The sequence below is a fragment of the Kribbella sp. NPDC003557 genome, assembly GCF_040610805.1.
In the GTDB taxonomy this organism is placed as follows: domain Bacteria; phylum Actinomycetota; class Actinomycetes; order Propionibacteriales; family Kribbellaceae; genus Kribbella.
Genome location: NZ_JBEXMY010000007.1, coordinates 54,979 through 110,350, shown reverse-complemented (window position 1 = coordinate 110,350; position 55,372 = coordinate 54,979). Strand labels below are relative to the sequence as shown.

Here is a 55,372-nt window from a genome sequence, read left to right as displayed (position 1 = left end):
CCCCCATCACACCCGCCCCGAGGACGGCCACCTTTGCACTCATGCCAACAGACTACTGACGAACTGCTCAGATCCCGGTCCCGCTGCCCACCAGCCGGAACATAGGCTCTCCACCCGCACTCCTCCGCCCCGAGAAGGAACCGCCCATGCGACTGCTGCGCGCCCTCGCCATTCCTGCCGCCGCTCTGCTGCTGCTGACCAGCGGCCTGACCCAAGCCACCGCCACCACCACGGACGCCGATGACGGCGACACCGGAACGCTGACCAGTCCGACCATGGCGACCGCGGCCGCCCCCGCCGCGATGTCGACGGCCGGCTATTCCTACACGGCGCCCGTCGACCACTGCATCCTCTTCGCCGCCGAGATCGGCGCCACCTGCTACCAGTGGGTCGGTGACGACCAGTGGGTCGTGGACGGCATCGCGAACGGCTGGGCCGCCGTGGTGCATGTCCAGACCAACTACGGCAAGGACCGGTACTGCCAGGCGCTCCCATCCGCTGAAGGCTGGGGGAAGTGCAACTACGACCACACCGAAGGCAAGTGCGTCCGCTGGCAGATGTACGAGCTCAAGGACGGCGACACCCGGAACTTCACCCCCTGGAGCGCCTGGTACGGCACGCAGTACGGCTATCCGTGCTGATTACTTCTTGCTGATCAAAGAGCGGGCGAAGAACTGCAGGTTGGCGGGGCGCTCGGCCAGGCGCCGGACCAGGTAGCCGTACCAGTCCTCGCCGTACGGGACGTAGACGCGGACCGTGTGGCCGAGGCCCGCCAGGCGGAGCTGCTCCTCGGGGCGGATCCCGTACAGCATCTGGTACTCGTAGCTGCCCGGCGTACGGCGTGCGCGGTCGGCCAGCGCGCCGGCGATCCGGATCAGCCGCGGGTCGTGCGACGCGATCATCGGGTAGCCCTTGCCGTTCATCAGCACCTTCATGGCGCGGACGTAGGCCTTGTCGACCTGGCGTTTCTCCTGGAACGCGACCGACTCCGGCTCCTTGTACGCACCCTTGCACAGCCGGACACGGGAGCCTGCGTACGCGAGGTCACGGCAGTCGGCCTCGGTCCGCCGCAGGTACGCCTGCAGGACCGCGCCGGTGGCCGGGAAGTCCTGGCGCAGCTCGCGCAGGATCCCCAGCGTGGAGTCGGTGGTGGTGTGGTCCTCCATGTCCAGCGTCACCGTCGTGCCGGCGTTGCGGGCGGCGAGGCAGATGGTCCGCGCGTTCTCCAGCGCGATCTTCTCGCCGTCACCCGGCAGCGCCTGCCCGACCGCGGACAGCTTCACCGAGACCTCGGCATGTTTGGTCAGGCCGGCGGCGGAGAGTTTCTTCAGCAGCTCCAGGTACGCGTCGGCCGTGGCGGTCGCGGCGGCCGGGTCGGTGACGTCCTCGCCGAGGTGGTCGAGCGTGACGCTCAGCCCGTTGCTGACCAGCTTCTCGGTGGCCAGGACGGCCTCGGGAGCGGTCTCACCGGCGACGAAGCGCGCGACGATGCCACTGGACACCGGCAGCGACGACACCGCCTTCTTGATCTGTGAGCTGCGGGACATGCCCAGCAGGATTCGGCGAAGCACTACGTGTTCCTCCTCAACCAGGGGTCACTGGTTCGATGGTCGCACCCCAACCTGTTAGAGGATGCGGCCATGCCCATCTTCAAGCGCCGCCGCCGGAACGCCGTGGAGGCCGACCCGATCGGCGCGTTCTGGTCGTGGTGGTCCAGCACCGGAGCCGCCGGCGTCGCGAGCGCCGTCACCCGCCGGGAGCCGACCGACGCGAACGCGGAACTGAACGAGCGGGTCGCCCGCATCCACCCCGACCTGGAGTGGGAGCTCGGCCCGGGGCTGCACGCCGAGCACGTCCTGATCGTCACCGCGGCCGGCAACCCGGCGCAGCGGGCGATCGCCCGCCGCTGGCTGCGCGCCGCTCCGCCGTCGGACCAGGTCTGGGAGTACGCCGACCTGCGCCGCCCCGGTCCCGCGGTGACGCTGCAGTTCGAGGGGCTCCCACCGGTCGCGATCGACGAGTCGGTGGTGTCGATCGAGCCCGACGCGGCCGCCGTGCACGTCGGTGTCCACCACCCCGTCTTCCCGTCGCTGTCGGTGGACGCACAGCGGCGGGTGACGTTCCTGATCCTCGACCTGGTGCTCGGCGAGGAGATGGTGGAGACCTGGGTCGGCGCGATCGACACGCTGCCGGACGCGCCGCAGGACGCCGTACCGGTGACGGAACTGCTGCCGGCGGTGGCCGGGTTCGCGGCCGAGCACACGCTGGAGGACGGCAGCCCGGCGTGGAAGATGCTGGAGGGTACGCGTGACGGGCAGCGGGTGATCGCGACCGCGGAGTACCCGCTGCGGTCGATCCGCCGGCCGCATCTCGACACCCATGTCGCGGTCGCCATCCACTATCCGCTGGTCCGCGACGACGGGCTGCCGGAGTCCGAGATGCTCGACGAGCTGCGGGCCTTCGAGGACCACCTCACCGACCGGCTCGGCGGCTCCGGCAACCTTCTCGCCCACGAGACGTCCGCCGGTGTCCGGATCCTGCACTACTACGTCGACGGCACCACGCCCGCCGACGCCCAGCTCCAGGCCGCCACGACCGGCTGGCCGCACGGCAAGGTGACGCTGACCGCGTCCCCCGACCCCGCCTGGCACAACGTCGCCCACCTCTCGGGCTGATGCAACCCGGGAGTTCGCGCTTTTCGTCTTGAGGGGGAGATGGAGAGTGGAGGCTCGGATGGCGGAGCGGGACCGGGAGTTCGTCGAGTTCGTCGAAGGGGCCGAGGCGGCCTTACGGCGGACCGCGTTCCTCGTGTCGGGTGACCGGCACCGGGCCGACGACATCGTCCAGGACGCGCTGTACAAGCTGTACCTGGCCTGGCCGAAGGTCCGGCGGATGGGCAACCCGTTCGCGTACGCGCGCCGGATGGTGGTGAACGCGGCGTACGACGGGAAACGCCGGCCGTGGCGCCGGGAGGTGACGATCGCCGACGTCCCCGAGCAGGCCGGGTACGACGACTTCGCGATCGGGCACGCCGACCGCGACGAGGTCCTCGAGGCCCTGCGCTCACTGGGCCCACGGCAACGGGCGTGCGTCGTACTGCGGTACTACGAGGACCTGTCCGTCGAGCAGACCGCAGACATCCTCGGCTGCTCCACAGGCACGGTGAAGAGCCAAGCAGCCCGCGCCCTCACCACTCTCCGCCAAGCCATCGCCCAGCGCCGGGCGAGCCGAGCGCTGTGAAGGAGACCAAGATGGAAGACACACGCGAGGTCAGCACCGAACTCCACCGACTCGCTGACGCGGAGCAGCTCGAGCCGATGGACACCGCCCATCTGCTGGATCGCGGTCACCGGGGACGCCGGCGCCGCCGGATCCTGACCGCCGGCGGCGCCGCGGTGGGCGTTGCGGCGATCGCCGTCGCCGCCGCCGTCCTGCCGAACCAGTTCCGCACGGACGACGCTCCCGTGGCGGGCGATCAGCACCAGGAGGCGGCCTTCGAGTCGGTGGCGGGCGTCACGCGCGGCGACGACACCGTCGGTGTGCCGGTCAGCAACGCGGAGGCGCTCCGCCGTTGCCGGCTACGCCTTCCGGACCTGAAGGCTCCCCTGGCGGACACCGTCGGCGGGTACCGGATCGGCGACAGAGCCGTGTCCCGCGCCCTTCCCAAGGTCGGCGACAAGATGCAGATGTGCACAGTTCCCGGCGGTGACAGGCCCACGGCGGCACTCCTGGCCAAGCTCCGGAAGGACCCGGTTCCGACCGACCCCGCGACCCAACTGCTGAACTGTTCCGCCCAGACCTGGGTCGACGTCACCAAGTGGCGCATCGTCGCCAGTGCGCGGTCGAAGACCTGGCCGAGCGTGCTGCTGACCGCGGTGTCACCCGACGGCCGCAAGGCGATCGCCTGTGAGATCGAGAAGAACTCGCTGGACGGCGGCATGGTGATGCGCGGCACCACGTTCCTGAACCTGGACTCGTTGCGGCAGGTGCAGGACCCGATCCTCACCCCGGCGAAGGGTTCGCAACGCGCGGATCTCTACACCGGCCGGGATCTGAGCGGCCAGGCATGCTCGGGTAAGCGCTGCTGGGAGGTCCGCGCCTGGGGCCGGGTCGCGAGCTCGGCGACCCGGATCCATCTCCAGATGGGCCCGTCGGCGACCACCGACATCCCGGTCACCGACGGCTGGTTCGCCTACATCTGGCTGAGCCCGCCGACGACGGCCACGATGAACGATCTGAAGGTCACCGCCTTCGACAAGGACGGAAAGGTCGTCAAGGTGCTGGAGCCCCGCGCCGCGTCCTGAGCCGCCGGGAACCCGTACGAATCGTTACCAACCAAAAGGTCGCGTCGTAGGTCTCACCCATCGAACTTTCGAAGGGGGAGACATGGGGAAACTTCGTACGACCTTGACTCTGCTCGCGGCGGCCGGGATGGCCGCCGCGGGTGCGACCACTGCCGTCGCCGGGACGACAGCGACCACCGCGGCCTGCGGGGTGAATCTCGGCTCGGTGACGGCCGGTGGTGACCAGACACTGCAGCGGCTGACCGCGGCGGCCCCGCCGGTGCCGGGGGCTCGGAGTGTTGTGCCCAACGTTTACGGCGACGGGGCGGTGCGGATGGTGGGCTCGCTCGTCAATGAGGCGACGCCGACCGGTAGTTCCCGGCACGGGCGGGTGGTGCTCGGGGACTCCATGTATCAGCACTGGCTCGAGCTCGACAAGAGTGGCAAGGTGACGTCGTCGGAGCTGGCGCGGATCGGCGGTGGGTGGAGCAGGTTCGTCGACCACGAGACGTCGGTGTTCAACAACGACCTGACCCACCCGCGGACCTACGAGTACGCGCTCCGTTCGGACGGCGTGCTGTTCCGGTGGGTCGTCGGCGACACCGGCGCCTGGAAGGCGTACGGCTCGGCGGCCGGGTTCTCGGCGGTGAAGTCGATGACGCTGATCAGCAAGGCCGCGGCGTACGACACGTTCCTCGCGAACACCCGCGGCGGCGCGCTGTACACCATCCGCATCCCGGTCAACGCCCAGCTGCGGCCGGTCGTCACCAAGGTGCGGGCGGCGACCTGGCAGGGCTTCGAGACGCTCGTCGCCGGTGCCTGCGGCAACTACGGGACCGTTGTCGTCGGCATCGACAAGGACACCAGGTCCGCGTACCTCTACACGTTCGGCCACGCGGACGGCGTGCAGACGTCGATCACCGGCCACGGCAAGGTACCGGGCACGTTCGCCGACCCCAGCTACTTCCGCTGGGCCCCGCCGGTGAAGTCCGACTGGCTGTTCGGCGAGTGAGCTAGGCCGTACGACGTCTGAGGGTGGCGGCGCCCAGCCCGAGCGCGGCGAGGATGAAGCCGAGCACGACCAGGGTGTCGCCACCGGTCCCGGTGGTGAATCCGTTGCCTGCAGCAACTCCGAGGACGGCGTCGACGGCGTAGGACAGCGGCAGCACGTCGCTGATCGCGTGCAGGACCGTCGGCAGCTGGTCGCGTGGGACGAGCAGGCCGCACAGCAGGATCTGCGGGATCATCACGGCCGGCATCATCTGCACGGCCTGGAACTCGGTCGCCGCGAACGCGCTCGCGAACAGGCCGAGCGCCGTACCGAGCACGCCGTCCAGCACCGCGACCACACCGAGCTGCCAGGCGGCGCCCTGGATGTCCAGATCCAGGAGGTACAAGGCGATCGAGACGACCACCAGCGCCTGGACGACGGCGATCAGCGCGAACGCGAGCGCGTACCCGAGCAGGAAGTCCAGCTTGCCCATCGGCATCGTGAACAGCCGGGAGAGGGTGCCGGTGGACCGTTCGCGCAGCGTCGCGACCGACGTGACCACGAACATGATGATGGACGGGAAGACCGCGAGCAGCGGCCCGCCGATCCGGTCGAAGACCATCGGGGAATCGGTGAACATCCACCACATCAGGCTGACGAGCAGCGTCGGCAGCACGATCAGCATCGCCACCGTCCGGTGGTCCCGGCGCAGCTGCGCCAGCACCCGGGCCGCAACGGCGAACGTCACTCGCGGCGTCATCGCGCACCGGCCTTCCGCTCGATCAGGGTGAGGAACGCCTGCTCGATGTCGTTGGTGCCGGCCGACAGCAGCAGGTCCTGAGGTGTGTCGTCGGCGAGCAGCTCGCCGTCCCGCATCAGCAGCAGACGGTCGCAGCGGGACGCCTCGTCCATGACGTGACTCGACACCAGCAGCGTCGCGCCCGCGTCGGCGAGCTCGTGGAAGAGGTTCCAGAGATCGCGGCGTAACACGGGGTCCAGGCCGACGGTCGGCTCGTCCAGCACCAGCAGCTCAGGACTGCCGAGCAGCGCGGCCGCGAGGGAGGCACGCGAGCGCTGGCCGCCGGACAGCTGGTCGACCCGGGCGTCCGCGTGCGATGCGAGATCGACCGCCTCGACGACCCGTTCGACATCCGGCGACGGGACCCCGAGGACGGCCGCGAAGAAGCGCAGGTTCTCGGTGACGGTCAGATCGCCGTACACGCTGGGCTCCTGCGTCACGTAGCCGATCCGACCGCGCAGCTTCGGCGCGCCGGCCGGCAGCCCGAGGACCGACACGTCACCGGTCACCCGCGCCTGCAGGCCGACGATCGCCCGGATCAGCGTCGTCTTGCCACAGCCCGACGGCCCGAGCAGCCCGGTCACGGTCCCGGCCCGCAGGTCGAACCCGACGCCGTGCAGGACCTCCCGGTCGCCGCGGACCACGACGACGTCACGGCAGCTCACCGCGTTTTTCATCATATGATGAATTTAGCGCGCACGCTGCCCGCTGGCAACAGGGAGATTCAGACGACGGCGTACCCGGTCGCTGCACTCAACGCGTCCAGCGAGGGATCGCCGTACCGCTCCCGCAGCGCCCCGAACCGCTCGACCTTGTCCGCGCCGAACCGGCCGACCTCGGCGGCGTACGTGTCGCCGGACAGGAACACCGGCGGGCGCCGTTTGCTGTGGAACTTGTCCGCGTACAGCACGAGCTCCTCCTCCGGCGTCCGCGGCAGGTAGTCGTCGACCGGGATCGGCAGCGCCTGCCGTACGACGTCCTCGCGGGTGATCCCGACGCCGGTGTGACACGACGCGAACCGGCAGATCTCGACCGGGAAGCCGAGCGATGCCAGCAACGCGTGCCCGAGGACGCCGTGCCGCACGTACGCGGTCGATTCCAGGCGGTAGACCCCGATGTCGTGCAGCAGCGCTCCCGCCCGCACGAGGTCGGTGTCGATGTCCAGGCCGGCGAAGAACTGCGAGGCCACCGAGCACACCAGCCGGCAGTGCTCGTGGACCAGCTCGAACGACGACCGGCTCGGCGCGTGGTCCCGGTGCAGCGCGCGGATCTCCTGATCGGTCGGGATCTCCATCAGCCGGAGACGTACTGCTGGATCGCCGGCGCGAGCCGCTCGACGAGGGTGTCCAGGTCGGCGGACGCCACCGGCTCCAACTCGACCACGTACCGGGTCAGCGCCATCCCGATCAGGTGGCTCGCGATCAGCCCGACCCGCAGCTTCGCGTCCGGGACGTCGATGAACCGCGAGACCGGCTCCAGGATCATCCTGGTCATCCCCTCGCGCATGATCCGGGCGACCTCGTCGCTGGTCACGACGCTGCGCAGCATCGCCTTCATCCGCTGCTGTCCCTCGTCGGACTCCCAGACGCCGAGGAACACGGTCGCGATCCGCCGGCCGAGATCCTCGCGGGAGCCGTCCAGGATCGCGGCGGCCACCTGCCGCGGGTCCAGCGGCAGCGCCATCGCCTCGATGAACAGCTCGTCCTTGCTGTCGAAGTAGTGGTGCACGAGCGCGGCGTCGACACCGGCCTGGCGTGCGACCGCGCGGATCGAGGTGGCCGCGAACCCCTTGTCCGCAAAGGATTCCCGGGCCGCCCGGACGATCTCGCCCCGGGTGTCGGGCCCACCCGGCCGGCGTCCCGGCGTACGGCGGGAAACCGTCACGGAGTCAGCTCCGAGATCTCCCCCTCGGGCGTGACCGCGAACGGCGTCCGGCGCGCGGCCGACTTCACGAAGTGCTTGCGGGTGAACTCCAGCGACTCGACCAGGTCGACCTCGCGCTCGGACCGGCTGGCCGCGCGGCGGGTGTTGATCTCGATGACGATGTGGCCGCGGAAGTCCTGTTTGGCCAGGACGGCCAGCAGGTCGGCGGCGCGCTGCGTGCCGCGGCCCGGCACGAGGTGCTCGTCCTTGGCGGATCCGGTGCCGTCGGTCAGGTGCACGTGGGTGAGGCTCCGGCCCATCGTCGCGGCCAGCTCGACACAGTCCTGCTCAGCGGTGGACGCGTGCGACAGGTCGAGGGTGGTGTGCGCGTAGCTCTGCTCGGTCGGGTCCCAGCTCGGCGCGTACGCCTGCAGGCCCTTGCCCGGGGCGCGCCACGGGTACATGTTCTCGACCGCGAAGATCACGCCGGTCTCCGCCTCCAGCCGGGCGATGCCCTCGACGAAGCCGCGCGCGTACTCCCGCTGCCAGCGGAACGGCGGGTGCACGACGACCACGTCCGCGCCGAGGTCCTTGGCGGCCTCCGCGCTGCGCTCGAGCTTGCCCCACGGGTCGGTCCCCCAGACCCGCTGGGTGATCAGCAGGCAGGGCGCGTGCACGGCGAGCACCGGCAACTGGTGGTAGTCGACGAGGCGCTGGACCGCGTCGATCTGGGTGCTGAGCGGATCGATCCCGACCATCACCTCGACGCCGTCGTACCCGAGCCGGGCGGCCAGTTCGAAGCCGCTGGCGGTGGACTCGGGGTAGACGGAGGCGGTGGACAGGCCGATCTTCGCGGTCGTACGGGGGTTCATTCGTTCACCGGGGTTGCAGCTGGTCGAGCCGGGACAGGATGACGCCCTCACGCAGGGCCCACGGGCAGACCTCGAGCGCGGGCAGGTCGAAGAGGTCCATCACGGCGTCGGCGACCAGCGCGCCGGCGGTCAGCTGGGACGCGCGGCCGGGCGAGACACCGGGCAGGGCGGCCCGTTCGGCGGCCGACATCTTGGTCAGCTTCGGGATCCACTCGTTCAGGTCGTCGCGGTTCAGCGTGCGCGGCACGTACGGCCCGTCGGCGGACGGGGCCGCGCCGGCGATCCGGGCCAGCGAACGGAACGTCTTGCTGGTGGCGACGGAACGCTGCGGCTTACCGGCCCGCAGGACCGGACCGGCGACCGCGGCCAGCTCCAGCCGGATCCGGCGGCGCAGCGCCCGGACCTCGTCCTTGTCCGGCGGGTCCGCGGTCAGCCCCTCGCGGGTCAGCCGGCCCGCGCCGAGCTGCACCGACTCCGCCACGGTCGGCTGCTCGTCCGACCCGGCCGCGATCTCCAGCGAGCCGCCGCCGATGTCGAACACCGCCAGCCGCCCCGACGACCAGCCGAACCACCGCCGGACCGCCAGGAACGTCAACCGGGCCTCGTCCTCACCGGTCAGCACCTCGAGGTCGACGCCGGTCTCGTCCCGGACCCGGGCCAGCACCTTCTCGCCGTTCGGCGCCTCGCGGAGCGCGGACGTCGCGAACGAGAGCACCGACTCGCAGCCCTTGTCCTCGGCCAGCTCGACGGCTTCCTTGGTGAACGCGATCAGCCCGTCGGCGCCGGACTCGGCGATCCGGCCGTCCTTGTCCAGGTGCTCGGCCAGCCGGAGCTCGGTCTTGTGCGAGTACGCCGGCAGCGGGGCGGCGCCACGGTGCGCGTCCACCACGAGCAGATGGACGGTGTTGGATCCCACGTCGAGTACGCCGAGCCGCATACCCTCACGCTAGCGGACAACCGGAGAGGGTGCGTCTCCCGATCCCACGCCGTCGCGAGCAGGTGCTCGGCGGAGTGCCTCGGCGAGCTGGAGCGGAGGGGTCGATGTGGTTTCATCGTTCCCTTCGCTCCAGCTCGGCGAGGTGCCCGCCGAGTGCCGCGCAGTAGGCGTGGGATCGGGAGACGTGCCCTGAGCAGTGCATTCACGGATGCGGGGGTTCGGCGCGTACGCTTTTCAGGTGCCTGAGGTTTCTCTCGATTTCCCCCGTGCCTGGGTCGAGTTCACCGACCCCGAGGACCCCGACCAGGTCTTCCGCTGCGACGTGACCTGGCTGACCTCCAACTGGAGCTGCATCTTCGGCGGTGGTTGCCAGGGGATCTACAAGGGCCGGCCGAACGACGGCTGCTGCACCCTAGGTGCGCATTTCTCCGACGCCGACGACGAGAAGCGGGTGAAGAAGTACGTCAAGGAGCTCGGCAAGGAGGACTGGCAGTTCCGCAAGGAGGGCCGGACCAACGGCTGGGTCGAGACCGACGACGACGGCGAGCGCAAGACGCGGGTCTGGGAGGGTGCGTGCATCTTCCTGAACCGGCCGGGTTTCTCCGGCGGCGCCGGCTGCGCGCTGCACGGGCTGGCACTGAAGCGCGGCGTGCACTTCGTCGAGACCAAGCCGGACGTGTGCTGGCAGCTGCCGATCCGGCGGACCTTCCGCGAGGTCGAGCGGCCGGACGGCACGACGTACACCGAGGTCGGCATCGGGGAGTACGACCGGCGCGGCTGGGGCCCGGGCGGGCACGACCTGGACTGGTACTGCACCGGTAACACCGAGGCGCACATCGCCGTCGAGCCGGTGTTCGAGTCCAGCAAGGTCGAGCTGCAGACACTGATGGGCCTGAAGGCCTACGACGTGCTCGCCGAGCTGTGCCGTCAGCACCTGGAGGCGGCGCGGCCGCTGCTGCCGCACCCCGCCTCGAAATAGCTCCGACACACCCTGGGTGTGTCGACTGTCGGACCGAGACGCAACAATGACTGACATGCGTCTGGATCATCTGTCGTACGCGTGCGGACCCGATGGCTGTGCGGCCACGCTGGAGCGCCTGTCCGGGCTGCTCGGCGCGGAGTTCGTCGACGGCGGGGTGCACCCGCGGTTCGGCACGGTCAACCACATCCTGCCGCTGGAGAACGACCGGTACATCGAGGTGGTCGACGTGCTCGACCACCCGGCGTCGGACAAGGCGCCGTTCGGTCAGGCGGTCCGCGCCCGCAAGGAGCTCGGCGGCGGCTGGCTCGGCTGGGTGGTCGCGGTCCGCGACATGGAGGCGATGGAGAAGCGCCTCGGCCGGCAGGCGGTGCCCGGCAACCGGCACCGGCCGGACGGGGTGAACCTGACCTGGCGGCAGATCGGCGTCAAGGGCCTGATCGCGGACCCGCAGCTGCCGTTCTTCATCCACTGGGACGACCTCGCCGAGCACCCGTCGATCGGTGGCAAGGGTATCGAGCTGACCGGCCTGGAGATCGCCGGCGACCCGTCCCGGGTGACCGACTGGATCGGCCACCCCGCCGACCACCTCCTCGACGACCTCGACGTCACCTGGGCCGGCCCGAACGGCCAGCCCGGCCTGGTCGCGGCCACCTTCCAGACCCCCAACGGCGCCGTCCGGGTCTGATCACCGCAAGCCTTGACCTGACGCTCCGCGCGACCTAACGTACAACCAAATGGTTGTAGATGAGGTGATCGCGGATCGGTTGCTGCACGCGTTGGCGGACGCGACGCGGCGGGACATCGTCCGGCGGTGCCTGACCGGGTCCGCCTCGGTCTCGCAGCTGGCCGGGCTGTACCCGATGAGCTTCGCCGCGGTGCAGAAGCACGTCGCGGTACTGGAGCGGGCGGGGCTGGTGAGCAAGGAACGACGTGGCCGGGAGCAGCTCGTACGCAGCGAGATCGACGCCGTACGGCGGGCCCGGGACGCGCTGGACCAGCTCGAGCTCACCTGGCGTTCCCGCGTCGAGCGGATGTCCGGACTGCTGGCGGCCGAGCGCGCACCGACGGGCGAAGGGGACGAGGAACCATGAGCGTTACCAGTGTGGACAAGGATTTCGACGCGTTGACGTTGACCCTGGTCGCGGACTTCGACGCGCCGGCCGAGCGGGTGTGGGACCTGTGGGCGGACCCGCGCAAGCTCGAGCAGTGGTGGGGCCCGCCGGCGTACCCCGCGACCGTGGTGGATCACGACCTGACGCCGGGCGGGCGGGTGTTCTACTACATGACCAGCCCGGAGGGCGACAAGTACCACGGACGCTGGCAGGTCACCGCGGTGGAGCCGCCGAAGTCGCTGGAGTTCGTCGACGCGTTCGCCAACGCGGACGGGACGCTCGACGAGCGGCTGGACCCGAACACGGTGCGAGTCGAGCTCACGCCGGACGGCGGTGGCACGCGGATGGAGCTGCGCGCGTCGTTCGACTCCCGGGAGCACATGGATCAGCTGCTCGCGACCGGCATGGCCGAAGGGCTGGAGCAGGCTGTGTCGCAGGCGGACGCGCTGCTTCAGTGAAGGTGTTCCAGGTCGTCCAGGGAGGTTTCCAGATGGCCGAGCATGCGTTGCAGGTGTGGGACGGTGCGGCGGCAGCCGACCAGGCCGAAGTGCAGTTCGTGCGCGTAGCTGGTGACGCTGATGTTCAGTGCCTGGCCGTTCAGGACGATGCTCGCGGGATACATGCCGAGCAGGCGTGAGCGGTTCCAGTAGAGCGGGCTGTCGGTGGGGCCGGGGACGTTCGAGATGACCACGTTGTACGGCGGGGGCGTCCGGCCGGCCACGCCGGGGAGGATCGCGGCGGGGCCGGCGACACCGAAGCCGAGTGCGCCGACGATCAGGTTCTGGAGCGGGGTGAGGCCGGACAGGACGCCCTTGGCCTGGGTGGTCGAGAACATGATCCGGCGGATCCGGCGCTCGGGGTCCGGCTCGTCGGTGGCGAGGTCGGCGATCAGGGTGGCGAGCGAGTTGCCGCCGCCCGGGGCGTCGTCCTTGGTCCGGAGCGAGACCGGGACCATCGCCGTCAGCGCCTTGTCGGGCAGGGCGTTCTGCTCGAGCAGATAGTTGCGCAGGGCCCCTGAGCACATCGCCAGCAGGACGTCGTTCAGCGTTGCGCCGGTGATCGCCCGGACCTTCTCCAACCGCTCGATCGGCCACGACTGCGCCGCGAACCGCCGCGCACCCGTCACCGGCTGGTTGAAGATCGTCCGCGGCGCCTGAAACGGCATCGTCGCCTGCAGCAGCCCCTTCAGCCCAGCCGGAGCCAACCCACCCAACTCCGCCAGCAGTTGCCCGGCGCCGCCGACCCCGTGCGCCGCGGCCCCGACCGCCCGCCCAGGAAGCCTCCCGATGGCCGCAAGCAACTCCGCAGGAGTAGACATCCCGCCACCCGACTCTGTACCGGCAGGGAGGCCCTCGCCGCCTACGCCGGGCAGGGCGTAGGTCGCGGGCATATCCGTTTGATTCGGGTCTGTGGTGAGGGTGGCCTGCATCCACCGCAGCGCGGTGACGCCGTCGATCATCGAGTGGTGGATCTTGCTGTAGATCGCGAAGCGCCGCCCCTCGACGCCGTCGATCAGGTGCATCTCCCACAGCGGGCGGTGCCGGTCGAGAAGCGTGCCGTGCAGGCGGCTGGTGAGTTCGAACAGCTCCCGGAACCGCCCGGGGCGCGGCAGCGCGGACAGCCGGACGTGGTACTCCAGATCGATCGCGTCGTCCTGCTCCCAGGACCAGTAGCCGAGGTCCGCCGGCCGGTTCCGCACCCGGCGCGAGAACAGCGGGTTCACCTCCGGCGCCGCCACGATCTCGTGGTACAGCCAGGACACGAAGTCCCGCGAGATCTCCGGGAACACGTGATCCCGCCCGGCGCCCTCGGGAAGCTCGAACAGCATCAGCCCACCGACGTGCATCGGCTGCTCGCGAGTCTCCCCGCCAAGGAACATCGCATCCAGCGGCCCTACCGCGGTCATGCGCGCCTCCGCTCCCCGACCCGGCCTACCTGGCAATCCTTCGCCAGGACCGGCCGGATCGTCTACCCCGGCCACCAGGGATAACGCGGATTTGGTGATCCCCTCAGCTGTCCAGCGGGCGGTAGTTCACGCCGAGGCGCTCGATCCGCGCCAGGTGCGGACGGAGCCGGCCGAGGAACTCGTCGTAGGAGACCTTCGGGGAGCCCCAGGCGCGTTCGGCGAAGGCGGACAGGCGGGGCAGCAGCATGTACCCGACCTGCTCCGGCCCCTCCATGTACTCGGTCCAGATCTGGCACTGGGTGCCGATGATCAGCGCCTTCTCCTCGTCGGACAGCGCCGCCGGGACCACCTCGAAGTCGTACACCTTCTCCAGCGGGATGTTGCCGCCGATCGCGAGCGGCTCGGTCGCCGGGTCGCCCTGGTAGTAGTCGAAGTACACCGACTCGCACGGCGCCATCACGACCTGGTGCCCGGCCTTCGCCGCGACCTCGCCGCGCTGGGCGCTCCGCCACGCCATGATGACCGCGTCCTTCGGACAGTCGGTCTCGACCATCTCGTCCCACCCGACCAGCCGGCGCCCCCGCTCGGCCAGCACCTCCGCGACCTGCGCGGTGAACCAGCCCTGCAACTGGCCCGGCTCGTCCAGCCCGAGCTCGGCCTGCCGCTTCTGCGCTTCGTCCGACTCGGCCCACTGCACCGACGGGCACTCGTCGCCGCCCAGGTGCACGTACTCCGAGGGGAAGATGTCCAGCACCTCACGCAGCACGGTCTTCACGAACTCGACCGTCGCGTCGTTCACGTTCAGTACGTCGTCGCTGATCCCCCACACCTGCCGCACCGTCAGCTGCTGGTCCGGGTGATTGCCCAGCTCCGGGTACGCCGCGATCGCGGCCTGCATATGCCCCGGCAGGTCGATCTCGGGCACGACGGTGATGCCGCGCTCCGCGGCGTACGCGACGATCTCGCGGAGGTCGTCCTTGGTGTAGAAGCCGCCGTGCCGGGTGCCGTCGTAGGTGAACTCGGTCTGGCCGTGCGACATCTTGCCGACCATGGTCCCGTCCCGCCACGCACCGACCTCGGTGAGCCGCGGGTAGGCCTCGATCTCGACCCGCCAGCCCTGGTCGTCGGTGAGATGGAAGTGCAGCACGTTCAGCCGGTGCAGGGCGAGGACGTCGATGACCTTGAGGACGAACTCCTTGGGCATGAAGTGCCGCGCGACGTCGAGCATCGTCCCCCGCCAGCCGAACCGCGGCGCGTCGGCGACGTGCGCCAGCGGCACGGCGACCTTCCCGCCCCCGGCCTCCGCCGCGGCCTCGACCAGCTGGGCGTACGTCGTCTCCGCGTGCCGCAGCGCGTCCTCGGAGCCGGCCGCCAGCCGGGCGCCCTCAGCGGTGATCTCGATCCGGTACTCGGCGGCGTCGAGGTTCTCGACGACGTCCCGGACAGCCTCGCCGATGGGATCGGCGGTGACCCAGCGGCCTTCGTGGACGGTGAGTTCTCGCGGGGCAGGAACGATCGCGATGTCGGACATCCGGACTCCAGGGGAAGCGCGCGGCTCGAGTTATGTCAGGACGATCCTATAAGCGCCTTCCCTGTCAGGTTCATGAGAGGGTTTGCCCGTGACGAGCGAGCAGCAGCGGACAACTCTCCGGGTCCTGGTGGCGAGCAACGCGCTCGGCGGCGTCGCGACGGCCAGCGGTTTCGCGGTAGCGGCCCTGCTGGCGGAGAACGTCTCCGGCTCGACGTCACTGGCAGGCCTGGTGGCGACCTCGACCACGCTGGGCGCGGCCGCCCTGGCCGTCCCTCTGGCCGGCCTTGCCCGCACCCGCGGCCGAAGGGTTTCGCTGACGACCGGCTACCTGATCGCGTGCGTGGGCGCCGTACTGACGATCGTCGCCGCCCAGACCGGTTCGCTGGCCTTGCTCCTGGCCGCGGGCTGTCTGTTCGGCAGCGGCTCCGCCTCCAACCTGCAGTCGCGGTACGCCGCAACCGACGGGGCCGACCCGAGCCGCATCGCCCGGTCGCTGGCCGTGGTCGTCTGGGCGACCACGATCGGCGTCATCGTCGGCCCGAACCTGACCGGGGTCGGCGGCAAGGTGGGCGCGTCGCTGGGCATCCTGGCGCTGGCCGGCCCGTACGTGTTCTCGGTGATCGCCTTCGGTCTCAGCTCGGCCACGGTGTGGGTCGGGATGCGCAGCCAGGTGCGCCCGGCCAAGGTGGAGCGCCAGCCGCTCGGTGAGACGTTCCGCCAGGTCATCAGCATCCCGCATGCGCGGCTGGGCCTGCTGTCGATCGCGACGGCGCACGCGGTGATGGTCGGCGTCATGTCGATGACCTCGGTACACCTGCGGCACCACGGCGCGTCGCTGACCATCGTCGGCTTCGTCATCAGCGGCCACGTGGCCGGGATGTACGCCCTGTCCCCGCTGACCGGCTGGCTGGCGGACCGGCTCGGCCGGATCCCCACGATCGGCATCGGCCTCGGCGTACTGGCCGTGGCGATGACGCTGGCCGCGGTCGCGCCGGACGACGCGCACGCGCTGACCGGGCTGGCGTTGTTCACCCTGGGCCTCGGCTGGTCGGCCTGCCTGGTCGCGGGGTCGACCCTGTTGTCGCGGTCCGTCCCCGACGGCATCCGTACGTCGGCTCAGGGCCTGTCCGACCTCACCATGGGCGTCCTGGCTTCCCTTTCGGGCACGGCTGCCGGCCCTGTCCTCGCCTACCTCGGCTTCCACTGGCTGGCGGTGTTCTGCGGCATCCTCCTCATTCCGGCCGCCGTGCTCGCCGCCACCACCAAACAGGCACTGGCTAGGGTCTAGCGGTGTGAGCATCGCGGAGGGCGGGATCCCGAGTCCGAACATCTGGCACCACCCGAAGGTGTACGAACTCGAGAACCGCGCGGTCGACCCGGACGGCGTGATCGAACCGGCCCTGCGGGCGATCCGCGACTGGGCCGGCGCGACGGTGCTCGACATCGGCTGCGGCACCGGCTTCCACCTGCCGATGTTCGCGGCGACCGCCCGACGGGTGATCGGCGTCGAGCCGCACGGCGCGCTCGCGGACGCGGCCCGGCGCCGGACGAGCGCCCTGCCGAACGTCGAAGTCCGGCAGGGTACGGCGCAACGCCTGCCGGTGCCGGACTCGTCGATCGACGTGATGCACGCACGCTGGGCGTACTTCTTCGGGCCGGGGTGTGAGCCCGGGCTGGCCGAGCTGGACCGGGTGATGCGCCGCGGCGGGACCGCGTTCGTGATCGACAACGACGGCAGCCGGTCGACGTTCGGCGAGTGGTTCCGGACGTCGTACCCGATGATCAAGGCACCGGTGGTGGAACGGTTCTGGGCCGACCGCGGCTGGCACCGGACACCACTGGACATGGGCTGGCGGTTCGAGACCCGTGCCGATCTGGAGGCGGTGGTGAAGATCGAGTTCACCCCGAAGGACGCCCGCCGGATCCTCGCCTCGCACACGGGCGTCGAGGTCGACTACGCGATCAACCTCTGGAGCAAGCGGTTCTAGACGACACTCTGCGCACTGCGGACCGACCTCCGCGCCTCATAGGGTTGACGAACCACTCGACGGGGCTTGCTGGGGAGGCGCCAGGCACGGATGGACGGACTGCTGCTCGAACGCGTGCCGGGGCTGCCGCACAGGCTCCGGGTCGACGTCGGTGAGCAGCGTGCGGTGGTGGTGCCTCAGGCAGCCGACCGTCGCAGGCTGGCCGACGTCGTGACCGGACTGGACGAGCCGCCGCCCGGAGCGCTGGTCCTGGCCGGCGGAGCGGTCCGGCTGGTGCCGGCCGAAGGCGGTCTGCTCCCCCACCTCACAGTGCTCGGCAACGTGATGCACGGGCACCGCACCTCGCAGCCGGTCACCAAACAGGCTGCGCGGGAAGCGAGTGTGGTCAAGGCCATCGGCTGCGGGCTGGAGGACGTGCTGGATCGCTACCCGTACGAGATCACGCCCGGCCGGCGCCGTCTGGCCGGAGTGGCCCGCGCACTCGGCGCTTATCCCCGGGCGATCGTGCTGGAGGACGCGAACGGCCTGCCTACGTGGGGATCGCTCCTGTCGCTACGGCCTAACCCCGACCTTGCCTCAGCCGCTCTGCTGCTCATCACGACCAGCGCGGCGCGTACGGCGGGATTCGTCGATGCCGAGTAGCCGCAGAGCGTTCCTGGGGACCGCTGCCGCGACGCTTCTGCTCACCGGCTGTTCGAGTGACGTACTGGGACTGCGGCGTGCGGTCCGGGTCGCTGTCAGCTGGAGCGGTGAGGAACTGCGCGCGTTCCACAAGGTGCTGGACGGCCTGGGCGCGCTGGACTACCCGGTCGAGGTCGTACCGCTCGGCGACGACATCTCCACCGCCTTCGGCGCCCGCTCCACGCGCCGGCCGGACATCGTCATGCTGCCGCAGCCGGGCCTGGTCCCGCGGCATCTGGCCGACCTGGAGCCGATCCCCGACGACATCGCCAAGCTCGGCCAGGCCCGCCTCTGGAAAGAGCTCCTGGTCCACGAGGGAACGACGTACGGCGTGCCGTTCAAGACAGCGCACAAGTCCGCCGTCTGGTACCGGCCCTCGGTGTTCCGGCAGGCCGGCGTGCAACCGCCGCGGCTGTGGAGCGAGTGGCTGACGCTGAACCAGGCCCTGACCCAAGCGGGTGTCACACCACTTGCGTTGGCCGCAGGTGACGGCTGGGTGCTGACCGACTTCCTGGAGAACATCCTGCTGGGCATCGCGCCGTCCGTGTACGCCGGACTTGCGACAGCTACCGACCCGCGTCCGTCGCAGCACCCGGAGGTCGCAGCCGCGCTGCGGTTGCTGGGCACGATGTGGTCGGCGCCCAATGTGCTCGCAGGCGGCGTGAAGGAGTCGCTCGTCCAGCAGTTCCCGGATGCTCTGGTGGAGGTCTTCGGGCACCGCAGGGCCGCCATGGTGCTCGCATCCGACTTCGCTGAGCCGGTAGTGCGCTCGTTCGCCGCAGATCCCGACGACATAGGGCTCTTCACGTTCCCTCCCATGACTGCGGGAGCTGCGGCGCCCGTGGTCGTCGGAGGTGACGTGATGGTGCTGCCGAAGCCGACCACCGAGGACGCACGCGACTTGGTACGACGACTCTCCGCGCCGACCGCGGCCGACCCGTGGATCGCGGAGGGCGGGTTCCTGGTCGACGGCCGGACCAGTGGCTACTCCCCCGAGCTCACCCGGCTGGCTGAGCAGCTGACCAAGCCGGGTGAGCAACTGCGGTTCGACCTGTCCGACCAGCTCGGGCGCATCGGTGACATCAACGGCCTGTGGCGCGTGCTGACCGACTTCCTGATCGCGGTCGGCCGGCGCGAGGCCGACGTCGCGGACGCGGTGGACGACGCGATGACCGACCTGCGGACAGTGGAGGAGAGCTGATGGGCCTGCAGACCAACGGCCTGTCGCTCGAGGTCGTCGGCCGGGAGATCACCGGCCGTCCGGTCCAGGGCAGACCGCGGCGGCCCGCCGGACCGTACCTGCTGGGGCTGCCTGCGTTGCTGCTGAGCTGTCTGCTGCTGGTACCGATCGGCGTGACCGTGGTGACGGCGTTCCGGACCGACGGCGGCTTCGGCCTCGGCAACTTCGCGGTGATGGGCGACCCCTCCGCATTGCATGCCGTGGGCAACAGCCTGTTGTGGGTGCTGGTCGCGTTCGGCACGGTGGCGGTCGGGTTCTTCCTCGCACTGTTGAGCTACCGGCTCCCGGCTGTCACCACGTTCTTGCAGCCCGCACTGGTCATTCCGTTCGCCGTGTCGATCCTGGTGTCCGGTGCGACGTTCCGGCTGATCTTCGACCCGACACCGGAACGCGGGACGATCACCGCCGTCTCGACGCGGCTGTTCGGCTCCAGTCCGGTGTGGCTCGGCCCTGGTTTGTTCTGGCTGGTCCTGGTCTCGGCGTTCGGCTGGACGTGGCTCGGGTACGTCGTGTCGCTGTTTCGCGCCGGTCTGGACGCGATACCGGACGACGTGACGCGGACGATGACCGCTGAGGGCGTGAAGGGCTGGAGACGGCTGCGGGCGTTGGAGATCCCACTGCTGCGTCCCATCACCGGTGTGGTCACACTGACGCTGGTCATCGCGGCCGTGCGGGTCTTCGACCTGGTGCTGATCGTCGTACCCGGATCCATGCAGCGTTCGGCGGACGTGCTGGGGCTGAACTGGTGGCGGGCCACCACCACAGGCGGCGACTCCGGACGTACGGCGGCGCTCGGTGTCGTCCTGTTCGCGATCGTCGCGGCGGTCGGGCTGATCGGCGTCCGCGGGCTCCGCCGGCGACGCTGGGCGATGCCTGTGACCGTCGTACGGCCGGACCCGTCGCTGGGGCGTCCCAAGCCGGCCCGGAAGGTACGGCGGTTCGGGTGGTTCATCGGGTTCGCCGTCGCACTGGTGTGGATCTTCCCGGCCGTCGTTCTCGTCGCCACGGCCTTGCACTCGCCACGGGAGGCCGGCCTCAGCGGATGGTGGTCGTTCTCGGGGCTCGGGTTCTCGTCGTTCGGAGCAGCGGCGAATGTCGGGCTGTTCAGAGCGCTGCTGTCCACGCTGGTCATCGCGGCCGCGGCGACGGCTGTCCTGCTCGTCATCGCCGTGCCCACGGCGTACCTGGTCGCGTGGGGCGGCCTGCCGACGCGGCTCGGTCGGATCGCGATGGGTGTGTTCGTCGTACTGGCCGTGACGCCGGTGCAGATGTACGCCGCTCCGCTGCGGGACGCGATCGACACGGCCGGCCTGGCCGGGTCCAGGGTCGCGCTGGCGCTGGTACATGCGGCTGCAGGTCTGCCGTTCGCCGTACTGCTGCTGCGCTCCGCCTTCGCGTCCGCGCCGCCTGCGCTGGTCTCCGAGGCGTTGCAGGGACCAGCGCGTCAAAGCGCCGTACTGGCGACCGTGCAGCGGACCTACCGGCCCGCACTGGTTGCTGTCGCGGTGCTGGAGTTCGCGCTGGTGTGGAACGACTTCATCGTGGGGTTCCTGATCAGTGGCCCGGGCACGACGCCGCTGTCACTGGTGCTGTGGGGTGAGGCGCGGCAGTTCTCTACGTCGAGCGGACCGGTCGCCGCTGCGGCTGTCGTCGCGTCGGTAGTGCCCGTGGTTCTGATGCTCACCTTCTGGCGCATCGTCGTGCGCGGGCTGACGACAGGGAGCCGGCCATGAGCGAGGAGGAGGACAAGGCTCTGGACCGGCAGGACGAGGAGCCGTCGCGGACCCAGGTGTTCTTCTTGTTCGTCGGCGGTGTCGTGTCCGGCGTGCTGACCGATCTCGTCTCACAACTGCTCAGCCAGAGCTTCGGCCAGCGTGGCATCGTGCAGTGGGTCGGCTACTCGGTGGCCGGCCTGCTCGTGCTCGTCGCCTTCGCTCTGTGGCGTTGGCGGTCCCGGATCGTTCGACGGCGTTCGCAGGGTGTGACCCCGCTGCACGCGGCCGCCGAAGAGGCCGAGCAGTGGATGATCGCGCTCGGGTCCGACGCCGGCGGCATGGCCGCGGCCGAGTGGTTCGCGCTCAACGAGGACTGGCTGCGTAAGCTCCTCGCCAGCGAGAAGGGGCAGAACGCGGCGGTCGACGACTTCGCCCGGATCTGCGACGCCCTCGAAGCCTGGTACGTACGACACCCCGATCCCGATGCACTGCTCCAGCTCAGCGAGCTCCTCACCACGACAGCCGAGGCCAGCGGTCGCCGTGGCCTCGCCGAGTTGGCCGCAGCGCGCGCAGCCACGGCGTACCGGATGCTGGGCGACCTCGACGCGGCCACGACCCGCCTGGGTGTCTCGAGCAACATCGCGGCGCACGGCCGGACGGCGGCCGCGCTGAAGATGCGGCGCCAGGTCGAACGCGCCTTGCTGCACCTCGCCCGCGCCGACCGCGCACCGGCCGGGAACGACCGCGACGAGGCCGTCCTGAACGCCCGCGACCGACTCGACGACGCACGGCTCACCCGGCCCGGCCCGGACCTGGCGGCCGACGTGGCGATCGCCATCAACCTCGCCGTCGTGCACCTGTACCAGCACGACGGCGAAGGCGCACTCGATCAGCTGCGCCCGGCCCTCGCCCGCGCCACCGCGGCCGGCGACCTGAGCGGGCAGGCACACGCGCTGGAGCTGATGGGCGTGGCCGCCTGGATGCGGCGCAACCCGCACGAGGCCGGCAGTCGCTGGGAGCACGCCGCCCATCTGTACGCCGAGGTCGACGAACGCGAAGGCCACGCCCGCTGCCTGCAGCACCTCGGCTCCGCGGCCGTCACCGAGGGCGACCTGGACAAGGCCCTCGACCTGCTCGAACAGAGCTCGATGCTGCGGACGTCGCCGAGCGAGATCCTGACGAAGTACCTGGACGCGGCCCGCCGTACCTCGGAGCTGCCGGTGGTCGCCGACGACCCGCCCCGCCGGACGCCGGGCACCTGGCTGAGACGCGCCTTCAGGCGTTTTGTCGGCGGGCTGAAATAGGTTGGTCGCATGGCGAAGGCGGCGACCCAGGCGAAGAGCAAGGCCTCGTATGCGTGCTCCGAGTGCGGTTGGACCTCGGCGCGCTGGATCGGGCGGTGCGGCGAGTGCCAGGCCTGGGGCACGGTCGCCGAGATCGGTGCGCCGAAGGCAGCGCGGATCACCGCCGGTCCGGTGACGTCGCCGGCGATGCCGATCGCCAAGGTGTCCGCGATCGAGGCCGAGTCCCGGCCGACCGGGATCGGCGAGCTCGACCGGGTGCTCGGCGGCGGCGTGGTGCCGGGCGCCGTGATCCTGCTCGCGGGTGAGCCCGGCGTCGGCAAGTCCACGTTGCTGCTGGAGGTCGCGGCGCAGTCGGCCCGCGGCGGCCAGCGGACGCTCTACGTGTCCGGCGAGGAGTCGGCCGCGCAGGTCCGGCTGCGGGCCGGGCGGACCGACGCGCTCGTCGACGACCTGTTCCTGGCCGCCGAGACCGACCTGTCCGCGGTCGTCGGCCAGGTCGACGCGGTCGAGCCGTCGTTCCTGGTGATCGACTCGGTGCAGACCATGGCGCACCCGGAGGTCGACGGCGCGCCGGGCGGTGTGACGCAGGTCCGCGAGGTGACCGGTGCGCTGGTCCGGCTCGCGAAGGAGCGGCACATCGCGGTCGTGCTGGTCGGCCACGTCACCAAGGAGGGCGCGATCGCCGGTCCGCGGATGCTCGAGCACCTGGTCGACGTGGTGCTCGCGTTCGACGGCGACCGGCACTCCGGGTTCCGGATGGTGCGCGCGACCAAGAACCGGTTCGGCCCGTCGGACGAGGTCGGCTGCTTCGACATGGTCGACACCGGGATCGTCGAGGTCACCGACCCGACCGGCTTGTTCGTCTCCGAGCACGCCGAGCCGGTGGCCGGCACCTGCGTGACGGTGATGATGGAGGGCCGCCGCCCGCTGCTGGCCGAGGTCCAGGCGCTGGTCGGCCCGTCCGCCGCGCCGCAGCCGCGCCGCACCACGTCCGGGCTGGAGTCGTCCCGGGTCGCGATGGTGCTCGCCGTCCTGGGCAACCGGGCCGGCCTGAAACTGGCCGACCAGGAGGTGTATGTCGCCACCGTCGGCGGCGTGAAGATCACCGAGCCGGTCGCGGACCTGTCGGTCGCGATCGCGGTCGCGTCCTCGGTGATGGACAAGCCGATCCACCCCGGCCTGGTGGCGATCGGCGAGGTCGGCCTGGCCGGTGAGGTGCGGCGCGTCGGCGGCCTGGAGAAGCGGCTCGCCGAAGCGGCCCGGCTCGGGTTCACCAAGGCGATCGTCCCCGCCGACATCCCGAACCGGAGCAAGGACGTGAAGCCGATGGACATTCAGAAGAAGTACGGTCTGCGCACCTTCGCGGCCCCCGATCTGCGCTCCGCCCTGATGGCCGCGGGTCTCGCCTGACGCCCTGTGGCGCGCGCCACAGCTGAGACGGGGGATCAACAGCGCCTGGCCCGGGAACGTACGCTGGGTGCGCCCCCGCCGGGTTCAGTGTGGAGCACCGGCGTACGTCGATGACCGCAGGAGACCTGATGACCGGATCCAGAGTTGTCGCGCTCGGCCACTACCAGCCGGAACGGGTGCTCACCAACGACGAGCTCGCGACGATGGTCGAGACCAACGACGAGTGGATCCAGAGCCGGGTCGGCATCCGGGAGCGCCGGATCGCGGCCCCCGACGAGCAGGTCGACGAGATGGCCTGGCGCGCCGCCGACAAGGCGATCGCGAACGCCGGCCTGGACGTCACCGAGATCGACTACGTGGTGGTCGCCACCTGCACCGCGATCGACCGGTCGCCGAACATCGCGGCCCGCGTCGCCGCCCGGCTCGGCCTCGGCAACCCGGCCGCCATCGACCTGAACACCGCCTGCTCGGGCTTCGCCTACGCGCTGGCCACCGCCGACCAGGCGATCCGGGCCGGCGCCGCCTCGAAGGCGCTGGTGATCGGCGTCGAGAAGCTGAGCGACTGGACGGACTGGACCGACCGCACCACCTGCGTGCTGATCGGCGACGGCGCGGGCGCCGCGGTCGTGGTCGCGGACGAGGACCCCGGCGTCGGTCCGGTGGTCTGGGGTTCGGTGCCGGAGATGTCGGACGCGGTCCGGATCGAAGGCCGCGACGGCCCCTTCCAGCAGGAGGGTCTGAGCGTTTTCCGCTGGGCCACCACGCAGCTGCCGGAGATCGCCAAGCAGGTCTGCGAGAAGGCCGGCCTGAAGCCGGAAGAGCTCGGCGGCGTCGTCCTGCACCAGGCGAACCTGCGGATCATCGAGCCGCTGGCCAAGCGCCTCGGCGCGGTCAACGCGGTGGTCGCCAAGGACGTCGTGGAGTCCGGTAACACCTCGGCCGCGAGCATCCCGATCGCGCTGTCGAAACTGGTCGAGAAGCGCGAGATCCCGTCCGGCGCGCCGGTACTGCTGTTCGGATTCGGCGGCGGTTTGTCGTACGCCGGTCAGGTCATCCGCTGCCCCTGACGTGACAGGCGCCGGGCCTCCCGGCACCCGATCCACGCGGAGAACAGGCATTGCACGGTCCGATGCACGGGCGGGTGCACGCGCATCCGCGAGCGCGCGCGCAGCGGCGGCCGCCGGACCGGACGAGCGCGCGGATATCCGCGCGTCCGCACGCGCGTGACCGCATAGACTCAGGTTCCGTGGCGGCGAACACGGACAAGAACAGCACCGGCGCCCGGCTCCGCGCGACGCTCGCGGCGGTGGCGCCCGGTACCGAACTACGCGAAGGCCTGGAACGGATCCTGCGCGGCCGGACCGGCGCGCTGATCGTGCTCGGACACGACAAGGCCGTGGACGCGATCTCCACCGGCGGCTTCGAGATCGGCATCGACTTCACCGCGACCGGGTTGCGGGAGCTGAGCAAGATGGACGGCGCGATCGTCCTCGACCGGGATGCCACCCGGCTGATCCGCGCGGCCGTGCACCTGATGCCGGACCCGTCGATCGCGACCCAGGAGACCGGCACCCGGCACCGGACCGCCGACCGGGTCGCGCGGCAGACCGGGTTCCCGGTGATCTCGGTGTCGCAGTCGATGCACATCATCGCGCTGTACGTCGACGACCAGCGCTACGTGCTCGAGGACTCCGGCGCGATCCTGTCCCGCGCCAACCAGGCCCTGGCCACCCTCGAGCGCTACAAGCTGCGCCTCGACGAGGTGTCCGGCACGCTGTCCGCGCTCGAGATCGAGGACCTGGTCACGGTCCGGGACGTGGCCGCGGTCGCGCAGCGGCTGGAGATGGTCCGCCGGATCGCCACCGAGATCGACGGGTACGTCGTCGAGCTCGGCACCGACGGCCGGCTGCTCACCCTGCAGCTCAACGAGCTCGTCGCGGGCGTGGCCGGCGAACGCGAACTGGTCGTCCGCGACTACCTGCCGCCGGCCACCGGGCGCCGGCCCAGGACCGCGGACGACGTCCTGCTCGAGCTGGACGCCGTCAGCCCGACGGATCTGCTGGACATCGGCCAGGTCGCGCGGGCGCTGCAGCTCGGCGGCGCCGAGCAGCTGGACGCGGCGGTCACCCCGCGCGGCTACCGCCTGCTGGCCAAGGTGCCGCGCCTGCCGGGTGCCGTGATCGACCGGCTGATCGACCACTTCGGCCACCTCCAGAAGTTGCTCGCGGCAAGCATCGACGACCTGCAGACGGTCGAGGGCGTCGGCGAGAACCGGGCCCGCACGGTCCGCGAGGGCCTGTCCCGGCTGGCCGAGTCCAGCATCCTCGAGCGCTACGTCTAGGCCCCGGCCACTCACCGTCACCTGACGCCTCCGGTTCGTGAAAGAACCGGAGGCGTCTTGCGTTCGGGCCGTCATCGGCGAATACTCCACATGGAACATTTCGTACGGAACAATCCAGGTGGAAGAAGATGGCAGCAGAACTCACACCGCTGGCGATCTCGGTGCTCGCCCTGCTGAACGAGCAACCGATGCACGCCTACGAGATGTACCAACTGCTGGTCAAGCGACATACCCACTGGCTCGTCAAGGTCCGGCCGGGCTCGCTCTACCACACGGTCGAGCGGCTGGCGCGGCAGAACTACGTCCGGGCCGTCGGCACCGAACGGGCCGGGAACCGCCCCGAGCGCACGACGTACGAGATCACCCCGGAAGGCGGCGACGCCCTGACCCGGCGCGTGGAGGCGGGGATCGAGGAGTACGTCCACGAGTACCCGCTGTTCCCTGTCGTGCTGAGCGAAGCACACAACCTCGAGGCCGACGACGCCGTCCTGCGGTTCCGGAGCCGGATCGTTGACCTCGAGCGCTGGATCACCGAGATCGACGAGGCCCTGGCCGGCGCCCGGGCACGGCAGGTGCCAGAGGTGTACTGGATGGGCGGCGACTACCTCCGGACCCAGCTGACCTCCGAGCGCGACTGGCTCGTCACCACCATCGAACGTATCGAGAGCAAGGATCTGGCATGGCAACCCCGCAACAAACAGTGAGGCCCGAGATCCGGCCGTGGCCGGCGTTGTGGGCGCTGGTGCTCGGCTTCTTCATGATCCTGGTCGACTCCACCATCGTCTCGGTCGCCACCCCGGCGATCCTCGAGGACCTCGGCTCCGACGTCGGCACGGTCGTCTGGGTCACCAGCGCGTACCTGCTGGCGTACGCCGTACCGCTGCTGATCACCGGCCGGCTCGGCGACCGGGTCGGCCCGAAGAAGCTGTACCTGACCGGGCTGGCGGTGTTCACGCTGGCGTCGGTGTGGTGCGGCCTGACCGGCACGATCGAGCTGCTGATCGTGGCCCGCGTGTTCCAGGGGCTCGGCGCCTCGATGATGACGCCGCAGACGATGGCGGTGATCACCCGGATCTTCCCGCCGGACCAGCGCGGCCGGGCGATGAGCCTGTGGGGCGCGACCGCCGGCGTCGCCACGCTGGTCGGCCCGATCCTCGGCGGCGTCCTGGTCGACGGGCTCGGCTGGCAGTGGATCTTCTTCATCAACGCGCCGGTCGGCGTGGTCGGCTTCGTGCTGGCGATGCGCCTGGTGCCGGACCTGCCGACGCACGAGCACAAGTTCGACCTGATCGGCGTCGTACTCAGCGCGGTCGGGCTGTTCCTGCTGGTGTTCGGGATCCAGGAGGGGCAGAAGTACGACTGGGGTCAGATCAAGGGCCCGATCTCGGTCTGGTCGCTGATCATCGCCGGGCTCGTCGTGCTCGCGGGCTTCGTCTTCTGGCAGTCCCGCAACCGGGGCGAGCCGCTGCTCCCGCTCGGCCTGTTCAAGGACCGCAACTTCTCGCTGGCGAACGTCGCGATCACCACGGTCGGGTTCGCGATCACCGCGATGGCGTTCCCGTTGATGCTGTGGGCGCAGGCGGTCCGCGGCCTGACCCCCACCCGGTCGGCGCTGCTGCTGGTGCCGATGGCGGTCATCTCCGGGGCACTGGCGCCGTTCGTCGGGCGGCTGGTCGACCGGACGCCGCCGCGGTTCATCGCCGGGTTCGGGCTGCTGTGCTGCTCGGTCTCGCTGTTCTGGATGAGCCAGGTGATCGAGCCCGACGTACCGATCTGGGAACTGCTGCTGCCGATCGCGTTGCTGGGTGTCGCCAACGGGTTCATGTGGGCGCCGATCGGGACGACGGCGACGCGGAACCTCCCGCTGCACCAGGCCGGCGCCGGGGCCGGTGTGTACAACACGACCCGGCAGGTCGGCGCGGTGCTGGGCAGCGCGAGCATCGCCGTACTGATGGAGTCGCGCCTGGCGCACAACCTGCCGGCGGCGGCCGGCGGCACACCCGCGGGCGAAGGGTTCTCCACCGGGCAGCTGCCCGCGATGATCCGGCCCGGGTTCAGCGACGCGATGGCGCAGTCGCTGGTGCTGCCGGCGCTGGTGCTGCTGATCGGTCTGGCCGCCGCACTGATGTTCGTCGCACCCAGCCACCTGAAGAAGCAGCCCGACGGGGCGACGCAGCAGGCTGATCAGACGACCTGAAACGCCTGCGGGCTCGACGAGCGGCCGTCGTACTCGGCCTTGACGACATAGGTTCCAGGCTTGGCGACCGGCTGCCCCGGAAGACAGCCAGGCCTGGACCGATGCCCGTTCCACGGCACCGTGACGGCCGCTTGTTTGCCCTTGGCAACGACGAGGGTGGCGGCCTGGACCGCCTTGTCGCACTGGGTGGTGCTCCAGATCAGGTCGTTGCCGGACGTCACCGTGACGGTCAGCTTGTCCGCGTTCACGGTCGCCTTGCAGCCCTCGTCGACCGGGTTCAGCTGGACGACGAAGTTCAGCACCGAGCCGGAGACGATCTTGCGGTTCGCGGGCAGGGCTTCGAGGTTCAGGTCCGAGCCCTCGCAGGGCTGGTCGCCGCGCGGCGTGGTCTTGCTCGGCTTCGGTGTCGCGGACGTGCTCGAGCCGGCGCTCGGCGTCGAGGCCGGCGTCGACGTCGGCGTGGAGACGGGTGCGGCGCCGGTGGGGTTCGGCTGCGGGTCCGACGCGGCGGCGTTCTTGGTGTCGTCGCCACCGCCGGCGAACAGCCGGGAGATCAGGATGACCAGGACCGCGACGACCGCGAGCACGAGTCCGCGCCGGAACCAGTAGACGCTGGCGGGCAGGTGCCCGACCGGACGGAGCAGGCTGCTCATGAAGCGCACTCTAATATCGGGCCTGTGCAGGACCACTCAGGCTCGCCGTTGGCCATCCACGACCCGGTACTGCGTTGGTACGACGCGAACGCGCGGGATCTGCCGTGGCGGGAGCCCGGCGCCGGCGCGTGGGCCGTGATGGTCAGCGAGTTCATGCTGCAGCAGACACCGGTGAACCGGGTGCTGCCGGCCTACCGGCGCTGGCTGGAGCGGTGGCCGAAGCCGGCAGACCTGGCCGCAGAGGCTCCTGGTGAGGCTGTGCGGGCCTGGGACCGACTCGGGTACCCCAGGCGTGCCCTCCGGCTGCACGCGGCCGCTCAGGCGATTGTGGAGCGTCACGGCGGCGAGGTGCCGGACGACCACGAGGCCCTGCTCGCACTGCCCGGCGTCGGCACGTACACGGCCGCCGCGATCGCATCCTTCGCGTTCGGCCGGCGGCACGCGGTCGTCGACACGAACGTCCGGCGGGTCCTGGCCCGATCCCTGACCGGCGTTGCGCAGCCGACCGTCTCCCCCACCGCGGCCGACCAGCGGCTCGCCGTCAGCGCACTGCCCGCCGACGAGGCCACCGCCGCGCGCTGGGCGGTGGCGTCGATGGAACTCGGCGCCCTCGTCTGCACCGCCCGGACGCCGCGCTGCGCCGACTGCCCCATCCGGTCCCGGTGCGCCTGGGTCCTCGCCGGCAGCCCGCCGTACGACGGCCCGCCGCGTCGCGGCCAGACGTACGAAGGCACCGACCGCCAGGCCCGCGGCCGTCTCCTGGCCGTGCTGCGGTCGGCGACCGCGCCGGTGCCGAAGTCGGAGCTGGACGCCTCGTGGCCCGACGCCGCCCAGCGCGAGCGCGCCCTGGACGGATTGGTTGCCGACGGCCTCGTCGAGCCGCTCAGCCGCGGCCGCTACCGCCTGCCCGGCTGACAAACCAAGAAGCCGGCTCGAAGGTCTCGAGCCGGCTTCTTGAATGGTGGGACTTCAGTTCTTCTTGCTGCCGGCGGCTTGTTCCTCGTCGTCGGCGAGCAGGTCGAGCGGCATCGCCGGCTGGCCGGACAGCGTCGCCAGCATCTGGCGGACGTTGGTCAGCTGCGCGTTGATGCTGTCCCGGCGCTGCGTCGCGGCCGCGAGCTCGCGCTCGGACTCGGCACGGATCCGCTCGGACTTGTCCTTCGCGGCGGCGACGATCTCCTGGGCCTGCCGGTTGGCGTCGGCCAGCTGCTGCTGCGACAGCCGCTCGGCCTCGGAACGCGACCGGTCGGCCTCCCGCTGCACCTGCGCGGCGCGGTCGGTGACGGCGGCCAGCTGCTGCTCGGCCAGGGCGGTCCGGGCGGCGAACTCCTGCTCGACCTTGCCCCGGCGCTCGGCCAGGGTGGTCTCGAAGGCGGCCGCGGCCTGGGCGGACTTGGCCCGCTCCTGCTCGTACAGCGCCTGGGCCTCGCTGCGGCGCGCGGTCGCGTCGCGCTCGGCCTCGTCACGCATGTCGTCGGCCTGGGTCCGGGCCTCCTCGAGGATCCGGGCGGCCTCGGCGTCGACCTCGCTCTTCCAGTCCAGGGAGTACTGCTCGGCCTCCTTGCGGACCTTCTTCGCGTGCGCCTCACCGTCGGCGACGATCGCCTCGGCGTCGGTGCGGGCGCGGGTCACCAGGTCACGGGCCTCGTCGTCGGCCAGCGACAGGATCTTCGCGACGCGCTCACCGAACTCGGTGAACGTCGGCGCGCGGTCCTTGGAGTCCTCCTGGGCGGAGATGACAGCCGCCTCCGCAGCGTCCGTGCGGGACTGCAGCTCCTGGACGTGGCGCTGCAGCTGCTCGGACTGCTGCTGCAACGCGGTCAGGGAGGTGGTCAGCTCACGGATGTGCTGGTCCACCTGGGCAGGCTCGTAGCCACGCAGAACGGTACGGAACGGGGTTGGGCTTTCACTGCTCATGTTTTCCGATGCTCACTTCGATGGGTGGGTGGATCACACATTGTCACTGACAAGGATCTGACTGTCACGTCCTCATCCTGATTCCCCCGTGGAACCCTCACTGGAGGACATTCCACCACCTGGGCGGAACCCCGGTACAGCGAGTGCCTCGATCACACCCGAAAGCTGGGTGAGCTCCTTGGTGATCTCATCACGGCGCTGGTTCAGCGCCGCGACCCTCGCCTCGGCGTCGGCGAGAAGTTTTCGGGCCTGGGCACGCAGGGTGTCGGCGTGCTCGCGGGCCTGGGCCTCGAGCTGCTGCGCCTCCGCGCGGGACTTGCGGATCAGCTCGTGCGACTGGCGCTGCGCCTCGGACAGGTCGTTGGCGGCACGCTCGCGCAGCACCTGGGTGCTCGCCTCGGCCTCCGCCTCGCGGCGGTTCGCCCGCTCGATGATCTCCCGCGCGTCCGCGGCCGCGCTGGACTTCAGCCGGTCCGCCCGGGTCTGCGCCTGGGAGGTGAGCTTCTCGGCCTCCTGCTTGGCGGCGGCCAGCGTCGACTCGGCCTGCTCGCCGGCCGAGTACAGGGTGGTCTCGGCGAGCTGGGTGAGCTCGGCGTTCTCCCGGGCGATCGCGTCCTGGGTCTGCTTCAGCCGGCTGGTCGAGCGGCCGACCACGCGGCGCAGGTGGGCGCGCTTCTTCCGGAGCAGCTCGGTCGCCTCGGCGGCGGCCTGCTCGCGGATCGACTGCGCCTCGGACTCGGCGGCCGCGATCAGATCGTCGACGGTCTTCTTGCTCCACAGCGTCTGCTTCTCGGCCTCGGCCAGCGCCGCCTCGGCCGCCTTGTTCGCGTCCTCGACGATCCGCTGCGCCTCGGCCGTGGCCGTCCGGCGGTCCGCCTCGATCGAGTCCACGACCAGCTTGGCCTGGGCCCGGGCGTCGGCCATCAGCCGCTCGTTGCCGGCCTCGGTCTCGGCCTTGCGCTCGGCGATCTCCGCGAGCGCCTCGTTCCGCAGCTTGTCGATCTCCAGCGAGATCGCGGCCAGCTTGGCCCGCTCGGTCTCCTCGAGCTCGGCCGTCCGGCGCTCCAGCTCGGTGCGGTTCTCACCGCGCAGCCGCTCGATCTCGGCATGGGCCTCGGCGATCTCGATGCGGGACCGCTCCCGGGCCGTCTCGACCTCGCGCTCGACCGCGGCCCGCAGCTCGCTCGCCTCGGTCTCGGCCCGGGCGATCAGATCGGCCTCGTTGCGGACGGCGGCCTGGGACACCAGGGCAGCCTGCTCGCCGGCGTCGGCGACCAGTTGCTGCGCCTCGCGGCCGGCCCGGTCGACCATCGCCTGCGCCGACTCGCGGGCCAGCTGGGCCTCTTCGAGCAGCTCGTCGGCCTCGTCCCGCAGCCGGCCGGCCTCGCTCTCGGCCGCCGCGATCCGCCGGTCCGCCGCGGCCTGCGACTCGACCCGCAGCTTCTCCGCGGCCGCCTCGCTCTCGGCACGCAGCCGGTCGGCCGCCTGCTCCGAGTCCGCGCGGCGCCGGGCCACCTCGTCGGCGACCGTCGCCCGGAGCTGCTCGGCCGCGGACTCCGACTCGACCTTCAGCCGCTCCGCGATCGCGGCTGCCTCGCGGCGCACGCGCTCGGCCTCGGCGGTCGCCTCGGAGGTCAGTGTCTCGGCCGCCGCGGCGGCATCGCGCCGCACCCTGTCGGCTTCGGCGGTGGACTCGGCGCGCAGCCGGTCCGCGGCTTCCGCGGCCTCGGAGCGGACCCGCTCGGCGTCGGCCTCGGACTCGGTGCGGAGCTGCTCGGCGGCCCGCTCGGCGTCGTTCAGGACCCGCTGGGCGGCCGTCATCGCGTCGGCCCGGAGCTTCTTCGCGGCCGCCTCGGCGTCGGCCTTCAGCCGCTCGTTCTCGGCCCGGATCCGGCTCGCCTCGTCGCGGGCGACGTCGTTCTCGTGCTCGGCCTGCTCGCGGAGGGTGTCGGCGATCCGCTGGGCCCGCTCCAGCACCCCGCCCGCCTGCCGCACGCCAAAGGAACCGGTGTCGGCGACCGGCTCCTGGGTCAGCGGCAGACGCGGCGCGTCCATGCGACGAGATGATTCCATTCCCGGCCCCCTTTCCGACAGTCCGGGTCCGAACAGCGTGCTCACAGGGTTAACAACGCGGTAGACAGGCGGTAGGTAACTGCTTCATCAGCAGTCGCGCGATCTTCCCATCGAACCGAAGGTGGACGGAAGCCGTTCGGGCACCGAGTTGATCACGCTCCGCAGGACGATACGACCAATCAGTAGCATCCGCGCAAATCAGGCGTGTCCTTTCGGTACGCCCGGGTGGATCGGAGTACTCCGACGGCGCCGGACACCCGCCGCGGACAGCAGAAGGCCCCGCGCTCTCGCGCGGGGCCTTCCGGGTGATCAGCGATCGATCAGGTGTCCTGCAGACCGGTGGTGCCGGTGGAGCCGCCGGTGGTCAGGTCGGTGAGCTCCAGGTCGGACGTCGAGGACTTCTGGTTACCGGTGAAGGTGAAGTACTCGGTCAGGCCGTCCTCGTTGACCGTGCCCTCCGGTGCCGCGTCGACCACGACGATCTGGCCGGGACGCAGTTCCCCGAACAGGATCTTCTCGGCCAGCACGTCCTCCACGTCGCGCTGCAGTGCGCGGCGCAGCGGGCGGGCACCCAGGACCGGGTCGAAGCCACGCTTCGCGGCGAGTTCCTTCGCCGCCGGCGTGAGCTCGATGCCCATGTCCTTGTCCTTCAGGCGCAGCTCGATCTGGGCCACCATCAGGTCCACGATCCGGACGATGTCGTCCATCGTGTGCTGGTGGAAGACGACGATCTCGTCCACGCGGTTCAGGAACTCCGGCCGGAAGTGCTGCTTCAGCTCCTCGGTGACCTTCGCCTTCATCTTCTCGTACGAGCCGGTGACGTCGTTCGCCTGGGAGAACCCGAGCGAGACCGACTTGGCGATGTCCTTGGTACCGAGGTTCGTGGTCATGATGATCACGGTGTTCTTGAAGTCGACCACGCGGCCCTGGGCGTCGGTCAGACGACCCTCGTCCAGGATCTGCAGCAGCGAGTTGAAGATGTCCGGGTGGGCCTTCTCCACCTCGTCGAACAGCACCACGCTGAACGGCTTGCGGCGCACCTTCTCGGTCAGCTGGCCACCCTCTTCGTAGCCGACGTACCCCGGAGGCGAGCCGAACAGCCGGGAGGCCGTGTGCTTCTCCGAGTACTCCGACATGTCGAGGCTGATCAGCGCGTTCTCGTCGCCGAACAGGAACTCGGTCAGCGCCTTGGACAGCTCGGTCTTACCGACACCGGACGGGCCGGCGAAGATGAACGAGCCGCTCGGGCGACGCGGGTCCTTCAGGCCGGCGCGGGTCCGCCGGATCGAGCGGGACAGCGCCTTGACCGCGTCCTCCTGGCCGATGTAGCGCTTGTGCAGCTCCTTCTCCATGTCCAGCAGTCGCGAGGACTCCTCCTCGGTCAGCTTGAACACCGGGATGCCGGTCGCGGTGCTGAGCACCTCGGCGATCAGCTCCTCGTCGACCTCGGCGACGACGTCCATGTCGCCGGCCTTCCACTGCTTCTCCCGCTCGGACTTCGCGTTGATGAGCTTCTTCTCGTCGTCGCGGAGCCGGGCGGCGCGCTCGAAGTCCTGCGCGTCGATCGCGGACTCCTTCTCCCGGCGCACCGTCGCGATCTTCTCGTCGAACTCCCGCAGGTCCGGCGGCGCGGTCATCCGGCGGATCCGGAGCCGGGCACCGGCCTCGTCGATCAGGTCGATCGCCTTGTCCGGCAGGAACCGGTCCGAGATGTACCGGTCGGCCATCTGCGCGGCGTTCACCAGCGCGGCGTCGGTGATCGTCACCCGGTGGTGCGCCTCGTACCGGTCGCGGAGGCCCTTGAGGATCTCGATCGTGTGCGCGATCGAGGGCTCGGCCACCTGGATCGGCTGGAAACGGCGCTCCAGCGCGGCGTCCTTCTCGACGTACTTGCGGTACTCGTCGAGGGTGGTGGCGCCGATGGTCTGCAGCTCACCGCGGGCCAGCATCGGCTTCAGGATGCTCGCCGCGTCGATCGCGCCCTCGGCCGCGCCGGCCCCGACGAGGGTGTGGATCTCGTCGATGAACAGCACGATGTCGCCGCGGGTGCGGATCTCCTTGAGCACCTTCTTCAGGCGTTCCTCGAAATCACCGCGGTAGCGCGAACCGGCCACCAGGGCGCCCAGGTCGAGGGAGTAGATCTGCTTGTCCTTCAGCGTCTCCGGGACGTCACCGCGGACGATCTGCTGGGCCAGACCCTCCACGATGGCGGTCTTGCCGACGCCCGGCTCACCGATCAGGACAGGGTTGTTCTTGGTCCGCCGGGACAGCACCTGCATGACCCGCTCGATCTCGGTCTCGCGCCCGATCACCGGGTCGAGCTTCGCCTCACGAGCGGACTGGGTGTAGTTCCGGCCGAACTGGTCGAGCACCAGGGAGCTGCTGGGCGCACCCTCGGTGGGCGCACCGCCGGCGGCGGTGGTCTCCTTGCCCTGGTATCCGCTCAGCAGCTGGATGACCTGCTGCCGGACCTTGTTCAGGTCCGCACCGAGCTTGACCAGGACCTGCGCGGCGACACCCTCACCCTCGCGGATGAGGCCGAGCAGGATGTGCTCGGTGCCGATGTAGTTGTGGCCCAACTGCAGGGCCTCACGCAGGGAGAGCTCCAGCACCTTCTTGGCGCGGGGGGTGAACGGGATGTGCCCGCTCGGTGCCTGCTGCCCCTGGCCGATGATCTCCTCGACCTGGGAACGAACGGCCTCGAGCGAGATACCCAGGCTCTCGAGAGCCTTGGCGGCGACACCCTCACCCTCGTGGATCAGGCCGAGCAGAATGTGCTCGGTCCCGATGTAGTTGTGGCTGAGCATCCTGGCCTCTTCCTGTGCCAGGACGACTACCCGACGGGCGCGGTCCGTAAATCGTTCAAACATCGCCAAAGCGCTCCTTGCCTCAGAGGAGTCGGACGTGCCGTGTAGGCCGACCCCCGTACATGCATGCTAGTCCCCGGCGCCGACAGGCTCGCTCTCGGCGAACACCCGATCACGCTTCCGTCGGCCGTCAGGGCGGCATCACAAAGGGACAACCGCACTGATCACCAGCGTGTTCCCGGCTCGCCGTGATCCGACAGCATGTTCGCCACCAGCGAATTCCGCGAACTACCTGCCGGGTCAGTCATCGCGTCCGACACGCCGTGTCCCACTCTGTGAAACAACCGGAATGCGGACGGTCCCGGCACCCGGACCAGGTGCCGGGACCGGCGACAGCTGAATTACTTGGCTTCGTTGTACGCCGCGCGCACCTCGGCCGAGATCCGGCCGCGCTCGCTGACCTCGTAGCCGTTCTCCTTCGCCCAGGCCCGGATGTCCGCCGAGTCCGAGGCCGACCGGCCACGGCCCCGCGACCGGCCCGTCGCACCACGGCGGCCGGCCACCCGGCGGCCGGAGCCGACATACGCGGCGAGGGCGTCGCGCAGTTTGGCGGCATTCTTCTTGGACAGGTCGATCTCGTACGTCGTTCCGTCCAGCCCGAAGGTGACGGTCTCGTCGGCCTTACCGCCGTCGAGATCGTCCTCGAGAACCACCTGCACCCTTTGCGCCATCGATGACAACCTTTCCGCGCCCGCCATCGGGCACAATCCCCCTGCCGAATTGTTAGCACCTGATTTGTACCGCACAAACCAGGCACTTGTCATTCATCGACGCTGCGAAGCCTTGGTTACCTTCAGTATTCACCCGGTTCGAACCGGCCCGTCCGGAATGAATTCGGGCCCTGGATTTGCGAAGGCCGTCCGTTGTGCTATGCAACGACCTGCACAGGGATTGTCGGAATCACTCCGGACGCAGCAACGGGAACAGAATCGTCTCCCGGATACCGGTCCCGGTGAGCAACATCACCAAGCGGTCCAGGCCCATCCCCATCCCGCCGGCCGGCGGCATCCCGAATTCCATCGCGCGCAGGAAGTCCTCGTCGAGTTCCATCGCCTCCGGGTCCCCGGCCGCGGCCTGGATCGACTGTGCTTCCAGGCGATCGCGCTGGATCACCGGGTCGTTCAGCTCCGAGTACGCCACCCCGAGCTCGACCCCGTTGAAGAACAGGTCCCAGGCCTCGACCAGCCCCGGAATTTCCCGGTGCGGCTTCGCCAGCGGCCGTGCCGACTCCGGATAGTCGCGGACAAAGGTGGGCTGGATCAGCGTGTGCTCACAGAGCTTCTCGAACAAGTCGACGGCGATCTCGCCCGCATTCCGGCCGGGCTGCAGCTCGACGTCGTGCTGCTCGGCCAACTTCAGCAGCGTGCGCAGGTCGGTGGTCACGTCGACGCTCTCGCCGACCGCTTCGGAGAGCAGCCCGAAAAGCGTCGCGTGCCGGAACGGCTGCTCCACGTCGATGATCGAACCGTCGCGCCCGGTGACCGTCGTCCGGCCGATCGCCCGGCCGGCGTTCCGGATCAGCTCCTGGATCAGCTCGGCCATCGTGTCGTAATCGCCGTACGCCTCGTACGCCTCGATCATCGAGAATTCCGCCGAGTGGGTGGAGTCCAGCCCCTCGTTACGGAACGTCCGGCCGATCTCGTAGACCCGGTCGACGCCGCCGATCATCGCCCGCTTGAGATCGAGCTCGAGCGCGATCCGCAGCTTCATCTCCTGGTCGAACGCGTTCAGGTGGGTCGAGAACGGCCGGGCCGCGGCGCCGCCGTTGGTCAGCTGCAGCACCGGCGTCTCGACCTCGACGAAGCCGCGCTCGTCGTAGGTCGAGCGCAGCGCCTTGAGGACGGCCGCCTTCGCGCGGACCATCTCGCGGGCCTCGGGCCGGACGATCAGGTCGACGTACCGCATCCGGACGCGGGCCTCTTCGCTGAGCGGCTTGTGCTCGTTCGGCAGCGGGCGGAGCGTCTTCGCGGCCATCTGCCAGGTGGTCGCCTGCACCGACAGCTCACCGCGCCGGCTGGTGATCACCTCACCCTGGACCGACAGCAGGTCGCCGATGTCGACGAGCTGCTTGAACCGGGCCAGCTCCTCCTCGCCGAGGTCGGCCAGCGACAGCATCACCTGCAGCTCGGTCCCGTCACCCTCGCGGAGCCGGACGAAGCACAGCTTGCCGGTGTTGCGCAGGAAGATCACCCGGCCGGTCACCGAGACCTGCTCGCCGGTCCGGGTGTCGGGCTCCAGGTCCTGGGCGTCGTACTTCGCCCGCAGATCCTTCAGCAGGTGCGTGCGCGGCACCGAGATCGGGTACGGCGGCACTCCTTCCGCCAGCAGGCGGTCACGCTTCTCCCGGCGGACCCGCATCTGCTCGGGCAGGTCGTCCTGCCCGCTGTCGGGGTTCACCGGGTCCACGTGTGCATCAGTCATGCCCCAAAGGCTAGTGACTGACAGCCTCCAGCTCCGAATCCTTTGTTCCGGCCGTGCTCCGGGTGACGACGGCGCCGAGCACCGCGGCGGCCGCCGCGCACGCCAGTCCACAGGTCACGAACGTGCCTCGCGGACCGAGCACCGCACCGGCCAGACCGCCCAGCAGCATCGCGAGAATGCTGAACGACCGGACCGTGCCGTTCAGGGCCGCGATCACCCGGCCGCGGACCGTCTCCGCGGACCTGGTCACCACGAGCGCGTTGGCGGCCGCGTTCAGCATCCCGCTGCCGACGCCGATCGCGGTGGCGCCGATCATCAGTGTGACGAGGTTCCCGGCCAGGCCCATCAGCACACTCGACCCGCCGATGGCCGCCATCCCCACGACGACTCCGACGGCCCTGGCCCGGTCACCGTTCAGCCGGCCGCTGTACCAGGCGCCGAGGATCGCCCCGGCGCCGGTCGCCGCACCCGCCGCGCCGTACAGGGCGGGTCCGAGGCCGAGTTCGCCGGTGATCAGGAAGACCTCCACGACGTTCACCGCCTCGCCGGCGACCACGAACAGCCAGAGAGCCGGCACGAGAACCCGCAGCAGGTCGTCACCGAAGATCGCACGCAGGCCGGCCGACACCCCGCCGCCCTCCTCGGCGCTGCCAGGCTCTGGCCGCCGACGGGTCTGGACCAGTTGTGCGACGAGCACCAGGACCAGGAAGGTCCCGGCGTCGACCAGCAGGGCACCACGGGTCCCGGCCCAGCCCACCAGGACACCACCGGCCGCCGAACCCGCCAGCATCGCGACCCCGATCAGGGCCTGACTCGTCCCGGTCGCGCGACCGACGAGATCCTCGCCGACGATCCGCGGGATCAGCGCCCCCCAGGCGGGCCCGGCGACAGCTTGGCCCACCTGCAGCACGCAGACCAGCGCCAGCGTGTGGGCCAGGTCGTGCACGAGGGCCAGCCCGACCCCGGCCGCCACCTGCAGCAGCCCCGACCACACCAGGACCGTCCGCGAGTCGAAGCCGTCCACGATCCGCCCCGCGAACGGGATCATCGCGACGGTCGGCACGGCGAACGCGAGCAGCAGGGCCGTGATCGCGGCCGGGCCGTGACCTTCGGAGACGCGCAGCATCAGCGCGATCAGCGCGATGGAATCACCCGCGAACGACAGCGCGCGGGCGGGCAGTACGAGCCGGATGTCGCGGTGCGACCAGATCGAGGTCTGAAGTATTTGCTTCATAGTTATGAAGTTAATGCTTCACATTTCCGTCCGTCAAGGGGTTCGCTACGCTGACGTCGTGGCCAAGCAGAAGCCCGCGGTGGTGATCACCGATCCGCACGCGATCCGCGCCCTGGCGCACCCGGCGCGGCAGCGGGTCATCGACGAGCTCTACAACGGCCGGGTGCTGACCGCGACCGAGTGCGCCGAGATCGCCGGGCTGACGCCGTCGGCGATGAGCTACCACCTCCGCGCGCTGGAGAAGTGGGGCATCATCGAGCGCGCCGAAGAGACCGCCGACGGCCGCGAGCGGCCGTGGCGGGCACGGGCGGCGAGCCTGCGGATCGACTCGCAGAGCGGCGGCGCCGGGCGGCTGGCGGGCCAGGCGATCATGCGGACCGCCGTGGACGGGGTCCTCGAGCAGTTCGCGGAGATGGCCGAGGACGATCCGTGGGACGACGTCAGCTCGATGACCCGCTCCCGGTTGTGGCTGACCCACGAGGAAGCCCGGCGGTTCGGCAAGGAACTCAACGACCTGGTCGACCGGTACAAGGCGAACCGGACGCAGGCCGATCATCCGGCCGGTGCACGCCAGGTCAGCTCGCTGATCGCCGTCGTACCGATCGGGAGGGCCCCGGAGGGCGGCTGAACCGTTAGCTGCCTCCCGGCGTATCCAGGAGTACCTTCGAAGCAGAGGGTCTTTTCGCCGGGTGGTCGTCATGCAGTCCTGGGTCCTGTGGTTGATCGTCGCCGCCGTCCTCGGCTCGGCCGAGTTGATGACGGCGACCTTCGACCTGCTCCTGCTCGCCGTCGCCGCGCTCGCCGCGGCCGGCATCGGGGCGCTCGGGCTCGGCGTCGGCTTCCAGGTGCTGGCGTTCGTGGTCACCGCCGCCGCGATGGTCACCCTGGTCCGCCCGATCGCTCGCCGGCACCTGACCGGCCACCCGAAACTGCGCACCGGGGTCGCCGCGCTGATCGGCCGGGAGGCCGTCGTGCTGGCCGCCTGCGACCGGGACGCCGGGCGGGTCCGGATCGGCGGCGAGGAGTGGAGCGCCCGCTCCTACGACCCCCACCTGCACATCCCCGCGGGCACCCGGGTCGACGTCTTCGCGATCGAGGGGGCCACCGCCCTCGTGCATCCCCAGGAGGAACCATGGCCGAACTGATCATCGGACTGGTCGCCGCGCTGCTCGCCGTCGTCCTGGTCCTGCGGACGGTACGGATCGTGCCGCAGGCCCGGGCCAGCAACGTCGAGCGCCTCGGCCGGTACCTGCGCACGCTCGAACCCGGGCTGAACATCGTGATCCCGTTCGTCGACCGCCCCCGGCATCTGATCGACCTGCGCGAGCAGGTGGTCTCGTTCGAGCCGCGGTCGGTGATCACCGAGGACAACCTGGTCGTCCACATCGACACGGTGCTGTACTTCCAGGTCACCGATCCGCGCGCGGCGGCGTACGAGATCTTCGACTACATCCAGGCGATCGAGCAGCTCACCGTGACCACGCTGCGGAACGTGATCGGCTCGCTGGACCTGGAGAAGGTGCTGACCTCGCGCGAGCACATCAACTCGACCCTGCGCGGCGTCCTCGACGAGGCGTCCGGCAAGTGGGGCATCCGGGTGAACCGGGTCGAGCTGAAGGGCATCGAGCCGCCGGCGTCGATCAAGGAGTCGATGGAGAAGCAGATGCGGGCCGAGCGGGAGAAGCGGGCCGCGATCCTGGCCGCCGAGGGCCAGCGGCAGTCCAAGATCCTCACCGCGGAGGGCGAGCGGCAGGCCGCGATCCTGCGGGCCGAGGGGCAGGCGAAGGCGATCGACACGGTGTTCGAGGCGATCCACCGCAACGACCCGGACCCGAAGCTGCTCGCGTACCAGTACCTGCAGATGCTCCCCGAGCTGGCCAAGGGCCCCGGCAACACGTTCTGGGTGATCCCGTCCGAGGTCACCACCGCGCTGCAGAACGTCACCAAGGCGTTCAACGGCGAGACACCCCAGGTTCCGCCGCAGGTTCCCAAGGTGCCGTCGGACAACGGCCACAACCCTGAAATCTCCCGGGGATAGTTGCCCGGTCACCAAATCGGTTGTCCCACGATGTCACTATGGGTGCATGGGGGAACCTCTGCTGATCGCGCAGGCGATCGCCATCCCTTCGGGGGTGGCCGTCCTGGCGTACCTGGTGGTCGGACTTGTCATCGGCGTGGAGAGCATGGGGGTGCCGCTGCCCGGTGAGACCACGCTCATCGCCGCCGCGCTGCTCGCGTCGCAGCAGCACCACCTGAAGATCGAGTTCGTGATCCTCGCGGCCGCGGTGGGCGCGATCGTCGGCGACTCGATCGGCTACTTCATCGGCCGCAAGGCCGGCCGCCGGCTGTTCGAACGGCTCGGCCGCCGCTTCCACCACTTCTCCGAGGACCGGATCGTCCGCGCCGAGAAGTACTTCCACAAGTACGGCGTCTGGACGGTGTTCTTCGGCCGGTTCGTCGCCCTGCTGCGGATCTTCGCGGGCCCGATGGCCGGCATGCTGCGGATGCACTACCCGCGGTTCCTGGCCGCGAACGCCGCCGGCGGTATCGCCTGGGCGACCACGATCGGTGTCGTGGCGTACAAGATCGGCGACAACGCCGACCGGATCTTCGGCCGGGTGTCGGTTGTCGCGCTGATCGCGGTCGGGGTCGCGCTGGTCGTGCTGTACGTCGTCCGCAAGGTCCGCAAGCGCCGCCGGGAGCAGACCGCGACCGACGTCACGCCTGAGGTCGCCGCCCAGGCGGTCGAGTCAGCGGACGTGTAGCGCCAGCTGCGGCGTCGTGGTCCCGTCCATCGGCCGGCCGAACATCATCGCGCCCGGGATGACGAACCGGTAGACGAAGTCGCCCGGCTGTGCCGCCTTGAACGGCAGCGCGGCCTGACCGAGGCGCATCGGCAACGCCTTCGAGTTCACCCACCGACGGGTCTGCCGGTTCCACGCCTGCAGCATCACGGTCGTGTTCATCGCCGGCTTCACGGCGACCGACACGGTCACCATCGACCCGCGCGCGACCGCGGTGTCCCCGCCGGCGAACCCGGCCGACGCGACCCGGACGACGCTCTTCGTGTACGCCGGCCTGCTGGTCGACGTCCCCGTGAGCATCCCGCCCTTCACGTACTCCGGGACGATGATCTTGTACGGGCGGCTGCCGCCGGTCGGCACCGCGATGTCGTAGTACCCGCCGCCGGTCGTCGACCCGCGCGCGGCCGGGGTCCACCGTGCGCCCGGCGCGACCTGCGTCAGCACCACGACCGGTACGCCGGCCGGCGTCGCGCGCCTGCTCGTGCAGGGCGACTCGAGGTCGCAGCCGACCTGGTGCAGGATGACTCGCCCGCGGATCCGGATCGGCACGCTGAACTGGGCAAGCGCCGGGACGGCCGCGTTGATCGAGCTGGTCAGCCCGAGCACCTGCCCGCCGGAGCGGGTGCTCCACTCGTTCTGGGTGCGCAGCTGGAAGACGTACGGCGGTTTGACGCTCTTGACCACCTGCCGGTTCGAGGTCGTCGCCGGGCCGATCACCTTGAGCATCTGGCCGGGCCGCCCGATCATCGGCACGTACCGCTGGGTCTTCTTGCCCTTCACGTCCAGCGGATCGTTCGGGGTGAAGTCCTGCGGTGCGGCCGGTACCGACCACCTGACCAGGATCCCGCGGCCCTGCGGCGCCACCGCGGCGGCGCTCGGCAGCACCGGCCCGTCCGTGTCGAACACCGGCGACCTGGTCAGATCGCTGGTCACCCCGCCCTGGGACGTCCCGGTCGCCACCGCGATCTTGTAGTTCCCGTCCGGCGGGAACGCCGAGGTCGGGATCTCCAGCCGGTTCGGGTCGGAGGCCGGGATGTACTTCACGTACGACGGGCTCTCGCTGAGCACACCCTCGATCGTGATCCGGTTCGGCTGGGCGTTGTCCTTCCAGGTCACCAGCACCGCCGGCCGCCCCTTCGGCGCCCAGGCGACGGCGACGTCGGTCGGCGCCGGATCCGAGGCGCAGGCCGTCAGCGAGACGGCCCCGGCCACCATCGCCAGCGCCACGGCGAGCACCCGCCGCATTCCGCCCATCCCTCGTCTCCTCACGACCGACCGGGTGAACCATACCCAGTCCCAGGTGCCCTCTCCCCAGGACCGTTGCCGGATCGGTACCCCGCATTTACCGTGAGGTGAGCCACTGAGGGGGGAACCACGATGGCATTCATCGAGACGCCGAACGTCCCGGAGATGTTCGAGGCGAACCGGGCGCCGGCCGGGCACGTGCCCAACTTCGTCCACACGTTCGCCGCGCGGCCCGCGGTCTACGAGGCCTGGAAGCAGCTCAACGGCGCGATCAAGGAGTCCATGGACCTGCGCCGCTACGAGCTCGCCACGCTGGCCGCGGCGACCGCGCTGAAGTCGAGCTACTGCAGCCTCGCGCACGGGCAGGTGCTGGCCGACAAGTTCTACACCGCCGAGGAGGTCGCGGCGCTCGTCGACGAGCCGCCGAACGATCCGGTCGACCGCGCGGTGATGGCGTTCGCGCGCAAGGTCGCACTCGCCGCCGACACCGTCACGCAGGCAGACGTCGACGAACTCCGGGCACTCGGCCTGTCGGACGCAGACGTGCTCGACGTCGTCCTGGCCGCCGCGGCACGGTCCTTCTTCTCCAAGACCCTCGACGGCACCGGCACCCAGCCCGACTCGGCGTACAACGGCCTGCCCGAGACACTGCGGACGGCGCTGACCGTCGGCCGCCCGATCTACTCCGGCTGATTGTCCGTCGCGCCGCCGAGGTGGTGCTTGGTCCCGACCCCGGAGTACATCAAGTGCGTGACCAGCCCCTGCGCGGCGTGCGGGAGATTGTGGCAGTGGTCCATCCAGATGCCTGGGTTGTCCGCCACGAACGCGACCTCGTAGGTCTCCTTGTCCTCGACGTTGAGGGAGTCCGTCCACCACGGGCTCCCGGTCGCACGCACCCCGTCGCGGCTCAGGACGACGACGTGATGGCCGTGCAGGTGCATCGGATGGACCTGGCCCGAGCTGTTCTTGATCGTCATCCGCACGACGTCGCCCTCGCTGACCATGAACATCGGCACGTCCGGGAACTGGTGCCCGTTGATCGTCCACCACAGTCCGGGCTTGCCGTCGAAGAACCCGATCCGCCGGCCGATGTCGTACCGGAACGACCTGGTCGCCTTCGCCGGGTCGAACCCGAGCGCTTTCGGCGACCCGTAGGCCAGCAGGTCGACCCGCTCCCGCGGCTCGGCCCCGGCCGGTGCGTCGCCATCCCCGATCACCAGCGTCGTCGGTCCGCCGCCGAGCCCGATCCGGACCGCCTTCGCCGTCGGCACCTCGAGGTCGATCCGGCCGCCCGCGGTCACCAGCACCGCCTTCCCGCTCACCTCCGCCGGCGCGTTCACATCGGTCCCGTCGACCGCGATCACCTTGTACGGCGCGCCGTCGACCCAGACCGCCATCGGGCCGTTGTCGGTGTTGATCAACCGGACGCGCGCGACCGGGCCCGGCGCCTTCACCCGCCGTTCGCCGTACTCCCCGTTGACCGTGCGGACCTTGTCGTAGGTGTGCACCGCCGCGACCACGTCCGTCGGTGTCGGCTGCACGACCAGGACGCCGTACAGGCCCTTCTTCACCTGCTCGTGCGAGACCTGGTGCGAGTGGTACCAGTACGTGCCGGCGTCCTGCGCGACGAAGCGGTACACGAACGACTTGCCGGGCCCGACGGCGTCCTGCGTGACACCGGCGACACCGTCCTCGGCGTTCGGTACGTCGACGCCGTGCCAGTGCAAGGTGATGCCGTCGGCAATGTTCTCGTTGCGCAGCGTGACCTGCACCAGATCGCCTTGGTGCGCGACGATCCGGGGACCGGGCGACGTGTGGTTCAGCGTGTACCCGTCCGCCGGGCCGCGGCCGGGGATGTCGAAGCGCTCCTGACGCGCGACCAGGTCCACCGCGACATCGGGCTTCCGGCCGGCAGGACCCGTCAGCTGACCGACGTCCGTGCCGTGGTGCTCGTGCGCGGTCACCGGCCCGCCGCCGTAGTCGGCGTACCCCATCGCCATCGGCGACAGGTCGTTCGGGACCAGGCTCCGCTGCCAGAAGAACCCGAGCGGCGCCAGCACGACGACCGTCGCGAGGATCGCGATCAGCGCACGACGAGACGGCGGCCGCAGTGTCACGACCGCCGCCCGTCAGTTGCCAACGGCATCTACGTGGTCGCCTCGGTCGCGGCCGGGGACTCGGCCGCCGCCGTCGCCGGCCCGGCCGCGCGCCGCGAAGCCATCCCCGCGACCGCCAGCAGCGCGAACGCGTTCAGCCCGTGCAACGCACCGATCGCCGGTACGCCGAAGGACGCGGCGGCCAGGCCGAACTGCAGCGCCACCAGGCCGAAGACGTACAGCGCCCACCGGACGCCGCCGTCGACCTTCGCGAAGAACGACACGACCAGCAGCAGGATCGCGAGCAGCGGGATCACGCCGCTCCCGACGATGGTGTGGATCGTGTGCCCGATGTTGCCGTCGTCCTTGGTGAACACCAGGCCGCCGTCGACGTCCTTGATGACCGTGAACCAGGCGAGTGCGATCGCCATCGCCTGGACCAGCACACCGATCGCGATGAGCCCGGCCAAGGCACGGTAGACAGACCTCATATTTCCCCCATCCCCCTGAAGTCACCCTCGGCTCATAGTGGGCCAGGTCACCTCAGGGGCACAAGAGGTTGATCCGGTCAGCCGTGGTTGCGGGCGAACGCCTGATACAGGCCGCGCAGAGTCAGCAACGGTTCGTCGCGGACCGGTGTCGCGAGCTGGCCGGCCAGCAGTGGCGCCAGCGCGCCGGTGAGCACGACCGGAAGGTCGTCGTTCAAAGACTGCTCGGTCCGGATCCGGGCGACCAGACCGTCGACCAGCGCGGCGAACCCGTGGATCGCACCGGACTGCAGGGCCTCGACGGTGTTCTTCGCGACCACCGACCGCGGCCGGACCAGCTCGACGCGGCGCAACTGCGCGGCCGCCTCGCCGAGCGCGTCGGTCGCGGTTTCGATGCCGGGGGCAATCACTCCGCCGACGAAGGCGCCGGCCGGGTTGACCACGTCGATCGTGATCGCCGTCCCGACGTCGACGACCAGGCAGGGCGCGCCGTACAGCGTCACGGCCGCCAGCGCGTTCGCGATCCGGTCGGTGCCGACCTCGCGCGGGTTGTCCACCAGCACCGGCAGCCCGGTCTTCACCCCGGGCTCGACGACGACGCTCGGCACACCCTGGTAGTAGCGGGACACGACGTCCCGCAGTTCGTGCAGCACGTGCGGTACGGCGGAGGAGACCGCGATCCCGGACACCGGCGACTCACCGGTGAGCAGGCCCTGCAGCAGCACGGCCCACTCGTCCGCCGTCCGCCGCGGGTCGGTCCCGACCCACCAGTGCCGCTTGACCGTGCCCTCGAACACCAGGCCGACCAGCGTCCTGGTGTTTTCCACGGCCACGGCCAGCAGCATCAGGACTCCTTCAGGTCCAGCGCGATGTCGAGCACCGGGGCGGAGTGCGTCAGCGCGCCGATCGCGAGATAGTCGACGCCGGTCTCGGCGACCGCGCGGGCCGTGTCCAGCGTCAGTCCGCCGGAGGCCTCGAGCTTCGCCCGGCCGGCCACCTTCTCGACCGCCTCGCGCAGCAGCGGGACGTCCATGTTGTCCAGCAGGATCAGCTCGGCGCCGGACTCGACCGCGATCAGCGCGTCCTCGACCGAGTCCACCTCGACCTCGATCGCGATCTCCGGGTACGCCTTGCGCACCAGCCGGAACGCCTCCGCGACGCCGCCGGCCGCGATCACATGGTTGTCCTTGATCAGCGCGGCGTCGGACAGCCCCATCCGGTGGTTCTTCCCGCCGCCGCAGCGGACGGCGTACTTCTCCAGGGACCGCAGCAGCGGCATCGTCTTGCGGGTGTCGCGGATCACCGCGCCGGTGCCCTCGACCTCGTCCACCCAGCGCCGGGTCAGCGTCGCGACGCCGCTCAGGTGGCAGAGCAGGTTCAGCGTGGTGCGCTCGGCCGTGAGCAGTTGCCGGGTCTTGCCACGCACCGTCATCAGCACGTCACCCTGCCGCACGGCCGCGCCGTCGCGGACCGAGTGCTCGATCTCGACCTCGTCCGGCGACGCCACCTGCCGCAGCACCAGCTCCGCGATCTCCAGACCGGCCGCCACACCGTCGGCACGGGCCACCAGCTCGGCGACCGAGACCTGGTCCGGGTCGACCGTGGCGGTGGTCGTCACGTCGACGCCTCCGGCCAGGTCCTCCTCGATGGTGGCCCGCACGAGGTCACCGACCCACTGCCGGTCGACTGTCTCATCCATGCCGGTCATTCTCCTCGGATTCGCGCGAAACAAACGTGGTCCGCGGCACAGCCTGCTCGGCCACCGCGGGCAGCGTCAGGTCCAGGCTGCCGGACCAGTGCAGATCATCGCGGTCCGGGTGGTCCTCCCGCCAGTGCGCGCCGCGGCTTTCTTCGCGGGCGGTCGCGGCGGCGATCAGGGCGGAGGCGACCGTCACCAGGTTCGTCGCCTCCCAGCCCGGGGTTCCCGGCTCGCCGGGCGGCTGCTCGATCAGCTTGCCGATCGCGGCCCCCGCCTCCGCCAGGCCGGCCGCGCTCCGGATCACGCCGGCGCCGACGGTCATCGCCCGCTGCAGCTCGGGGACGGCGTCCGCGTCGACGAGCCCCGCCGTCCGGCGGTCCACGATCGGCTCACGCCGCTCCGGCAGGCCGTCCGCGAGGTGCGCGGCGATCCGGCGGGCGAAGACGAGCCCTTCGAGCAGCGAGTTCGAGGCCAGCCGGTTGGCGCCGTGGACGCCGGTACAGGCGACCTCGCCGCACGCGTACAGGCCCGGTACCGAGGTCTGGCCGTTCAGGTCGGTCCACACGCCGCCGGACGAGTAGTGACAGGCGGGGGCGACCGGGATCAGTTCGCGGACCGGGTCGATCCCGTGCGAGCGGCAGGACGCGAGGATGGTCGGGAACCGCACCCGCCACTTCTCGTCGCCGAAGTGCCGGGCGTCCAGGTAGACATGATCCTTGCCGGTGGCAAGCATCTGGCGCATGATCGCCTTCGCCACGATGTCGCGCGGCGCGAGATCGGCCAGCTCGTGCTGACCCTGCAGGAAGCGGCTGCCGGTGTGGTCGACCAGGAAGGCGCCCTCGCCGCGGACGGCCTCGGACACCAACGGCTGCTGGCCTTTCGCGCTCTTGCCCAGCCAGAGCACGGTCGGGTGGAACTGCACGAACTCCAGGTCCCGCACCTTCGCGCCGGCCCGCAGTGCGAGCGCCATCCCGTCACCGGTCGACACGCTCGGGTTGGTCGTTGCCGCGTACAACTGCCCGAGACCGCCGGAGGCCAGGATGACCGCCCGGGCCCGGACCGCGCCGACGCCGTCCAGCTGTCCTTCGCCCATCACGTGCAGCGTGACGCCCGCGATCGCGCCGTCGGCCGCGGTCAGCAGGTCGAGGACGAGGGCGTGCTCGACCAGCCGGATGTCCTTGGCGCGCTTCACCGCGGCGACCAGGGCGCGCTCGATCTCGGCGCCGGTCGCGTCGCCGCCGGCGTGCGCGATCCGGTTGCGGTGGTGGCCGCCCTCGCGGCCGAGGGAGATCTCGCCGTCGGCCATGGTGTCGAAGCGCGCGCCCAGCTCGATCAGGTCGCGGACGGCGTCCGGGCCCTCGGTGACCAGCACCCGGACGGCCTCGGGGTCACTCAGCCCGGCGCCCGCGACGAGCGTGTCCTGCAAGTGCTCCTCGGGTGAGTCCTCCGGGTCGAGGGCGGCGGCGATGCCGCCCTGCGCCCACTGGGTGGAGCCGGAGGCGACGACGTCCTTCGTCACCACCAGGACGGAGCCCAGTTCGCGGGCCTTGAGCGCGGCGGTCAGTCCGGCGACCCCGGATCCGATCACCACCACGTCGACGGTGTCGGTCCAGCCGGGCTCCGGCGCGGACAGCCGTTGCGGGACTGCGGGTGCGGTCATCCCGCGACGGTATCAATCGATTTCATCGCAAGGTGATGGAAATGTTGTCGATGAGACGGGTCAGGCCGACGCGGGCGGCGATCAGCATCCGGGCCTCGCCGGGGCCGATCACCGGGCCGAGATCGGGCGCACGCAGGGCGAGATAGTCGATCTTCACCGAGGGCACCGCCTCGAGTTCGGCCTGCGCGGCGGCCATCACCGCGTCCGGCCCGTTCATCCCGGCCTTCGCGCCGGCGCTCAGCGCCCGGTACAGCACCAGCGCCTCGTCACGCTCGGTCTCGCTGAGGTACCGGTTGCGTGAGGACAGCGCGAGACCGTCCGCCTCTCGCACGGTCGGCACCGGCACGATGTCCACGTCCATGTCGAGGTCGCAGACCATCTCGCGGATCAGCGTCAGCTGCTGGTAGTCCTTCTCGCCGAACAGCGCCAGGTCGGGCGCGGTCAGGTGCAGCAGCTTCGACACCACGGTCAGGACGCCGGAGAAGTGGCCGGGCCGGAACACGCCTTCCAGCTCGTCAGCCAGCGGGCCGGGATGCACGGTGATCGACGGCTCGTTCGGGTACAGCTCGTCGCGGGACGGGTTGAAGACCAGGTCCACACCCTCGTTCTTCGCGATCGCCAGGTCGCTGGCCAGCGTCCGCGGGTACCGGTCGAAGTCCTCGGTGGGCCCGAACTGCAACGGGTTCACGAAGATCGTCAGCACCACGCTGCCGTCCGGTCCGACCCGTTCGCGGGCCTCGGCCAGCAGCGCGGCATGGCCGTCGTGCAGAGCCCCCATGGTCATCACGACCGCGCGCGGCCGGATCGCGGCCGCTGCCCGCAGTTCGGCCTTGGTCTGGGTGAGTCTCATCGAGGTGCCTCCCCTGTCCGATCTGCCTGGTGCCCGTCCAGTACTTCGGTCAATCGACGGACCGTCTCCGCGTCCAGCCGCCCGTCCGCCAGCTCCACAGTCGCCCGCGCCAGTTCGGCGTACGTGCGCCTCGTGCTGCCCCGCAGGACTGCCAGGTGTGCTGCCACCGTCTCGGCATCTCCCCGGGCGATCGGCCCGGTGAGCGCATGATGACCGGATCGCAGCGTGTTGTCGAGGGTTGCGGTCAGCAGCGGGCGCAGCGTCGCCTCCGGGTCCGGCACGCCGGCCTCCCGTAGTACGGCGACCGCCTGCGCGACCAGCGTGGTCAGGTGGTTGGCGCCGTGCACGAGACCCGCGTGGTACCGCGCACGCTGCTCGTCGGCGACCCACTGCACCTGTGCGTCCAGCGCCTTCACCAGTCGCTCGACGAGCGGCCGGGCAGCGTCCGGAGCGGTCGCGGTGAACATGACCCCGTCCATCCGGACCGGGCCGCCCGGAAAGGTCATCGAGGGGTGCAGCGCGACCGGGGTCGCGGCGAGGCCGGCCAGTGGGGCCAGGCCGTGCGCTCCGGACAGGTGCACGACGTACTGCACGCTGGTCAGCGGCAGCGTCCGCGCCACGTCGCGGATCAGGTCGTCCGGCACGGCGACCAGGACGACGTCCGCGCTCCGCGTGACCTCGTCGGCGGTCAGCACGGGCACAGCGGGCAGAAGGCGGGCGGCGCGTTCCCGGGACGCGTCAGACCGCGCGGTTAGTCCGACCAGGGGATGTCCGGCTGCCGCCATGGCTGCTCCCAGGGCGGTCCCGGCCCGGCCGGCTCCGATCAAGCCGATCCGTTCCATCACTCACTCTCTTCTCGTTCCAGTCCCGCGGCGGGGTACCAGACGATCTACTTGTCAGCGTAGGTGATGAGAGCATGGGGCGGTGAGTGATGCGTGGGCAGCAGGCACTGAATTGACGGCGATTCTGATCACAGTGCCGGAGCTCGCGGCGTCCACGGACCGCTGGCGCTCGGTGTCGCGGTCCACGGCGAGGCCCCAGGTCCCGCTGACCGAGCTGATCCCGCCGCACGTGACCGTGCTGGTGCCGTGGGTCGCCGAACCCACCGACACCGACGTGGCCCGGCTCCGGTCGGCCGTGTCGTCCGTCGAGCCGTTCGAGCTGAGCTTCCCGACCGCCGGACAGTTCCCGAACGGTACGGCGTGGCTGCGGCCGGAGCCGTTCGGCACGGTGCGCTCGATCCTGCTGTCCGTCTTCGACGCGTTCCCCGAGTGCCCGCCGTACGGTGGCGAGTTCCCGGACCCGCATCCGCACCTGACGATCTCGTCGTCCGCCCAGGGCGGTCCGGCCGTGGTCGCGGAGGCGAACGCCGCGCTGGCCGCTGAGCCCGCCCCCAGCGTCCTGCTGACGGAGCTGGGGCTGTGGCGCGAGGACGCTGCCGGTGTGTGGCGCCAGATCGGCGCCGTACCGCTGGGCTCATGACCGAGACGTACCGGGCGGCCTGGGAGCGGGCGCTCTACGGCCCCGACGGCTTCTACCGCCGGGAACGGCCGTCCGCCCACTTCCGTACGTCGGTGCACGCATCCGCGCTGTTCGGGCAGGCCATCGCGCGCCTGGCCGGTGAGCTGGGGCTGTCCTCGGTCATCGACATCGGCGCCGGCTCCGGTGAGCTGGGCGAGGTCCTGCGCGCCGGGGGCCTCACGGTTCTGGACATCGAGCTCGACGATCGGCTCCCCGAGCGCCTGACCGGTCTGGTGATCGCGAACGAGTGGCTGGACAACGTCCCGTGCGAGGTCGTCGAGTGGGACGACGACGGCGCCCCTCGCTACCTGCTCGCCGACCGGTCGCCAGGACCGCTTGTAGAAGGCAACGACCTGGGGTGGCTGGAGAAGTGGTGGCCAGGCGAGCCCACCGACCGGGCTGAGGTCGGGGTTACTCGGGATCAGGCCTGGGCCGACGTGGTCAGCCGGCTGACGCCAGGCAGTCTCGCCGTTGCTGTCGACTACGGGCACGTCAAGGCGAGCAGGCCGCCGTACGGCACTCTGACCGGCTTCCGCGACGGGCGTGAGTGCGCACCAGAGCCCGACGGGAGCTGCGACATCACCGCCCATGTCGCGCTCGACTCGCTCGGCGGCACCATCGTGAGCCAGCGCGACGCCCTGCGAGCCCTAGGAGTCAGCGGGGCCCGCCCCAGCCTGAAGCTGGCTCAGACGGAGCCCTTGCGTTACCTGTCCGAGCTGTCGTCAGCCGGAGAAGCTGCCGAGCTGCTGGACCCTTCAGGGCTCGGCGGGTTCGGCTGGGTCTGGACCGCGGCAGACGCGGCCACCGTACGGCGTGCCTCGCGCGCCCTGTCCGCCTGAGCCTCCACCAGCGCAGCAGCCTCCACCTGATCGCGGTGCAGCGCCGTGGCATCAGTCGGCCCCAGCGGCGTGTCCACGTGAACGTTGGCGAGCCCCAGACGCCGCTGCAACGGCCCTTGCTCCATCCGGACCGACTGCGTCTTGTGGTGCAGCACGATCGACGTACGGCGGCTCACCCAGCCTCGCGTCGTGACCATGACCTGCCCGTCGACGCCGTACGCCAGGAACCGCCAGCCGATCGGCCGCAGCCACTTGGCCCGCTCCGGTGCCGGGTGCATCTGGATGCGGCTCAGATCGAGACCGGGCAGCACCCGGCCGAGGACGTACGCCACCTCGGCGCGCTCACCCACCGGCAGCAACTGTGCGCCCTCCAGCAGGTCGTCGCCGTCCTCCTTCTGACCGGCGACGCCGGCGATGTCCAGCTCGACGCGGGACCAGCCCAGCAACCGCCAGATGAGCGGCTCGGTGATCAGCAGGCCCTGCACCCGGCCAGGCGGCACCGTCTGCCGCTGGATGTCGAACAGGCCGCGTTTGGTCCGCAGACCGTGGCTGGACTCCGACAGCGTGAACCCGTGGTTCCCCACGACCTGCTTCCAGATCGGCTGCACCACACCGAGCAACAGCGGCACAGCAGCGAACAGACCGATATGGAAGTCCAGCACCATCGTCGCGACGATCAGCCAGATCAGGGCACCGGCACTGGCGACCACCGTGGACGACAGTAGCGTCGCACCGAGCAGGCGGCTCGTCGAAACAGTCAGCAGCGGCGGGGCCAGTGCCTCGGCCTGCTGCTGGTAGTCCTGCTGCTCAACTGCCTTCTCACCCTTGGCCCGGACCAGCAGGGTCGTGCGGAGCTGCTGCGCCTCCTCGTAGCGGAAGTAGCTCAGCTTCCCGTCGCTCTTGCCGCCGCCGGCCACGTCCATTCGCAGCTCGGCCATGCCGAACAGCCGCGCGACGAACGGCTGCGCCACGTCGATCGCCTGGATCCGGTCGAAGCGGATGATCCGGGTCCGGCGGAACAGGAACCCGCTGTCCACGCGGATTGCCTCGTCGGTCAGCTGCCACTTGGTGAACCACCACGACAGCGTGCCCAGCAGGATGCCGCCGACGAGTACGGCGGCCAGGCCGATGCCCGCGATCGTCAGGTTGGTCCGCAGACCCTCGTTGTTGACCAGCGCGAAAGCCGCGACGACGAAGTACCCCCAGCCCTTCACGAAGGGCGTGAGCGGGTGGAGGCGTGCCCCGACCGCCTCGGCGGTCTGCTGGGTCACGGGTTCGTGAGTCACAGGCCCCACGCCTGCGCCTGGCCGAGGGCGGACAAGCGGTCACGCAGCCGGCCGGCCTCGTCCGGGTGCAGCCCCGGGATCTTCGCGTCGGTCGCCGGCGTCGCCGTGTGCAGCTCCACCGTGGCCACCCCGTACGCGCGCTGCAGCGGCCCGTCGGTCACATCCACGAACTGCATCCGGCCGTACGGCACGACGACCAGCTCGCGGAACATCACCCCGCGGCTGACCAGCAGCTCGTCCTCGCGCTCGGCGTACTTCCAGGACCGCTGGTTGCGCCCGATCAGCACCCACGACCAGCCGAACAGCAGCGCGATCAGCACCACCGCGAGCACGCCGTACAGCCAGCCCACCGTCAGCCCGAGCGCCACCAGCGCCGCGATCGCGGCCGGCCCGGCGACGATCGCCGCGTTCAGCCGCCGCAACGTGGCCAGCTTCGGCGAGACCGGCGTCCAGCTGACATCCGAGGGTGCGAAGAGGTCGTCCACGGGTAAAGCCTGTCACGATAGTGGTCATGAGTACCGAAAGAGTGGTTGGAGTCGGGGCCGGAGCCGCCGGATTCGACCCCGCTTACGAGCGTGGCGGGACCGGGAGCGGCTCGGAGCTGCCCACCACCGACATGGTGCTCAACATCGGGCCCCAGCACCCGGCGACGCACGGCGTGCTCCGGCTGCGGCTGACCCTCGACGGTGAGCGGATCGTCGGCTGCGAGCCGATCATCGGCTACATGCACCGCGGCGCGGAGAAGCTGTTCGAGGTCCGCGACTACCGGCAGATCATCGTCCTGGCGAACCGGCACGACTGGCTGTCCGCGTTCGCCAACGAGCTCGGCGTCGTGCACGCGGTGGAGCGGATGATGGGCCTCGAGGTCCCCGTCCGGGCGGTCTGGCTGCGCACCCTGCTGGCCGAGCTGAACCGGGTGCTGAACCACCTGATGTTCCTCGGCTCGTACCCGCTGGAGCTCGGCGCGATCACGCCGGTGTTCTACGCGTTCCGCGAGCGGGAGACGATCCAGGCGGTGATGGAAGAGCTGTCCGGCGGCCGGATGCACTACATGTTCAACCGGGTCGGCGGCCTCAAGGAGGACCTGCCGTACGGCTGGCTCGGCCGCGCGGCCGCCGCCTCCGCCGCGGTCCGGACCCGGCTGCCCGACATCGAGGAGATCATCCTCGGCAACGAGATCTTCCGCGCCCGGACGGTCGGCGTCGGCAAGCTCTCCCCCGAGCTGGTCGCGCAGTACGGCGTGTCCGGCCCGATCGCCCGCGCCTCCGGGGTGGACGCCGACCTGCGCCGCGACGAGCCGTACCTGGCGTACGGCGAACTGCAGGACGTGCTGCGGGTCGTCACCCGCCCCGACGGCGACTGTTTCTCCCGCTTCGCCGTCCTGCTCGAGCAGGTGAAGGTCTCGCTCGACCTGGTCGACGCCTGCCTCGACAAGCTGTCGACGCTGCCCGCCGGGCCGGTCAACGTCCGGCTGCCGAAGATCCTGAAGGTCCCCGAGGGCCAGACCTACGCCTGGACCGAGAGCCCGCTCGGCATCAACGGCTACTACTTGGTGTCCCGCGGCGAC

55 protein-coding genes and 1 pseudogene (2 of these 56 running past the window's edge) are annotated in these 55,372 nt (G+C 70.5%); 29 read left to right on the top strand and 27 right to left on the bottom strand.

The window, feature by feature from the left end:
* Positions 1-43, bottom strand: partial view of a pyrroline-5-carboxylate reductase gene (gene proC, locus ABZW60_RS28790; RefSeq protein WP_355482027.1) — the 5' end (the start) only. The gene continues 761 nt to the left of window position 1, outside the view; 43 of the gene's 804 nt are visible here — the first part of the coding sequence; it begins with the start codon at positions 41-43; its stop codon lies off the left edge, out of view.
* Between the two features lie 103 nt (positions 44-146).
* Between proC and ABZW60_RS28785 the strand changes: the two genes are divergently transcribed.
* Positions 147-641 carry a hypothetical protein gene (locus ABZW60_RS28785; RefSeq protein ID WP_355482025.1) on the top strand — a complete coding sequence of 165 codons (495 nt, stop codon included), beginning with the start codon at positions 147-149 and terminating at the stop codon, positions 639-641.
* Here ABZW60_RS28785 and ABZW60_RS28780 read toward each other — a convergent pair whose 3' ends face one another.
* Positions 642-1,571 carry a proline dehydrogenase family protein gene (locus tag ABZW60_RS28780; protein ID WP_355482023.1) on the bottom strand — a complete coding sequence of 310 codons (930 nt, stop codon included), beginning with the start codon at positions 1,569-1,571 and terminating at the stop codon, positions 642-644. It abuts the gene before it with no gap.
* A gap of 69 nt (positions 1,572-1,640) precedes the next feature.
* On the opposite strand from ABZW60_RS28780, the gene ABZW60_RS28775 reads away from it, so the two are divergent.
* The 4 genes from ABZW60_RS28775 to ABZW60_RS28760 all read left to right on the top strand — a co-directional run bounded on the left by ABZW60_RS28775 (position 1,641) and on the right by ABZW60_RS28760 (position 5,295).
* Positions 1,641-2,675 (top strand): DUF695 domain-containing protein, encoded by a 1,035-nt coding sequence (locus ABZW60_RS28775; RefSeq protein WP_355482021.1) that lies wholly within the window; start codon positions 1,641-1,643, stop codon positions 2,673-2,675.
* 58 nt (positions 2,676-2,733) lie between these two features.
* Entirely contained in the window at positions 2,734-3,240 is a 507-nt protein-coding gene (locus tag ABZW60_RS28770) for a SigE family RNA polymerase sigma factor (protein WP_355482019.1), read from the top strand.
* Positions 3,241-3,251: 11 nt separating this feature from the next.
* Positions 3,252-4,304 (top strand): hypothetical protein, encoded by a 1,053-nt coding sequence (locus tag ABZW60_RS28765; RefSeq protein ID WP_355482017.1) that lies wholly within the window; start codon positions 3,252-3,254, stop codon positions 4,302-4,304.
* A gap of 82 nt (positions 4,305-4,386) precedes the next feature.
* On the top strand, positions 4,387-5,295 hold the full coding sequence (locus ABZW60_RS28760; protein ID WP_355482015.1) for a hypothetical protein: 909 nt from the start codon (positions 4,387-4,389) through the stop codon (positions 5,293-5,295).
* Position 5,296: 1 nt separating this feature from the next.
* Here the strand turns inward: ABZW60_RS28760 and ABZW60_RS28755 are convergent, their stop codons facing one another.
* From ABZW60_RS28755 to ABZW60_RS28730, 6 genes are read right to left on the bottom strand one after another with little or no spacing between them, the layout of a single operon-like run.
* Positions 5,297-6,034: an ABC transporter permease gene (locus ABZW60_RS28755; RefSeq protein WP_355482014.1), complete on the bottom strand. Its 738-nt coding sequence runs from the start codon at positions 6,032-6,034 to the stop codon at positions 5,297-5,299.
* The gene (locus tag ABZW60_RS28750) at positions 6,031-6,753 is read right to left on the bottom strand and encodes an ABC transporter ATP-binding protein (RefSeq protein WP_355482012.1); all 723 of its coding nucleotides are present in this window, start codon (positions 6,751-6,753) and stop codon (positions 6,031-6,033) included. The genes ABZW60_RS28755 and ABZW60_RS28750 overlap by 4 nt, the downstream gene beginning before the upstream one ends.
* Positions 6,754-6,797: 44 nt before the next feature.
* Positions 6,798-7,367 carry an HDIG domain-containing metalloprotein gene (locus ABZW60_RS28745; protein ID WP_355482010.1) on the bottom strand — a complete coding sequence of 190 codons (570 nt, stop codon included), beginning with the start codon at positions 7,365-7,367 and terminating at the stop codon, positions 6,798-6,800.
* Entirely contained in the window at positions 7,367-7,957 is a 591-nt protein-coding gene (locus ABZW60_RS28740; RefSeq protein WP_355482008.1) for a TetR family transcriptional regulator, read from the bottom strand. Before ABZW60_RS28740 ends, ABZW60_RS28745 begins: the two co-directional genes overlap by 1 nt.
* Positions 7,954-8,808, bottom strand: a complete 855-nt coding sequence (locus tag ABZW60_RS28735; protein ID WP_355482006.1) for a sugar phosphate isomerase/epimerase family protein — start codon at positions 8,806-8,808, stop codon at positions 7,954-7,956. The genes ABZW60_RS28740 and ABZW60_RS28735 overlap by 4 nt, the downstream gene beginning before the upstream one ends.
* A 4-nt stretch (positions 8,809-8,812) precedes the next feature.
* Positions 8,813-9,745, bottom strand: coding sequence for a Ppx/GppA phosphatase family protein (locus ABZW60_RS28730; RefSeq protein WP_355482004.1), 933 nt, complete (start codon positions 9,743-9,745; stop codon positions 8,813-8,815).
* Positions 9,746-9,983: 238 nt separating this feature from the next.
* Here ABZW60_RS28730 and ABZW60_RS28725 point away from each other — a divergent pair, with 238 nt between their 5' ends.
* Genes ABZW60_RS28725 through ABZW60_RS28710 form a run of 4 tightly spaced genes read left to right on the top strand, consistent with a single transcriptional unit; the run spans position 9,984 to position 12,297 of the window.
* Positions 9,984-10,724 (top strand): hypothetical protein, encoded by a 741-nt coding sequence (locus tag ABZW60_RS28725; RefSeq protein ID WP_355482002.1) that lies wholly within the window; start codon positions 9,984-9,986, stop codon positions 10,722-10,724.
* Between the two features lie 55 nt (positions 10,725-10,779).
* A complete protein-coding gene (locus tag ABZW60_RS28720) occupies positions 10,780-11,412 on the top strand; it encodes a VOC family protein (protein ID WP_355482000.1) in 633 nt (210 codons plus the stop codon).
* A gap of 49 nt (positions 11,413-11,461) precedes the next feature.
* On the top strand, positions 11,462-11,818 hold the full coding sequence (locus ABZW60_RS28715) for a metalloregulator ArsR/SmtB family transcription factor (protein ID WP_355481998.1): 357 nt from the start codon (positions 11,462-11,464) through the stop codon (positions 11,816-11,818).
* Positions 11,815-12,297, top strand: coding sequence for an SRPBCC domain-containing protein (locus ABZW60_RS28710; RefSeq protein WP_355481996.1), 483 nt, complete (start codon positions 11,815-11,817; stop codon positions 12,295-12,297). The genes ABZW60_RS28715 and ABZW60_RS28710 overlap by 4 nt, the downstream gene beginning before the upstream one ends.
* On the opposite strand, the gene ABZW60_RS28705 is transcribed toward ABZW60_RS28710, so the two are convergent.
* Together ABZW60_RS28705 and ABZW60_RS28700 are read right to left on the bottom strand one after the other, a co-directional pair.
* Positions 12,291-13,745 carry a wax ester/triacylglycerol synthase family O-acyltransferase gene (locus ABZW60_RS28705; RefSeq protein WP_355481994.1) on the bottom strand — a complete coding sequence of 485 codons (1,455 nt, stop codon included), beginning with the start codon at positions 13,743-13,745 and terminating at the stop codon, positions 12,291-12,293. The two genes, ABZW60_RS28710 and ABZW60_RS28705, sit on opposite strands and share 7 nt — an antisense overlap.
* Before the next feature lie 103 nt (positions 13,746-13,848).
* On the bottom strand, positions 13,849-15,276 hold the full coding sequence (locus tag ABZW60_RS28700; RefSeq protein WP_355481992.1) for a family 20 glycosylhydrolase: 1,428 nt from the start codon (positions 15,274-15,276) through the stop codon (positions 13,849-13,851).
* Positions 15,277-15,364: 88 nt separating this feature from the next.
* Here ABZW60_RS28700 and ABZW60_RS28695 point away from each other — a divergent pair, with 88 nt between their 5' ends.
* The 11 genes from ABZW60_RS28695 to ABZW60_RS28645 all read left to right on the top strand — a co-directional run bounded on the left by ABZW60_RS28695 (position 15,365) and on the right by ABZW60_RS28645 (position 28,152).
* Positions 15,365-16,564, top strand: a complete 1,200-nt coding sequence (locus tag ABZW60_RS28695; RefSeq protein WP_355481990.1) for an MFS transporter — start codon at positions 15,365-15,367, stop codon at positions 16,562-16,564.
* A gap of 4 nt (positions 16,565-16,568) precedes the next feature.
* Positions 16,569-17,264 carry a class I SAM-dependent methyltransferase gene (locus ABZW60_RS28690; RefSeq protein ID WP_355481988.1) on the top strand — a complete coding sequence of 232 codons (696 nt, stop codon included), beginning with the start codon at positions 16,569-16,571 and terminating at the stop codon, positions 17,262-17,264.
* Between the two features lie 90 nt (positions 17,265-17,354).
* Positions 17,355-17,906 (top strand): hypothetical protein, encoded by a 552-nt coding sequence (locus ABZW60_RS28685; RefSeq protein ID WP_355481987.1) that lies wholly within the window; start codon positions 17,355-17,357, stop codon positions 17,904-17,906.
* A complete protein-coding gene (locus tag ABZW60_RS28680) occupies positions 17,896-19,146 on the top strand; it encodes an ABC transporter substrate-binding protein (RefSeq protein ID WP_355481985.1) in 1,251 nt (416 codons plus the stop codon). Before ABZW60_RS28685 ends, ABZW60_RS28680 begins: the two co-directional genes overlap by 11 nt.
* On the top strand, positions 19,146-20,918 hold the full coding sequence (locus ABZW60_RS28675) for an ABC transporter permease subunit (protein ID WP_355481983.1): 1,773 nt from the start codon (positions 19,146-19,148) through the stop codon (positions 20,916-20,918). Before ABZW60_RS28680 ends, ABZW60_RS28675 begins: the two co-directional genes overlap by 1 nt.
* On the top strand, positions 20,915-22,204 hold the full coding sequence (locus ABZW60_RS28670) for a hypothetical protein (RefSeq protein WP_355481981.1): 1,290 nt from the start codon (positions 20,915-20,917) through the stop codon (positions 22,202-22,204). Before ABZW60_RS28675 ends, ABZW60_RS28670 begins: the two co-directional genes overlap by 4 nt.
* 9 nt (positions 22,205-22,213) lie before the next feature.
* Entirely contained in the window at positions 22,214-23,614 is a 1,401-nt protein-coding gene (gene radA / locus ABZW60_RS28665; RefSeq protein ID WP_355481979.1) for a DNA repair protein RadA, read from the top strand.
* 128 nt (positions 23,615-23,742) lie between these two features.
* Complete coding sequence (locus ABZW60_RS28660) at positions 23,743-24,681, top strand: beta-ketoacyl-ACP synthase III (protein WP_355481977.1); 939 nt, start codon at positions 23,743-23,745, stop codon at positions 24,679-24,681.
* A 179-nt stretch (positions 24,682-24,860) separates the two neighbouring features.
* Complete coding sequence (disA, locus tag ABZW60_RS28655; protein ID WP_355481975.1) at positions 24,861-25,955, top strand: DNA integrity scanning diadenylate cyclase DisA; 1,095 nt, start codon at positions 24,861-24,863, stop codon at positions 25,953-25,955.
* Between the two features lie 128 nt (positions 25,956-26,083).
* Positions 26,084-26,659 carry a PadR family transcriptional regulator gene (locus tag ABZW60_RS28650; RefSeq protein WP_355481973.1) on the top strand — a complete coding sequence of 192 codons (576 nt, stop codon included), beginning with the start codon at positions 26,084-26,086 and terminating at the stop codon, positions 26,657-26,659.
* Positions 26,635-28,152 (top strand): DHA2 family efflux MFS transporter permease subunit, encoded by a 1,518-nt coding sequence (locus ABZW60_RS28645; RefSeq protein ID WP_355481971.1) that lies wholly within the window; start codon positions 26,635-26,637, stop codon positions 28,150-28,152. Before ABZW60_RS28650 ends, ABZW60_RS28645 begins: the two co-directional genes overlap by 25 nt.
* Here ABZW60_RS28645 and ABZW60_RS28640 read toward each other — a convergent pair.
* On the bottom strand, positions 28,140-28,805 hold the full coding sequence (locus ABZW60_RS28640) for a hypothetical protein (RefSeq protein WP_355481969.1): 666 nt from the start codon (positions 28,803-28,805) through the stop codon (positions 28,140-28,142). The genes ABZW60_RS28645 and ABZW60_RS28640 overlap by 13 nt on opposite strands.
* A gap of 24 nt (positions 28,806-28,829) precedes the next feature.
* Between ABZW60_RS28640 and ABZW60_RS28635 the strand changes: the two genes are divergently transcribed.
* Positions 28,830-29,720, top strand: coding sequence for an A/G-specific adenine glycosylase (locus ABZW60_RS28635; protein ID WP_355481968.1), 891 nt, complete (start codon positions 28,830-28,832; stop codon positions 29,718-29,720).
* 54 nt (positions 29,721-29,774) lie between these two features.
* Here ABZW60_RS28635 and ABZW60_RS28630 read toward each other — a convergent pair whose 3' ends face one another.
* From ABZW60_RS28630 to ABZW60_RS28605, 6 genes are all read right to left on the bottom strand, one after another.
* Positions 29,775-30,722 (bottom strand): DivIVA domain-containing protein, encoded by a 948-nt coding sequence (locus ABZW60_RS28630; protein WP_355481965.1) that lies wholly within the window; start codon positions 30,720-30,722, stop codon positions 29,775-29,777.
* A gap of 72 nt (positions 30,723-30,794) precedes the next feature.
* Entirely contained in the window at positions 30,795-32,777 is a 1,983-nt protein-coding gene (locus ABZW60_RS28625; RefSeq protein WP_355481963.1) for a kinetoplast-associated-like protein, read from the bottom strand.
* Between the two features lie 338 nt (positions 32,778-33,115).
* Complete coding sequence (locus tag ABZW60_RS28620) at positions 33,116-35,665, bottom strand: ATP-dependent Clp protease ATP-binding subunit (RefSeq protein ID WP_355481961.1); 2,550 nt, start codon at positions 35,663-35,665, stop codon at positions 33,116-33,118.
* Positions 35,666-36,003: 338 nt separating this feature from the next.
* Positions 36,004-36,333 carry an Lsr2 family protein gene (locus ABZW60_RS28615; RefSeq protein ID WP_355481959.1) on the bottom strand — a complete coding sequence of 110 codons (330 nt, stop codon included), beginning with the start codon at positions 36,331-36,333 and terminating at the stop codon, positions 36,004-36,006.
* Positions 36,334-36,562: 229 nt separating this feature from the next.
* Entirely contained in the window at positions 36,563-38,083 is a 1,521-nt protein-coding gene (gene lysS / locus ABZW60_RS28610; protein WP_355481957.1) for a lysine--tRNA ligase, read from the bottom strand.
* A gap of 10 nt (positions 38,084-38,093) precedes the next feature.
* On the bottom strand, positions 38,094-39,317 hold the full coding sequence (locus ABZW60_RS28605) for an MFS transporter (RefSeq protein ID WP_355481956.1): 1,224 nt from the start codon (positions 39,315-39,317) through the stop codon (positions 38,094-38,096).
* A gap of 58 nt (positions 39,318-39,375) precedes the next feature.
* Between ABZW60_RS28605 and ABZW60_RS28600 the strand changes: the two genes are divergently transcribed.
* The 4 genes from ABZW60_RS28600 (at position 39,376) to ABZW60_RS28585 (ending at position 42,082) form a co-directional block, all read left to right on the top strand.
* On the top strand, positions 39,376-39,945 hold the full coding sequence (locus tag ABZW60_RS28600; protein ID WP_355481955.1) for a winged helix-turn-helix domain-containing protein: 570 nt from the start codon (positions 39,376-39,378) through the stop codon (positions 39,943-39,945).
* Between the two features lie 70 nt (positions 39,946-40,015).
* Positions 40,016-40,462, top strand: a complete 447-nt coding sequence (locus ABZW60_RS28595; RefSeq protein ID WP_355481954.1) for an NfeD family protein — start codon at positions 40,016-40,018, stop codon at positions 40,460-40,462.
* The gene (locus ABZW60_RS28590) at positions 40,450-41,355 is read left to right on the top strand and encodes an SPFH domain-containing protein (protein WP_355481952.1); all 906 of its coding nucleotides are present in this window, start codon (positions 40,450-40,452) and stop codon (positions 41,353-41,355) included. Before ABZW60_RS28595 ends, ABZW60_RS28590 begins: the two co-directional genes overlap by 13 nt.
* A 46-nt stretch (positions 41,356-41,401) precedes the next feature.
* On the top strand, positions 41,402-42,082 hold the full coding sequence (locus tag ABZW60_RS28585; RefSeq protein ID WP_355481950.1) for a DedA family protein: 681 nt from the start codon (positions 41,402-41,404) through the stop codon (positions 42,080-42,082).
* Here ABZW60_RS28585 and ABZW60_RS28580 read toward each other — a convergent pair.
* Positions 42,068-43,375, bottom strand: a complete 1,308-nt coding sequence (locus tag ABZW60_RS28580) for a hypothetical protein (RefSeq protein WP_355481948.1) — start codon at positions 43,373-43,375, stop codon at positions 42,068-42,070. The genes ABZW60_RS28585 and ABZW60_RS28580 overlap by 15 nt on opposite strands.
* A gap of 123 nt (positions 43,376-43,498) precedes the next feature.
* Here ABZW60_RS28580 and ABZW60_RS28575 point away from each other — a divergent pair, with 123 nt between their 5' ends.
* The gene (locus ABZW60_RS28575; protein WP_355481945.1) at positions 43,499-44,059 is read left to right on the top strand and encodes a carboxymuconolactone decarboxylase family protein; all 561 of its coding nucleotides are present in this window, start codon (positions 43,499-43,501) and stop codon (positions 44,057-44,059) included.
* Here ABZW60_RS28575 and ABZW60_RS28570 read toward each other — a convergent pair.
* The 7 genes from ABZW60_RS28570 to ABZW60_RS28540 form a co-directional block, all read right to left on the bottom strand.
* Positions 44,047-45,483: a multicopper oxidase family protein gene (locus tag ABZW60_RS28570; RefSeq protein WP_355481943.1), complete on the bottom strand. Its 1,437-nt coding sequence runs from the start codon at positions 45,481-45,483 to the stop codon at positions 44,047-44,049. The genes ABZW60_RS28575 and ABZW60_RS28570 overlap by 13 nt on opposite strands.
* 29 nt (positions 45,484-45,512) lie before the next feature.
* Positions 45,513-45,953, bottom strand: coding sequence for a hypothetical protein (locus ABZW60_RS28565; protein ID WP_355481941.1), 441 nt, complete (start codon positions 45,951-45,953; stop codon positions 45,513-45,515).
* Between the two features lie 77 nt (positions 45,954-46,030).
* Positions 46,031-46,795, bottom strand: coding sequence for a type III pantothenate kinase (locus tag ABZW60_RS28560; protein WP_355481939.1), 765 nt, complete (start codon positions 46,793-46,795; stop codon positions 46,031-46,033).
* Entirely contained in the window at positions 46,795-47,649 is an 855-nt protein-coding gene (gene nadC, locus ABZW60_RS28555; protein WP_355481937.1) for a carboxylating nicotinate-nucleotide diphosphorylase, read from the bottom strand. The genes ABZW60_RS28560 and nadC overlap by 1 nt, the downstream gene beginning before the upstream one ends.
* On the bottom strand, positions 47,642-49,309 hold the full coding sequence (locus ABZW60_RS28550; RefSeq protein WP_355481935.1) for an L-aspartate oxidase: 1,668 nt from the start codon (positions 49,307-49,309) through the stop codon (positions 47,642-47,644). The genes nadC and ABZW60_RS28550 overlap by 8 nt, the downstream gene beginning before the upstream one ends.
* 22 nt (positions 49,310-49,331) lie before the next feature.
* The gene (gene panC, locus ABZW60_RS28545; RefSeq protein ID WP_355481933.1) at positions 49,332-50,159 is read right to left on the bottom strand and encodes a pantoate--beta-alanine ligase; all 828 of its coding nucleotides are present in this window, start codon (positions 50,157-50,159) and stop codon (positions 49,332-49,334) included.
* Entirely contained in the window at positions 50,156-51,001 is an 846-nt protein-coding gene (locus ABZW60_RS28540) for a Rossmann-like and DUF2520 domain-containing protein (RefSeq protein WP_355481931.1), read from the bottom strand. Before ABZW60_RS28540 ends, panC begins: the two co-directional genes overlap by 4 nt.
* 82 nt (positions 51,002-51,083) lie before the next feature.
* Here ABZW60_RS28540 and ABZW60_RS28535 point away from each other — a divergent pair, with 82 nt between their 5' ends.
* Complete coding sequence (locus ABZW60_RS28535; protein ID WP_355481929.1) at positions 51,084-51,641, top strand: 2'-5' RNA ligase family protein; 558 nt, start codon at positions 51,084-51,086, stop codon at positions 51,639-51,641.
* A pseudogene (locus tag ABZW60_RS28530) lies at positions 51,638-52,279 on the top strand (SAM-dependent methyltransferase); the annotation flags it as partial. The gene ABZW60_RS28535 and the pseudogene ABZW60_RS28530, both read left to right, overlap by 4 nt.
* Positions 52,280-52,383: 104 nt before the next feature.
* Here ABZW60_RS28530 and ABZW60_RS28525 read toward each other — a convergent pair.
* Together ABZW60_RS28525 and ABZW60_RS28520 are read right to left on the bottom strand one after the other, a co-directional pair.
* A complete protein-coding gene (locus ABZW60_RS28525; RefSeq protein WP_355481927.1) occupies positions 52,384-53,805 on the bottom strand; it encodes a PH domain-containing protein in 1,422 nt (473 codons plus the stop codon).
* Entirely contained in the window at positions 53,802-54,290 is a 489-nt protein-coding gene (locus ABZW60_RS28520; protein ID WP_355481925.1) for a PH domain-containing protein, read from the bottom strand. The genes ABZW60_RS28525 and ABZW60_RS28520 overlap by 4 nt, the downstream gene beginning before the upstream one ends.
* Positions 54,291-54,316: 26 nt before the next feature.
* On the opposite strand from ABZW60_RS28520, the gene ABZW60_RS28515 reads away from it, so the two are divergent.
* Positions 54,317-55,372: the 5' portion of an NADH-quinone oxidoreductase subunit D gene (locus tag ABZW60_RS28515; RefSeq protein ID WP_355481923.1), read on the top strand. The gene runs 144 nt beyond the window's last position; 1,056 of the gene's 1,200 nt are visible here — the first part of the coding sequence; its start codon is at positions 54,317-54,319; the stop codon falls past the right edge of the window.

Bases quoted from the DNA above. Each gene is read 5' to 3' on its own strand.
- ABZW60_RS28785 (WP_355482025.1), top strand. From the start codon at position 147: ATGCGACTGCTGCGCGCCCTCGCCATTCCTGCCGCCGCTCTGCTGCTG.
- ABZW60_RS28775 (WP_355482021.1), top strand. From the start codon at position 1,641: ATGCCCATCTTCAAGCGCCGCCGCCGGAACGCCGTGGAGGCCGACCCG.
- ABZW60_RS28770 (WP_355482019.1), top strand. From the start codon at position 2,734: ATGGCGGAGCGGGACCGGGAGTTCGTCGAGTTCGTCGAAGGGGCCGAG.
- ABZW60_RS28765 (WP_355482017.1), top strand. From the start codon at position 3,252: ATGGAAGACACACGCGAGGTCAGCACCGAACTCCACCGACTCGCTGAC.
- ABZW60_RS28760 (WP_355482015.1), top strand. From the start codon at position 4,387: ATGGGGAAACTTCGTACGACCTTGACTCTGCTCGCGGCGGCCGGGATG.
- ABZW60_RS28755 (WP_355482014.1), bottom strand. From the start codon at position 6,034: ATGACGCCGCGAGTGACGTTCGCCGTTGCGGCCCGGGTGCTGGCGCAG.
- ABZW60_RS28750 (WP_355482012.1), bottom strand. From the start codon at position 6,753: ATGATGAAAAACGCGGTGAGCTGCCGTGACGTCGTCGTGGTCCGCGGC.
- ABZW60_RS28745 (WP_355482010.1), bottom strand. From the start codon at position 7,367: ATGGAGATCCCGACCGATCAGGAGATCCGCGCGCTGCACCGGGACCAC.
- ABZW60_RS28735 (WP_355482006.1), bottom strand. From the start codon at position 8,808: ATGAACCCCCGTACGACCGCGAAGATCGGCCTGTCCACCGCCTCCGTC.
- ABZW60_RS28730 (WP_355482004.1), bottom strand. From the start codon at position 9,745: ATGCGGCTCGGCGTACTCGACGTGGGATCCAACACCGTCCATCTGCTC.
- ABZW60_RS28720 (WP_355482000.1), top strand. From the start codon at position 10,780: ATGCGTCTGGATCATCTGTCGTACGCGTGCGGACCCGATGGCTGTGCG.
- ABZW60_RS28715 (WP_355481998.1), top strand. From the start codon at position 11,462: ATGGTTGTAGATGAGGTGATCGCGGATCGGTTGCTGCACGCGTTGGCG.
- ABZW60_RS28710 (WP_355481996.1), top strand. From the start codon at position 11,815: ATGAGCGTTACCAGTGTGGACAAGGATTTCGACGCGTTGACGTTGACC.
- ABZW60_RS28705 (WP_355481994.1), bottom strand. From the start codon at position 13,745: ATGACCGCGGTAGGGCCGCTGGATGCGATGTTCCTTGGCGGGGAGACT.
- ABZW60_RS28700 (WP_355481992.1), bottom strand. From the start codon at position 15,276: ATGTCCGACATCGCGATCGTTCCTGCCCCGCGAGAACTCACCGTCCAC.
- ABZW60_RS28685 (WP_355481987.1), top strand. From the start codon at position 17,355: ATGGACGGACTGCTGCTCGAACGCGTGCCGGGGCTGCCGCACAGGCTC.
- ABZW60_RS28680 (WP_355481985.1), top strand. From the start codon at position 17,896: ATGCCGAGTAGCCGCAGAGCGTTCCTGGGGACCGCTGCCGCGACGCTT.
- ABZW60_RS28675 (WP_355481983.1), top strand. From the start codon at position 19,146: ATGGGCCTGCAGACCAACGGCCTGTCGCTCGAGGTCGTCGGCCGGGAG.
- ABZW60_RS28670 (WP_355481981.1), top strand. From the start codon at position 20,915: ATGAGCGAGGAGGAGGACAAGGCTCTGGACCGGCAGGACGAGGAGCCG.
- radA (WP_355481979.1), top strand. From the start codon at position 22,214: ATGGCGAAGGCGGCGACCCAGGCGAAGAGCAAGGCCTCGTATGCGTGC.
- ABZW60_RS28660 (WP_355481977.1), top strand. From the start codon at position 23,743: ATGACCGGATCCAGAGTTGTCGCGCTCGGCCACTACCAGCCGGAACGG.
- ABZW60_RS28650 (WP_355481973.1), top strand. From the start codon at position 26,084: ATGGCAGCAGAACTCACACCGCTGGCGATCTCGGTGCTCGCCCTGCTG.
- ABZW60_RS28645 (WP_355481971.1), top strand. From the start codon at position 26,635: ATGGCAACCCCGCAACAAACAGTGAGGCCCGAGATCCGGCCGTGGCCG.
- ABZW60_RS28640 (WP_355481969.1), bottom strand. From the start codon at position 28,805: ATGAGCAGCCTGCTCCGTCCGGTCGGGCACCTGCCCGCCAGCGTCTAC.
- ABZW60_RS28630 (WP_355481965.1), bottom strand. From the start codon at position 30,722: ATGAGCAGTGAAAGCCCAACCCCGTTCCGTACCGTTCTGCGTGGCTAC.
- ABZW60_RS28625 (WP_355481963.1), bottom strand. From the start codon at position 32,777: ATGGACGCGCCGCGTCTGCCGCTGACCCAGGAGCCGGTCGCCGACACC.
- ABZW60_RS28620 (WP_355481961.1), bottom strand. From the start codon at position 35,665: ATGTTTGAACGATTTACGGACCGCGCCCGTCGGGTAGTCGTCCTGGCA.
- ABZW60_RS28615 (WP_355481959.1), bottom strand. From the start codon at position 36,333: ATGGCGCAAAGGGTGCAGGTGGTTCTCGAGGACGATCTCGACGGCGGT.
- lysS (WP_355481957.1), bottom strand. From the start codon at position 38,083: ATGACTGATGCACACGTGGACCCGGTGAACCCCGACAGCGGGCAGGAC.
- ABZW60_RS28605 (WP_355481956.1), bottom strand. From the start codon at position 39,317: ATGAAGCAAATACTTCAGACCTCGATCTGGTCGCACCGCGACATCCGG.
- ABZW60_RS28595 (WP_355481954.1), top strand. From the start codon at position 40,016: ATGCAGTCCTGGGTCCTGTGGTTGATCGTCGCCGCCGTCCTCGGCTCG.
- ABZW60_RS28590 (WP_355481952.1), top strand. From the start codon at position 40,450: ATGGCCGAACTGATCATCGGACTGGTCGCCGCGCTGCTCGCCGTCGTC.
- ABZW60_RS28585 (WP_355481950.1), top strand. From the start codon at position 41,402: ATGGGGGAACCTCTGCTGATCGCGCAGGCGATCGCCATCCCTTCGGGG.
- ABZW60_RS28580 (WP_355481948.1), bottom strand. From the start codon at position 43,375: ATGGGCGGAATGCGGCGGGTGCTCGCCGTGGCGCTGGCGATGGTGGCC.
- ABZW60_RS28575 (WP_355481945.1), top strand. From the start codon at position 43,499: ATGGCATTCATCGAGACGCCGAACGTCCCGGAGATGTTCGAGGCGAAC.
- ABZW60_RS28565 (WP_355481941.1), bottom strand. From the start codon at position 45,953: ATGAGGTCTGTCTACCGTGCCTTGGCCGGGCTCATCGCGATCGGTGTG.
- ABZW60_RS28560 (WP_355481939.1), bottom strand. From the start codon at position 46,795: ATGCTGCTGGCCGTGGCCGTGGAAAACACCAGGACGCTGGTCGGCCTG.
- nadC (WP_355481937.1), bottom strand. From the start codon at position 47,649: ATGGATGAGACAGTCGACCGGCAGTGGGTCGGTGACCTCGTGCGGGCC.
- ABZW60_RS28550 (WP_355481935.1), bottom strand. From the start codon at position 49,309: ATGACCGCACCCGCAGTCCCGCAACGGCTGTCCGCGCCGGAGCCCGGC.
- panC (WP_355481933.1), bottom strand. From the start codon at position 50,159: ATGAGACTCACCCAGACCAAGGCCGAACTGCGGGCAGCGGCCGCGATC.
- ABZW60_RS28540 (WP_355481931.1), bottom strand. From the start codon at position 51,001: ATGGAACGGATCGGCTTGATCGGAGCCGGCCGGGCCGGGACCGCCCTG.